At 71.7% G+C, this 56,640-nt stretch carries 52 protein-coding genes (2 of these 52 running past the window's edge); 16 read left to right on the top strand and 36 right to left on the bottom strand.

The features are described 5' to 3' along the window. The 12 genes from J4573_RS36925 to J4573_RS36870 form a co-directional block, all read right to left on the bottom strand. Positions 1-714, bottom strand: the 5' portion of a protein-coding gene (locus tag J4573_RS36925; protein WP_208260748.1) for a M1 family metallopeptidase. Its footprint begins 696 nt before the window's first position; 714 of the gene's 1,410 nt are visible here — the first part of the coding sequence; it begins with the start codon at positions 712-714; the stop codon falls past the left edge of the window. Between the two features lie 96 nt (positions 715-810). Then, a complete protein-coding gene (locus J4573_RS36920; protein ID WP_208260747.1) occupies positions 811-1,014 on the bottom strand; it encodes a cold-shock protein in 204 nt (67 codons plus the stop codon). Between the two features lie 188 nt (positions 1,015-1,202). Further along, positions 1,203-2,975: an LVIVD repeat-containing protein gene (locus J4573_RS36915; RefSeq protein ID WP_208260746.1), complete on the bottom strand. Its 1,773-nt coding sequence runs from the start codon at positions 2,973-2,975 to the stop codon at positions 1,203-1,205. 92 nt (positions 2,976-3,067) lie between these two features. Further along, positions 3,068-4,324, bottom strand: a complete 1,257-nt coding sequence (gene kynU, locus J4573_RS36910) for a kynureninase (protein WP_208260745.1) — start codon at positions 4,322-4,324, stop codon at positions 3,068-3,070. Next, complete coding sequence (dmpG, locus tag J4573_RS36905) at positions 4,321-5,334, bottom strand: 4-hydroxy-2-oxovalerate aldolase (protein ID WP_208260744.1); 1,014 nt, start codon at positions 5,332-5,334, stop codon at positions 4,321-4,323. The genes kynU and dmpG overlap by 4 nt, the downstream gene beginning before the upstream one ends. Then, complete coding sequence (locus J4573_RS36900) at positions 5,334-6,242, bottom strand: acetaldehyde dehydrogenase (acetylating) (RefSeq protein WP_208260743.1); 909 nt, start codon at positions 6,240-6,242, stop codon at positions 5,334-5,336. Before J4573_RS36900 ends, dmpG begins: the two co-directional genes overlap by 1 nt. Further along, complete coding sequence (locus J4573_RS36895) at positions 6,239-7,303, bottom strand: amidohydrolase family protein (RefSeq protein ID WP_208260742.1); 1,065 nt, start codon at positions 7,301-7,303, stop codon at positions 6,239-6,241. The genes J4573_RS36900 and J4573_RS36895 overlap by 4 nt, the downstream gene beginning before the upstream one ends. Further along, positions 7,300-7,878: a 3-hydroxyanthranilate 3,4-dioxygenase gene (locus J4573_RS36890; RefSeq protein ID WP_208260741.1), complete on the bottom strand. Its 579-nt coding sequence runs from the start codon at positions 7,876-7,878 to the stop codon at positions 7,300-7,302. Before J4573_RS36890 ends, J4573_RS36895 begins: the two co-directional genes overlap by 4 nt. After that, positions 7,875-8,303, bottom strand: coding sequence for a RidA family protein (locus J4573_RS36885; protein WP_208260740.1), 429 nt, complete (start codon positions 8,301-8,303; stop codon positions 7,875-7,877). Before J4573_RS36885 ends, J4573_RS36890 begins: the two co-directional genes overlap by 4 nt. After that, positions 8,300-9,016: a 2-keto-4-pentenoate hydratase gene (locus J4573_RS36880; RefSeq protein WP_208260739.1), complete on the bottom strand. Its 717-nt coding sequence runs from the start codon at positions 9,014-9,016 to the stop codon at positions 8,300-8,302. Before J4573_RS36880 ends, J4573_RS36885 begins: the two co-directional genes overlap by 4 nt. Before the next feature lie 5 nt (positions 9,017-9,021). Continuing rightward, complete coding sequence (locus J4573_RS36875; protein ID WP_208260738.1) at positions 9,022-9,816, bottom strand: 2-keto-4-pentenoate hydratase; 795 nt, start codon at positions 9,814-9,816, stop codon at positions 9,022-9,024. 11 nt (positions 9,817-9,827) lie between these two features. Next, positions 9,828-11,264 carry a 2-hydroxymuconic semialdehyde dehydrogenase gene (locus J4573_RS36870; RefSeq protein WP_208260737.1) on the bottom strand — a complete coding sequence of 479 codons (1,437 nt, stop codon included), beginning with the start codon at positions 11,262-11,264 and terminating at the stop codon, positions 9,828-9,830. Between the two features lie 111 nt (positions 11,265-11,375). Here J4573_RS36870 and J4573_RS36865 point away from each other — a divergent pair, with 111 nt between their 5' ends. Continuing rightward, positions 11,376-12,305 carry a LysR substrate-binding domain-containing protein gene (locus J4573_RS36865; protein ID WP_208260736.1) on the top strand — a complete coding sequence of 310 codons (930 nt, stop codon included), beginning with the start codon at positions 11,376-11,378 and terminating at the stop codon, positions 12,303-12,305. On the opposite strand, the gene J4573_RS36860 is transcribed toward J4573_RS36865, so the two are convergent. Next, on the bottom strand, positions 12,289-13,155 hold the full coding sequence (locus tag J4573_RS36860) for an alpha/beta hydrolase (RefSeq protein ID WP_208260735.1): 867 nt from the start codon (positions 13,153-13,155) through the stop codon (positions 12,289-12,291). The two genes, J4573_RS36865 and J4573_RS36860, sit on opposite strands and share 17 nt — an antisense overlap. Before the next feature lie 58 nt (positions 13,156-13,213). Continuing rightward, on the bottom strand, positions 13,214-13,816 hold the full coding sequence (locus J4573_RS36855; RefSeq protein WP_208260734.1) for a LysE family translocator: 603 nt from the start codon (positions 13,814-13,816) through the stop codon (positions 13,214-13,216). Between the two features lie 22 nt (positions 13,817-13,838). Between J4573_RS36855 and J4573_RS36850 the strand changes: the two genes are divergently transcribed. Further along, entirely contained in the window at positions 13,839-14,348 is a 510-nt protein-coding gene (locus J4573_RS36850) for a MarR family winged helix-turn-helix transcriptional regulator (RefSeq protein ID WP_208260733.1), read from the top strand. Between the two features lie 21 nt (positions 14,349-14,369). Here J4573_RS36850 and J4573_RS36845 read toward each other — a convergent pair whose 3' ends face one another. Together J4573_RS36845 and J4573_RS36840 are read right to left on the bottom strand one after the other, a co-directional pair. Then, on the bottom strand, positions 14,370-15,005 hold the full coding sequence (locus J4573_RS36845) for a response regulator (protein ID WP_208260732.1): 636 nt from the start codon (positions 15,003-15,005) through the stop codon (positions 14,370-14,372). Continuing rightward, positions 14,993-16,225 (bottom strand): sensor histidine kinase, encoded by a 1,233-nt coding sequence (locus J4573_RS36840; RefSeq protein ID WP_208260731.1) that lies wholly within the window; start codon positions 16,223-16,225, stop codon positions 14,993-14,995. Before J4573_RS36840 ends, J4573_RS36845 begins: the two co-directional genes overlap by 13 nt. Positions 16,226-16,397: 172 nt before the next feature. Between J4573_RS36840 and J4573_RS36835 the strand changes: the two genes are divergently transcribed. From J4573_RS36835 to J4573_RS36825, 3 genes are all read left to right on the top strand, one after another. Next, positions 16,398-17,129: an ABC transporter ATP-binding protein gene (locus J4573_RS36835; protein WP_243774165.1), complete on the top strand. Its 732-nt coding sequence runs from the start codon at positions 16,398-16,400 to the stop codon at positions 17,127-17,129. After that, complete coding sequence (locus tag J4573_RS36830) at positions 17,126-19,546, top strand: ABC transporter permease (RefSeq protein WP_208260729.1); 2,421 nt, start codon at positions 17,126-17,128, stop codon at positions 19,544-19,546. Before J4573_RS36835 ends, J4573_RS36830 begins: the two co-directional genes overlap by 4 nt. 81 nt (positions 19,547-19,627) lie before the next feature. Continuing rightward, on the top strand, positions 19,628-20,455 hold the full coding sequence (locus J4573_RS36825) for a DUF4253 domain-containing protein (RefSeq protein ID WP_208260728.1): 828 nt from the start codon (positions 19,628-19,630) through the stop codon (positions 20,453-20,455). Between the two features lie 22 nt (positions 20,456-20,477). Here the strand turns inward: J4573_RS36825 and J4573_RS36820 are convergent, their stop codons facing one another. Then, positions 20,478-21,089 (bottom strand): TetR/AcrR family transcriptional regulator, encoded by a 612-nt coding sequence (locus J4573_RS36820; RefSeq protein ID WP_307797192.1) that lies wholly within the window; start codon positions 21,087-21,089, stop codon positions 20,478-20,480. Positions 21,090-21,156: 67 nt separating this feature from the next. On the opposite strand from J4573_RS36820, the gene J4573_RS36815 reads away from it, so the two are divergent. Next, positions 21,157-22,302, top strand: coding sequence for an acyl-CoA dehydrogenase family protein (locus J4573_RS36815; RefSeq protein ID WP_208260727.1), 1,146 nt, complete (start codon positions 21,157-21,159; stop codon positions 22,300-22,302). 126 nt (positions 22,303-22,428) lie between these two features. Here the strand turns inward: J4573_RS36815 and J4573_RS36810 are convergent, their stop codons facing one another. From J4573_RS36810 to J4573_RS56360, 5 genes are all read right to left on the bottom strand, one after another. Continuing rightward, a complete protein-coding gene (locus J4573_RS36810; RefSeq protein ID WP_208260726.1) occupies positions 22,429-23,112 on the bottom strand; it encodes a universal stress protein in 684 nt (227 codons plus the stop codon). A gap of 328 nt (positions 23,113-23,440) precedes the next feature. Continuing rightward, positions 23,441-24,424 (bottom strand): ArsR/SmtB family transcription factor, encoded by a 984-nt coding sequence (locus tag J4573_RS36805; RefSeq protein ID WP_208260725.1) that lies wholly within the window; start codon positions 24,422-24,424, stop codon positions 23,441-23,443. 198 nt (positions 24,425-24,622) lie between these two features. Then, a complete protein-coding gene (locus tag J4573_RS36800; protein WP_208260724.1) occupies positions 24,623-25,663 on the bottom strand; it encodes a GlxA family transcriptional regulator in 1,041 nt (346 codons plus the stop codon). Between the two features lie 143 nt (positions 25,664-25,806). Beyond that, a complete protein-coding gene (locus J4573_RS36795) occupies positions 25,807-26,580 on the bottom strand; it encodes a sensor histidine kinase (RefSeq protein ID WP_443606312.1) in 774 nt (257 codons plus the stop codon). Between the two features lie 53 nt (positions 26,581-26,633). Next, positions 26,634-27,080: a hypothetical protein gene (locus J4573_RS56360; RefSeq protein WP_243774164.1), complete on the bottom strand. Its 447-nt coding sequence runs from the start codon at positions 27,078-27,080 to the stop codon at positions 26,634-26,636. A 105-nt stretch (positions 27,081-27,185) separates the two neighbouring features. Here J4573_RS56360 and J4573_RS56355 point away from each other — a divergent pair, with 105 nt between their 5' ends. After that, complete coding sequence (locus tag J4573_RS56355) at positions 27,186-27,746, top strand: PepSY domain-containing protein (protein WP_208260723.1); 561 nt, start codon at positions 27,186-27,188, stop codon at positions 27,744-27,746. An 8-nt stretch (positions 27,747-27,754) separates the two neighbouring features. Here the strand turns inward: J4573_RS56355 and J4573_RS36785 are convergent, their stop codons facing one another. Continuing rightward, positions 27,755-29,770: an ATP-binding protein gene (locus J4573_RS36785; RefSeq protein WP_208260722.1), complete on the bottom strand. Its 2,016-nt coding sequence runs from the start codon at positions 29,768-29,770 to the stop codon at positions 27,755-27,757. Positions 29,771-29,976: 206 nt separating this feature from the next. Between J4573_RS36785 and J4573_RS36780 the strand changes: the two genes are divergently transcribed. The 4 genes from J4573_RS36780 to J4573_RS36765 all read left to right on the top strand — a co-directional run bounded on the left by J4573_RS36780 (position 29,977) and on the right by J4573_RS36765 (position 33,807). Further along, positions 29,977-31,257 (top strand): HAMP domain-containing sensor histidine kinase, encoded by a 1,281-nt coding sequence (locus J4573_RS36780; protein ID WP_208260721.1) that lies wholly within the window; start codon positions 29,977-29,979, stop codon positions 31,255-31,257. A 72-nt stretch (positions 31,258-31,329) separates the two neighbouring features. Continuing rightward, the gene (locus tag J4573_RS36775) at positions 31,330-32,496 is read left to right on the top strand and encodes an AbrB family transcriptional regulator (RefSeq protein ID WP_208260720.1); all 1,167 of its coding nucleotides are present in this window, start codon (positions 31,330-31,332) and stop codon (positions 32,494-32,496) included. A 59-nt stretch (positions 32,497-32,555) separates the two neighbouring features. Then, positions 32,556-33,179: a DedA family protein gene (locus J4573_RS36770; RefSeq protein WP_208260719.1), complete on the top strand. Its 624-nt coding sequence runs from the start codon at positions 32,556-32,558 to the stop codon at positions 33,177-33,179. Further along, complete coding sequence (locus J4573_RS36765; RefSeq protein WP_208260718.1) at positions 33,163-33,807, top strand: phosphatase PAP2 family protein; 645 nt, start codon at positions 33,163-33,165, stop codon at positions 33,805-33,807. The genes J4573_RS36770 and J4573_RS36765 overlap by 17 nt, the downstream gene beginning before the upstream one ends. On the opposite strand, the gene J4573_RS36760 is transcribed toward J4573_RS36765, so the two are convergent. Continuing rightward, entirely contained in the window at positions 33,784-35,295 is a 1,512-nt protein-coding gene (locus tag J4573_RS36760) for a serine/threonine-protein kinase (protein WP_208260717.1), read from the bottom strand. The two genes, J4573_RS36765 and J4573_RS36760, sit on opposite strands and share 24 nt — an antisense overlap. Positions 35,296-35,475: 180 nt before the next feature. Here J4573_RS36760 and J4573_RS36755 point away from each other — a divergent pair, with 180 nt between their 5' ends. After that, positions 35,476-36,591, top strand: coding sequence for a serine hydrolase domain-containing protein (locus J4573_RS36755; protein WP_208260716.1), 1,116 nt, complete (start codon positions 35,476-35,478; stop codon positions 36,589-36,591). A gap of 7 nt (positions 36,592-36,598) precedes the next feature. Here J4573_RS36755 and J4573_RS36750 read toward each other — a convergent pair whose 3' ends face one another. The 3 genes from J4573_RS36750 to J4573_RS36740 are packed head-to-tail and all read right to left on the bottom strand — an operon-like array spanning position 36,599 to position 41,501. Continuing rightward, complete coding sequence (locus tag J4573_RS36750) at positions 36,599-38,296, bottom strand: ABC transporter ATP-binding protein (RefSeq protein WP_208260715.1); 1,698 nt, start codon at positions 38,294-38,296, stop codon at positions 36,599-36,601. Beyond that, entirely contained in the window at positions 38,293-40,053 is a 1,761-nt protein-coding gene (locus tag J4573_RS36745; protein WP_307797189.1) for an ABC transporter ATP-binding protein, read from the bottom strand. Before J4573_RS36745 ends, J4573_RS36750 begins: the two co-directional genes overlap by 4 nt. 5 nt (positions 40,054-40,058) lie before the next feature. Further along, positions 40,059-41,501, bottom strand: coding sequence for an MFS transporter (locus tag J4573_RS36740; RefSeq protein ID WP_208260714.1), 1,443 nt, complete (start codon positions 41,499-41,501; stop codon positions 40,059-40,061). Positions 41,502-41,631: 130 nt separating this feature from the next. On the opposite strand from J4573_RS36740, the gene J4573_RS36735 reads away from it, so the two are divergent. After that, a complete protein-coding gene (locus J4573_RS36735; protein WP_208260713.1) occupies positions 41,632-42,312 on the top strand; it encodes a TetR/AcrR family transcriptional regulator in 681 nt (226 codons plus the stop codon). Positions 42,313-42,315: 3 nt separating this feature from the next. On the opposite strand, the gene J4573_RS36730 is transcribed toward J4573_RS36735, so the two are convergent. Beyond that, entirely contained in the window at positions 42,316-43,569 is a 1,254-nt protein-coding gene (locus J4573_RS36730; protein ID WP_208260712.1) for a glucarate dehydratase family protein, read from the bottom strand. Between the two features lie 84 nt (positions 43,570-43,653). Between J4573_RS36730 and J4573_RS36725 the strand changes: the two genes are divergently transcribed. After that, entirely contained in the window at positions 43,654-44,307 is a 654-nt protein-coding gene (locus tag J4573_RS36725; RefSeq protein ID WP_208260711.1) for a hypothetical protein, read from the top strand. Here the strand turns inward: J4573_RS36725 and J4573_RS36720 are convergent. The 6 genes from J4573_RS36720 to J4573_RS36695 all read right to left on the bottom strand — a co-directional run bounded on the left by J4573_RS36720 (position 44,273) and on the right by J4573_RS36695 (position 51,265). Further along, a complete protein-coding gene (locus J4573_RS36720; protein WP_208260710.1) occupies positions 44,273-45,136 on the bottom strand; it encodes an amidohydrolase family protein in 864 nt (287 codons plus the stop codon). The genes J4573_RS36725 and J4573_RS36720 overlap by 35 nt on opposite strands. Continuing rightward, positions 45,133-46,017, bottom strand: a complete 885-nt coding sequence (locus J4573_RS36715) for a 3-hydroxyacyl-CoA dehydrogenase NAD-binding domain-containing protein (protein ID WP_208260709.1) — start codon at positions 46,015-46,017, stop codon at positions 45,133-45,135. Before J4573_RS36715 ends, J4573_RS36720 begins: the two co-directional genes overlap by 4 nt. After that, positions 46,014-47,972, bottom strand: coding sequence for an acetoacetate--CoA ligase (locus tag J4573_RS36710; RefSeq protein WP_208260708.1), 1,959 nt, complete (start codon positions 47,970-47,972; stop codon positions 46,014-46,016). Before J4573_RS36710 ends, J4573_RS36715 begins: the two co-directional genes overlap by 4 nt. After that, positions 47,969-48,733: a crotonase/enoyl-CoA hydratase family protein gene (locus J4573_RS36705; protein WP_208260707.1), complete on the bottom strand. Its 765-nt coding sequence runs from the start codon at positions 48,731-48,733 to the stop codon at positions 47,969-47,971. Before J4573_RS36705 ends, J4573_RS36710 begins: the two co-directional genes overlap by 4 nt. 43 nt (positions 48,734-48,776) lie before the next feature. Continuing rightward, entirely contained in the window at positions 48,777-50,348 is a 1,572-nt protein-coding gene (locus J4573_RS36700) for an MFS transporter (RefSeq protein ID WP_208260706.1), read from the bottom strand. A 95-nt stretch (positions 50,349-50,443) separates the two neighbouring features. Beyond that, positions 50,444-51,265 carry a PaaX family transcriptional regulator gene (locus J4573_RS36695; RefSeq protein WP_307797187.1) on the bottom strand — a complete coding sequence of 274 codons (822 nt, stop codon included), beginning with the start codon at positions 51,263-51,265 and terminating at the stop codon, positions 50,444-50,446. A gap of 128 nt (positions 51,266-51,393) precedes the next feature. Here J4573_RS36695 and J4573_RS36690 point away from each other — a divergent pair, with 128 nt between their 5' ends. Further along, positions 51,394-52,743, top strand: coding sequence for an alpha/beta fold hydrolase (locus J4573_RS36690; protein ID WP_208260705.1), 1,350 nt, complete (start codon positions 51,394-51,396; stop codon positions 52,741-52,743). A 17-nt stretch (positions 52,744-52,760) separates the two neighbouring features. Here J4573_RS36690 and J4573_RS36685 read toward each other — a convergent pair whose 3' ends face one another. Continuing rightward, complete coding sequence (locus J4573_RS36685; protein WP_307797186.1) at positions 52,761-54,017, bottom strand: RNA-guided endonuclease InsQ/TnpB family protein; 1,257 nt, start codon at positions 54,015-54,017, stop codon at positions 52,761-52,763. Positions 54,018-54,184: 167 nt separating this feature from the next. Between J4573_RS36685 and J4573_RS36680 the strand changes: the two genes are divergently transcribed. Next, positions 54,185-55,357 (top strand): VldE C-terminal domain-containing protein, encoded by a 1,173-nt coding sequence (locus J4573_RS36680; RefSeq protein WP_208260704.1) that lies wholly within the window; start codon positions 54,185-54,187, stop codon positions 55,355-55,357. Here J4573_RS36680 and J4573_RS36675 read toward each other — a convergent pair. Next, positions 55,354-56,640 carry the 3' portion of an ATP-binding SpoIIE family protein phosphatase gene (locus tag J4573_RS36675; protein WP_208260703.1) on the bottom strand. Its footprint extends 723 nt past the window's final position, so only the last 1,287 of its 2,010 coding nucleotides appear in the window; its start codon lies off the right edge, out of view — the gene reads right to left on this strand; it ends in the stop codon at positions 55,354-55,356. The two genes, J4573_RS36680 and J4573_RS36675, sit on opposite strands and share 4 nt — an antisense overlap.

Below are 56,640 nucleotides of genomic sequence, written 5' to 3'. Positions count from 1 at the left end.
CCGGAACTCGCCGATCACCACGCTGGCCAGGTAGGTCGCCATCGGCTCGGGGCTGTGCCAGGTGAAGGTGCCGCCGTGCTGAGCGGTCAGCGCGCCGTTGGCGACCGCGGTGAGACCCTTGGGAACGGTCACGGTGAAGTCGAAGGAGGCCTTGTCTGAGGGATGGTCGTTGCTCGGGAACCACGCCATCGCCCCGGTCGGCTCGCCGAGCGCGGCGGCGCCGTCGTCGGTCCGCAGCCAGCCCTCGGTGGACTCGTCCGGGTCGGTGATCTGCTTCGGCTTGCCGTCGTAGACGATCTCGGTGGTGAAGTCGCGGCCGCTGCGGAGAGCGTCGTGCGGCGTCAGCGTGAGCTCGGTGCCCTTGCGCCGTACCCCGGCCGACTTGCCGTTCACGGTCGCCGAACGCACCGTGAGGCCGTCGAGGTCGAGATTGAACGAGCTGAGCGCCTGGGTGGCGCGGGCCGTGATGTCGGCCTTGGCGTTCAGGTGGTCGCCGTCGGGCTGGTAGTTGAGCGTCAGCCCGTAGTGCTGGACGTCGTAGCCGCCGTTCCCGATCCCGGTGAACAGCGAGTCACCGGCGCCGGTGGCCCCCGGCTCGGCGGGCGCGTCGTTCTGCGGGCCGCAGGCGGTCACCGTGGCCGCCGTGGCGGCGGCGATGGCGGTGGTCGCGGCAAGGAGGGCGAATGCGCGGACGGAGCCTCTGCGTCGCCTCACGTTCCCCCTTCTGACCTGCCCGGGCACTGCGCGGACACGGGAAGGGCCCGCACCGCTGGAACATGGTACGGGCCCCGCCTGTGAAACGCCTGAACGTCAGAGGGAAGTGACGCCCTCGGCCTGCGGGCCCTTCTGGCCCTGCGTGATCTCGAACGCCACGCGCTGGTTCTCCTCAAGGCTGCGGTAGCCGGAGGTGGCGATCGCCGAGTAGTGAACGAAGACGTCGGGGCCGCCGTCGTCCGGCGCGATGAACCCGAAGCCCTTCTCGGCGTTGAACCACTTCACGGTGCCTTCGGCCATGATCTCTTTCTCTCCTTCGGTGAAGCTCACCGGTCGCCGGGTGGCGACCGGGGCTGCGTGCGGACCAGCCTTACATCCGCCGGTTCAACCGGAGAAGTAGAAACGCCCGCTGTCTTGAAACTTCCGCGTGCGCTTCATTAAGCAAACGTGCGTGGAAAGTACGACTGCAACGCTGACACCCTACCCGGTTACAGCCAGGAGTTGTGGAAAGGGGCCGAAGGCGCGTCGAACCGGGGCTTCCCGATCAGCTTGCGGGACGAGAGCGCGTAGATCCCGTCGTTGGTGAAGACCCAGATGATCTTGCGGTCCCACTCGACGTAGACCCCGTGGGTCTGGTTGCCCAGCGCCCAGTCCGGGACGCCCTTGCTGTAGCCCTGGGGCACGAACTGGGCCGCGATCTTGGGGTGGGCGCGGTCCTTGAGGTCGAACAGCTGTACGCCGGCGTTGTAGAAGGCGTACGGGATCAGGCCCGCGGGCGGGTTCCCGGGCGATGTGTAGTAGCCACTCCGCTTGGGCCCGAAGCTGCCGCCCCGCTGGCAGTAGTCGGTGAAGCCGGAGCCGCGGGGCGGGACCGGCCGGGGCAGGGTGCCCACGATGCGGGGCTTGGCCGGGTCGCGGGCGTCGACCTGGAAGATGTCCTTGTACGGCTCGTAGCAGTCCTCGCCGAGCGGGTAGCCGCTGACGTAGATCATGCCGGTCCTGGCGTACTGCGAGACGTCGACGTTGTCGGCCTCGGTGCCGCCCACCGACATCGGCAGGTCCAGGTGGGACACGGTCTTCATGTGCGCGGGGTCGGAGATGTCCAGGACCGACATCCCGAAGCCGCCCTGGGCGGCGAAGGCGTACTTGCCGCCCTGCTCGACCGGCTTGGGGATGAACAGCGACATCCGCGCGCCCATCCAGGAGGTCTGGTTGCCGCAGCGCGGGTTCTTCCGGTAGGCGGCCTCCTCGCCCTTGACCTGGCCCGGCAGGTGCCATTCGCCCAGCTTGCGTGGGTGGGCCGGGTCGGACATGTCGTACGACTGGTAGCCGGCGGAGTAGAGGTTGGTGGGCACCTCGCTGTTGCCCCAGCTGTCGCGGGGGGCGACCGCGATGAACATGTACTTGCCGCCGGTGTAGTACGGGATGTCCAGGGAGCCCGAGCCCTGCTGCGGCTTGTTCACGTCGGACTTGAGCGGGTCGGGCTGGGTGGCGTCGGTGCTGACCGTGGACAGCAGCTTCCAGTCCTTCTTGCGCGGGCCGTCCAGCCGGAAGACCTTGAAGCCCTTGAGCTGGGCGGTCTTGCGGACCTTCTCGACGCCCGCCGGGTTGCCGAACTTGCCGTGCTCGGGGTCGTCACCCAGCTCGTCGGGGATCTGCCGCTTGGCCTCGAAGCTCTGCACCATCACGTAGGCGCGAAGCTTGGCGTTCCACTGGATGGACGAGGCGCCCCAGAAGTCGTGCGGGGCCCAGGTGGCGTTGCCCTTGTTCTCGTCGCCGTCCACGTCGTCGCGGGTCATCGTCTCGACGACCTTGACCTTGCGGACGTCGGTGATGTCGTAGACGCGGCCCTCGCTGCGGTCGTACTGGAACAGATAACGCCGGCCCTTGAAGTCGACGATGTTCTGCCAGGAGTGGAAGTAGTCGGGCGTGAACGTCTTACCGCGGTAGGACGCCTCGACCTTCACCGGCCCTGAGATATGCGGCTTGGGGTCGTATCCCTCGGTCTTGGGGAACAGATCCTGAGCGCCGCCGGGAAAGGGGTGACGGTCCTCTCCGGGCGGGGTCAGCGAGGGGTGCCGGAACGTGCCGTCCAGCTGCATCCCATAGCTTCCGGGGTCGGCCTCCTGAGGCCGCCGATCCCCGCAGACCGTGGGGATATAGGGGTCGGCGGGCACGGCCTGAGCGGCGTGCGCGCCCGTCATGGCCAGCGGGGCGGCGACGGCCGCCGCCGCCCCTGCCGCGAGCAGGATTCTCCTCATACGGAACGCCTTTCGTCTGCCCCCGAAAAGTCAGGTGGACGAAATCATTCCGTGCAATTGGACGCTACCGCTAATACTTCTATTAATGCCCGCTATAGCGATCCCGTTATCCGAACCGAGAGCGCGTCTGCGAGCCGATGACAGTCGTGGAAAGTGTTATAGAGAGGAACGGGGGCCAGGCGGACGACATCGGGTTCGCGGGCGTCGGCGATGACGCCGGACCGGGCGAGCGCGTGGACGAGGCCGCCCGCGTCCCGTACCCGGATCGACAGCTGGCAGCCGCGCATGGCCGGGTCTGCGGGGGTGATCACGTCCGCCACCCATGTCAGGCGGCGGGCCAGGTAGGCGGTGAGCCGCTCGCTCTTGGCCCGCAGGGCGCCCATGCCCACCGAGTCGAAGATCTCCAGCGACACCAGCACCGGGGCCAGGGAGAAGATCGGCGGGTTGGACAGCTGCCAGGCGTCGGCCGAGGCGGGCGGGTCGATGACCGGGCCCATCCTGAACCTGGTGGCCGGGTCGGTGCCCCACCAGCCCGCCAGCTTGGGCACCGAGGCGTCGCGGACGTGGCGTTCGTGCACGAAGCAGCCCGCGACGGCGCCGGGCCCGGAGTTGAGGTACTTGTAGCTGCACCAGGCGGCGAAGTCGACGTCCCAGTCGTGCAGGCGCAGCGGCACGTTGCCCGCCGCGTGCGCCAGGTCCCAGCCGACCACGGCCCCGGCTGCGCGCCCGGCCTTGGTGATCGCCTGGATGTCCATCAGCTGGCCGGTGAGGTAGTTGACGCCGCCGAGCATGAGCAGCGCGACCCGGTCGCCCTCACGTTCGAGGTAGTCGGCGATGTCCTCGGTCCGCAGGGTGTCCTCGCCCTCGCGGGGACGCAGCCGCACGATCGCCTCGGCCGGGTCGAGGCCGTGGTGAACGGCCTGGCTGGCGACCGCGTAGGAGTCGGAGGGGAAGGCGGTGTCCTCGATGACGATCCGGGTCCGCTCCCCCGCCGGGCGGTAGAAGCTGGCCATCATCAGGTGCAGGTTGACCGTGAGGGTGTTCATCGCGACGACCTCGTGCGGGAGGGCCCCGACCAGGCGTGCCATCGGGTCGCGCAGCAGCTCGTGGTAGCCGACCCACGGGCGGCGGCCCTGCGTGTGCCCCTCCACGCCGAACCTCGCCCAGTCCTCCAGCTCCTCGGAGATCCGGGCCGCGACGCCGCGCGGCTGGAGGCCGAGTGAGTTGCCCGCGAAGTAGGCGGACTCGCCGTACGACCCGTCCGGCGCGGGCGGGATCAGGAACTCGGCCCGCCGCGTCGGCAGCGGGTCGGCCTCGTCCAGCGCCAGCGCCTCCTGCTCGTCAGTCACTTCTCCCCTTCAACCAGATCGAGCGCGATGTCCACGATCATGTCCTCCTGGCCACCGACCATGCCCCGGCGGCCCACCTCGACGAGGATGTCGCGGGTGTCCAGGCCGTAGCGGCGGGCGGCGTCCTCGGCGTGCCGCAGGAAGCTGGAGTAGACCCCGGCGTAGCCGAGTGTGAGGGTCTCCCGGTCCACCTGGACGGGCCGGTCCTGCAGCGGGCGGACGATGTCGTCGGCGGCGTCCATCAGCTTGAAGACGTCCGAGCCGTGCTTCCAGCCCATGAGGTCGGCGACCGCGACGAACGCCTCCAGCGGGCAGTTGCCGGCGCCCGCGCCCATCCCGGCGAGCGAGGCGTCCACGCGGCGGACGCCGTTCTCGACGGCGACGACCGAGTTGGCGACGCCGAGCCCGAGGTTGTGGTGGGCGTGGATGCCGATCTCGGTGTCCTCGCCCAGCAGGTCGCGGTAGGCGCGGACCCGGTCGCGGACGCCGTCCATGGTGAGGCGGCCGCCGGAGTCGGTGACGTAGACGCAGTGCGCCCCGTAGGACTCCATCAGCTTGGCCTGCTCGGCGAGCTTCTCCGGCGGCGCCATGTGGGACATCATCAGGAAGCCCGCGACGTCCATGCCGAGCTCGCGCGCGGTGGCGATGTGCTGGGCGGAGATGTCGGCCTCGGTGCAGTGCGTGGCGACCCGTACCGACCGTACGCCCAGCTCGTAGGCGCGCTTCAGCTCGGCGATCGTGCCGATGCCGGGCAGCAGGAGCGTGGTCAGCACGGCGCGTTCCATGACCTCGGCCGCGGCGGCGATCCACTCCTCGTCCAGGTGCGCGCCCGGGCCGTAGTTGACGCTGGAGCCTGCCAGGCCGTCGCCGTGCGCGACCTCGATGGCGTCCACCCCGGCGGCGTCGAGCGCGGCGGCGATCTCGCGGACCTGGTCGGTGGAGTACCGGTGCCGGATGGCGTGCATGCCGTCCCGCAGCGTCACGTCCTGCACGTAGAGCTCGTACGTCATCAGATCGCCAGCCTTTCCGCGACCCGCAGCGCGGCCGAGGTCATGATGTCCAGGTTCCCCGCGTAGGCGGGCAGGTAGTGCGCGGCGCCCTCGACCTCCAGGAAGACCGAGACGAGGTGGCCCTCGCCGCCCGCGAGGGCGGCCAGCGGGTCGCCGGCGCCGACCGGGCGGATCTGGACCTGCTGCTTGAGCCGGTAGCCGGGCACGTACGCGGCGACCTCGGCGACCATCTTCTCCACCGCGGTCACCACGGCCTGCTCGTCGCAGTCGCCGACCACGCAGTAGACGGTGTCGCGCATGATGAGCGGCGGGTCGGCCGGGTTCAGCACGATGATCGCCTTGCCGCGCGCGGCGCCGCCGACCACCTCCAGCGCGCGGGCGGTCGTCTCGGTGAACTCGTCGATGTTGGCGCGGGTGCCGGGCCCGGCCGAACGGGACGAGATCGAGGCGACGATCTCGGCGTACCGCACCGGGGTCGCGCTCGACACGGCGGCGACGATCGGCACGGTGGCCTGGCCGCCGCAGGTGACCATGTTGAGGTTCGGCGCGTCCAGGTGGTCGTCGAGGTTGACCGGCGGGACCACGTACGGGCCGAGCGCGGCGGGCGTGAGGTCGATCAGCCGCTTGCCGTGCGGGGCGAGCACCGCGGCGTTGTGCTCGTGGGCCTTGGCCGAGGTGGCGTCCAGGACGATCTCGATCGCGTCGAAGCCGTCCATCGCGACCAGTCCCTCGACGCCCTCGTGCGTCGTCGCGACGCCCATCCGGGCGGCGCGGGCGAGGCCGTCGGAGCCGGGGTCGATCCCGGCCATCGCGGCGACCTCCAGGCGCTCCGACAGCCGGATCACCTTGATCATCAGATCGGTGCCGATGTTGCCGGAGCCGATGATCGCGACCTTGGTCCTGGTCATCGGGCTGTCTCCAAGTCAAAGAAGCGGCGGGCGTTGCCGCCCAGCAGCGCGGCGCACTCGGCGTCGCTCAGCGCGTCGCACGCGCGGATCGTCGAGCCGGGCTCCAGCTCGCCGAGCGGGAAGGGGAAGTCGGTGCCGAGCATGACCCGTTCGGGGCCCATGACCTCGACCAGCAGCCGCAGCGCCCGCGGGTCGAACACGGCCGAGTCGACGTAGAAGCGGTCGGTGTAGGCCGACGGGGGCTTCGGGGAGTCGCGGCGGACGATGTCGCGGTTGCGCCAGGCGTTGTCGGCGCGGCCGAGCAGGTAGGCGAAGCTGCCGCCGCCGTGGCAGAAGCACAGCTTCAGCGAGCCCGGCAGGCGTTCGAACGCGCCGCCCAGCATCATCGACAGGATCGACAGCTGCGTCTCCGCGGCCATGCCGACCAGCCACGGCAGCATGTACCGGCCGCCCATGCGCTCCTCGCCGAACATGTCCCACGGGTGCACGAGCACCGGCATGCCCTCCTCGGCGCAGTGCGCGAGGAACTCCACGATCGCGTCGTCGTCGGGGTAGCGCGTGCCGACGTGGTTGCCGATGTGCACGCCGCGGTGCCCGGCCGCCTTGGCCTTGGTGACCGCGGCGGAGGCGAGCCCGGTGTCCTGCAGCGGGACCTGGCAGAGCGGCAGGAGCCGCTGCGGCGCGTGCGAGGCGTAGGCGAGGATCCGGTCGTTGACCAGCTCGCACCAGTCCGCCGCGCGCTCGGGCTCGGCCTCGTACCCGAACATCAGCGGGGTGGAGGAGACCGCCTGGACGTCCACGCCGGAACGATCCATCGCGGCCAGCCGTGCCGCCGGGTCCCACAGCTCCGCGGCGACGGGCCGGTACTCGGCGTCGCCGCTCATCATCATGCCGGTGCCGTCGCCGTTCTCGCGCAGCCACGGCTCGCCCTCGTCCGCCAGCACCCGGCCCTCGGCACGGGAGATCAGGGGGAAGACATGGGCATGGACGTCGATTACGTTGTTGCCCGAGGGGGGGCGACCCCCCGCACCCGCCGGGCCGATTTCGTCGGTGAGGGTCATTCCGTGCCGCGTGCCTTCGTCTGCGGGCGGAGATCCGCCGGCCAGTCCTTGCCGGGGTGGACCGCGCCGCAGTTCGGGCACGTGCGGTCGCCGTCGTAGAACTTCTGGAACGTGGGCGGCAGGTCGTCAACGATCGAGCGGACCTGCAGTTCGGCGCGGTGGACAAGGTGGTGGCAGTCCATGCAGTACCACTCGAACGCCTCCCGCAGCCCCTCGGGCCGGGACACCTCGACGACCAGGCCGACCGAGCCCTGCTCAGGGCGCTGCGGCGAGTGGCGCACGTGCGGCGGCAGCAGGAACACGTCGCCCTCGTTGATCTGCACGTCGCGGTGCGGCTTGCCCTCCTCCTCCATGACGCGCAGGACCATGTTGCCCTTCAGCTGGTAGAAGAACTCCTCGGTCGGGTCGTCGTGGAAGTCGGTGCGCTGGTTCGGGCCGCCGACGACCATCACGATGAGGCCGGCGTCCTCGAACACCTGCTTGTTGCCGACCGGCGGCTTCAGCAGGTCGCGGTGCTCGTCGATCCACTTCGAGAAGTTGAACGGCTGCCCGTGGATGAGCTGTGGCAGGGTCATGACTGCCTCTCCTTTATGGGGATGTAGGCCACGCACGAGATCTCGATGAGCAGGTGCGGGTGCGGCAGCTGGTGGACGGCGACGGTGGTGCGCGCCGGCCCGGTCTCGTCGAAGTACTCGGCGTAGACCTCGTTGTAGCCGCCGAAGTCGTTCATGTTCACCAGGTAGGTGGTGACGTTCACGAGGTCGGACAGGTCTCCCCCGGCGGCCTTGAGCAGGTCGCCGATGTTCTCGATGACGGCGCGGGTCTGCTCGCGGACGTCGAGGTCGGTGACGCCCATCGGGTCGGCGCTCGCCCCGGCGAACGTGCCGTCCGGGCGGCGCGAGCTGGTGCCCGACACGTAGACGAGGTCGCCCGCCCGCTTGACGTGCGGGAAGCGGCCGCGCGGCTTGGCCTTGCCGTCGACGGTTATGCCGTCGGTCATTTCGTGGTCACCTCCACGCTGCCCAGGCCCGCGCCGAGGACGCGGACGTGCGCGTTCGCGGGGAGCGGGACGGCGGCGGTCGCGGCGCCCGCGAGGACGATCGCGCCCGGCGTGAGCGGCATCCCGGCCTCGCGAGCGAGGCGTTCGGCGGCACGCAGGGAGCGGATCGGGTCGCCGAGGATCGCGGCGGACGAGCCGGTCTGCACGACCCGGCCGTCGATCTCCATGACCAGCCCGATGTTGGCGAGGTCGCGGGGGTCATGCCAGGTGCCGAAGCCGAACCCGGCCGCCGAGGCGTTGTCGGCGATCACGTCCGGCAGGGTGAACTTGAAGTCCTCGTAGCGCGAGTCGAGCACCTCGAAGCCGACCGCGACCTTGTAGGACTCCTCGCCGATCAGGAAGGCGATCTCGGGCTCGATCCGCGGGTGGATCAGGCCGGTGAGGTCGAGCGTCGACTCGATGTGCATCGCGTCGGTGAGCAGCCCCCAGATGACGTCGTCGACGCCCATCTGGATCATCTTGGCGCGGGAGGTGAAGCCCATCTTCACGCCGATGCGCTGCTCGCCGCGCGCCTCGCGCAGGGCGATCCCGGCGCGCTGGATCCGGTAGGCGGTGGCGACGTCGAACGGCTCCTTGTCGGTGAGCCTGCCGACGGCGCGGCCCTCGCGGGTGGCGGCGTCGAGCGCCTCGGCGAGTGCGGTGATGTCAGTCATCCCGTTCACCCCTCTTCCTTGCCGAACGCCACGCGGACGTCGCCGAGCCCCTCGATGCGCGCCTCCAGCACGTCGCCGGGGTCGGGTGTGAACATCGGGCCGAGCGCGCCGGTGAGGATGGTGTCGCCCGCGCGCAGGGGGCGTCCGAGCCGTACGGCGGTGTCGGCCAGCCAGAGCGCGGCGTTCAGCGGGTGGCCGAGGCAGGCGGCACCGGTACCCGTGGACACCTGCTCGCCGCGGCGTTCCATCACCATCCCGCACAGGCGAAGGTCGAGGTCGGTGAGCTTGGCGGGCCGGTTGCCCAGCACGTACATGCCCGAGGAGGCGTTGTCGGCGACGGTGTCGGCGAGCGTGATGTCCCAGTCGCGGATGCGGCTGCCGACGACCTCGATGGCGGGGAGGGCGAACGCGACGGCGCGGATCAGGTCGGCCGCGGTGTGCCGTTCGTGCGTCAGCTCGTCCTCCAGGACCAGCGCGACCTCGGCCTCGGCCCGCACCTGCATGACGGTCCCGGCGGGGATCTCGCCGCCGTCCGGCACGGCCATGTCAGCGAACAGCACGCCGAAGTCGGGGCTGTCGACGCCCAGCTGCGCCTGCACGGCGGCCGAGGTCAGGCCGACCTTGCGGCCGGTGATGCGGCGGCCGTCGGCGGTCCACCGCTTGGTGACGCGCTCCTGGACGGCGTATGCGGCGCCAGCGCCGTTGATCAGGTCGCGGACGGGCTCGCACGGCACGCCGGAGGCGTAGGCGCCGAGGATGCGTTCGGCGGCGGCGTCGAGAACGGATTGCGTGTGGGTCACGGAAGTCGCTTTCAGATCTGGATGCAGACGTTGACGGGCTCGGAGAAGAAGTCCAGGGAGTACTCTCCGCCCTCGCGGCCGATCCCGGAAGCCTTGACCCCGCCGAACGGAGTGCGCAGGTCGCGCAGGTTCCAGCAGTTCACCCACACGATCCCGGTCTCGATCCGCGGCGCCACCCGGTGCGCCCGGGACAGGTCGCGGGTCCACACCGTGGAGGCCAGGCCGTACGGGCTGTCGTTGGCCAGCCGGACCGCTTCCTCCTCGGTGTCGAACGGCGCGACGTGACAGACCGGCCCGAAGATCTCCTCGCGTACGGTCCGTGCGGTCTCGGGGAGCCCGGTGAGCACGGTCGGCTCGACGTAGAAGCCGGCGTCGCGTTCGTCGCCGAAGACCGGCACGCCGCCGCCGGTGACGACCGTCGCGCCCTCGTCGGCGGCGAGCCGGTAGTACGACAGGACCTTGTCGCGGTGCCCGGCGGAGATCATCGGCCCGTAGCCGGTCAGCGTCCGCGTCTTCTCGGCGAGGGCCGCGACGAACTCCTCGAAGACCGCGCGCTGCACATAGACGCGTTCGGTGCACAGGCAGATCTGGCCGGAGTGGGTGAACGAGGAGCGCACCGTGCCGTCGACGGCCGCCTCGAGGTCGGCGTCGGCGAAGACCAGGGCGGGGTTCTTGCCGCCGAGCTCGAAGGAGAGCGGCGTGACGTGGTCGGCGGCGTTGCGCATGATCGCGGCGCCGGTCGCCGACTCCCCGGTGAAGGCGATCGCGTCCACGCCCTCGTGCCCGGTGAGGAACTCCCCGGCCGCGCCCGCGCCGTGCCCGTGGACCAGGTTGAACGCCCCGGCGGGCAGCCCGGCCTCGTGCATCACCGAGGCCAGCAGGGTGGCGGTGGAGGGGGTCTCCTCGGACGGCTTGGCGATGACGGCGTTGCCCGCGGCCAGCGCCGGGGCCACCTTCCAGGTCAGCAGGAGGAGCGGGAGGTTCCACGGCGAGATGATCGCGACGACGCCGAGCGGGCGGCGGACGGTGTAGTTGAGTGCCTGGCCGGTGCCGCCGCTCCAGCCGGGGACGGCCGTGGTGTAGGCCCGTTCCGGCCGCCCGTAGAGCAGGTCGGCGTAGGCGCGGAAGTTGCCGATGGCGCGGGGGATGTCCACGGTCTCGGCCAGGGCGCGGGGCTTGCCGGTGTCGGCGACCTCGGCGTCCACGAACTCCTCGAACCGGGCCTGGATGCCGTCGGCGATCCGCCGCAGCGCCGCCGCGCGCTCCTCGGTGGTGGCCGCGCCCCACTCGCCGTCCAGGGCCGCGCGCCCGGCCCGCACGGCCTCGTCGACGATCTCGCGGGTCGCCTCGGGCACCGCGCCGGACTCGGTGCCGGTCACCGGATCGACCAGCGGAAAGGCCGAGCCGTCCGAACGGAACGCGCCGCCGACGTAGTGCTCCGCCTTCATGCCTGTGTCCTCCTCATTCGGTGGTCTATCTGCGATGATGCTCCATCTAGCTATGCCCGACCAATACCGATCGACCCGTCCGCTATGACTTTTTCGTGATAGGAAGACGGCATGCGCGCAATCGACCTGCTCAACGGGCGGCTGAAGCTCCGGCACCTGGTGCTGGTGGTCGCCATCGCCGACGAGGGCAGCGTGCTGAGGGCCGCCGAGCACCTGCACCTGGCCCAGCCCGCCGTGACCCGCAGCCTGCGCGAGGTCGAGCACGTCCTCGGCGTGGAGCTGTTCAGCCGGGGCCCGCGCGGCATGACGCCCACGCTGTTCGGCGAGGCGTTCATCGAGCACGCGCGCGCCGTGCTGGCCGAGCTGCGCCGAGCGGGCGAACGGATCTCCGGGCTCGCCGACGGCGAGGTCGGCACGGTCACCATCGGGACCCTGCTGGCGGGCTCGAACGTACTGCTCCCCCGCGCGATCGCCACCCTCAAGCGCGAGCGGCCCGGCATCACCGTGATCGTTCAGGAGGCCACGTTCGACGCCCAGGCGCCGCGCCTGCTGGACGGCGAGATCGACCTCATCCTCGGGCGCCTGAACCCGATCGAGGACCTGCACGGCCTGCGGCAGATCACCCTGTACGCCGAGCCGGTCCGCCTGGTCGCCCGCCGCGATCACCCCGCCCGGCGCCCGGGTCTCACGCTCGAAGACCTCATGGACTACCCGTGGGTGCTGCCCCTGGAGCAGACCGCGCTGCGCCAGGAGCTGGAGCAGATCTTCCGCCGGGACGGCCTGTCGCTGCCCGCCAACCTGGTCGAGTGCACCTCGATCCTGACCGTTCGTACCCTGGTCCGCGACGCCGACATGATCGCCGCGCTGCCCGAGCTGGTCGCGATGACCGACGAGGAACTGGAGCCGCTCCCCGTTCCGCTGGAACCGGTCCGCCGGCAGGTGGGGGTGACGCTCCCCGACCGCCGCCCGCTCACGCCCTCGGCCCGCCTGATGCTGGACCACCTGCGGGCGAGGGCGGCGGAGCTCAAACCGAGCGAATGAGCCCCAGCAGCTTGCGGCTCACGGCCGACTTCGGATCGGCCAGGTCGAGCACCACGTCGAAGTGGTTCCGCTCTGGAACGACCGCCAGCTCCCCGCCCCAGTGGGCCTGGAACCTGCGCGACTGCTCGACGAAACCGGCGCCGTCGCCCTCAGCCACCGCGATCACGGTCGGGAACCGGCGCTCGGCCTCCAGCAGCTCCGGGCTCAGCGTGGCCGCCCGCTTCACGTCAAGGCCCAGCCACTCGTTCACATAGACGCGCGTCAGCGGCCGGATGTCGAACAGCCCGCTGAACGGCATGGCCGCCTTGACCACGTCCTCGGGCAGGCCGAGCTCCTCCTGCCAGCCGCTCAGCATCGTCATCCCGGTCAGGTGCCCGCCGGCCGAGCTGCCGCCGATCACGATCCGTTCGGGATCGAGGCCGTGCTCGGCCCCGTTCGTGTAGACCCACGCCACCGCAGCGCGCACCTGCCGGACGATCTCCTCCAGGGTCGCGCCGGGCGCCAGCGTGTAGTCGGGCACCACGGTCGCGACGCCCTGGTCGTCCAGCATCCGGGCCATGAACCCCGAGTCCGCCCGCGACAGCGCCTTCCAGTAACCCCCGTGAACGAACATGAACACCGGCCGGGGCCGCTTGCCGGTCCCCCAGACGTCCAGCCGTTCGCCGCTGCGGTCGTAGACCACCCCCGCGGACCCGGCCAGCCCGTCCACGGCCTTGTCCGACTCGGCCCGGTAGCGGACCATCAGCTCGGCGAACAGTTCCTCCCCCGCCTTGCGGCGCACGTTGTAGGCGATGTCCAGTTCCTCATCAGAGAGCCCCCGACCTGGCCAGTCCTCAACCGAAGCGTCCATATGGCCCAGCCTTGCCGCCGCCATCGCCGCAGGCAAATACCGATGGTGATACCTGCTATCACCGACCCGGCATAACGATCAGCTCGACGCCCAGCCCCAGCAGCCCGACGCCGGTCACGCCCTCGATCCCGCGCCGTACGCGAGACCGTTCGAAGACACGCCGGAGCCGCCCCAGGACCAGCACGACCACCAGCAGCCACGCCAGCCCGATCAACGCGTGCGTGGCCGCCAGAAAAAGCACCTGCGGCAAGGAGTCGGCGAACTGCGGCAGCAACGAGAAGTAGAGCGCGAGGACCTTCGGGTTGGTGATGTTCGACAGGAATCCCTGCCGGAACCCACGCCCGCCCCGTGAAGGCCCCTGGACCCGTTCACCCTTCCGGGCGGCCCGCAGCGCCTGCACGCCCAGATACGCCAGATAGCAGGCGCCCACCACCTTCAGGGCGTTGAACGCGGGGGCGGACTTCACCACCAGGGCCGCGACCCCGAAGGCCGCCGCGAGCCCCTGCACCAGCAGGCTGGTCATCACTCCCAGGCTGGTGGCGAGCCCGGCCTTCCGTCCGTACATCAGGCAGTTCTTCATCACCACGGCGAAGTCCGGCCCGGGGGCGATCACGATCAACACGGCCAGCCCCACAAAGGCCAGGGAGTTGGAGGGAATCATAAAAGATGCATACCCTATGCATGTGTCTGAAACGCGGCTCACCAACCTTCTGGGCGCCCTAGGCCTCGCCACCGCCGACCTGCTCGCCTCCGAGGGCGAACGCACCGTGGGCCGCGCCGCCAGCGCCCCCGCATGCCTCCTGACGATCGCCACCAGACCCGGCATCAGCATCGAGGCGCTCCGGGCGATCCTCGGCCTCTCTCAGCCCGCCACCGTCCGCCTGGTGGACAACCTCGTCGCCGACGGCCTGGTCACCCGCAACCCGGGCCCCGACAACCGCACCCGCGCCCTGGCCCTCACCCCCGAGGGCACAAGCCGCGCCACCCAAGCCCTGACGGCCCGCCATACCGCCCTGGAGACACTCCTGGAAGACCTGGACGCCGCCGACCGGGAATCCCTCACCGATCTGCTGGAACGCGTCCTGGCCCGCCTCCCCCAAGGCCGCAGCCACGCCCGCCACCTCTGCCGCCTCTGCGACCACCAGTCCTGCGAAACGCCCTACTGCCCCATAGACCGAGCCGTCCCTGACTGAATCAGGCGTTGAGGTTAGGCGTCAGGCGTTGAGGTAGGCGAGGACGGCCAGGACCCGGCGGTGGCCGCTGTCGCTGGGCGGGAGGTCGAGCTTGAGGAAGATGCTGCCGATGTGCTTGCTGACCGAGCGTTCGGTGATGACCAGGGTGGTGGCGATGGTGGCGTTGTCGTGACCCTGGGCCATGAGGGCGAGGACCTCGCGTTCGCGGGGGGTGAGGGCCTGGAGGGGGGAACGGCGCGTCATGAGCTGGGAGACGACCTCGGGGTCCAGGGCGGTGCCTCCGGTGGCCACGCGCTGGAGGGCGTCCAGGAATTCCTCTACCCGGGAGACGCGGTCCTTGAGGAGGTAGCCGATGCCCTGGGCGCCCCCGGCCAGGAGCTCGGTGGCGTAGGTCTCCTCCACGTACTGGGAGAGGACCAGGACGGGGAGGTCGGGGAGGGCCTTACGGGCCTCGATGGCGGCGCGCAGGCCCTCGTCGCGAAAGCCAGGTGGGAGGCGGACGTCCAGGACGGCGACGTCGGGGCGGTGTTCGAGGAGGGCGGGGACCACGTCGGGGCCGCTCTCCACCACGGAGACCACCTCGTGGCCGTCGCTGGAGAGGAGGAGGACCAGGCCCTCGCGCAGCAGGGCGTTGTCCTCGGCGATCACGATCCGCACGGCAGCTCCACCTCGAGTGTCGTTCCCACGCCGAGCGGGCTTGCGACGTGGGTGGTTCCGTCCAGGGCGGCGACGCGACGGCGGATCCCGGCCAGGCCGCTGCCCTGGGACTCGTTCGCACCTCCGCCGCCATCGTCTCGCACGATGATGCGCAGGTGGTCCTCGTGGCGGCGGATGGACACCAGTGCCTCGGTCGCCCGGCTGTGCTTGGCGACGTTGGTGAGGGCCTCGGCGACGACGAAGTAGGCGGCAGCCTCGACGGCGGCGGGGACGCGCGACTCGGCGCTGGAGACGTCGACGGTGACGGGGATGTGCTGGCCCGCGGCCAGGGCGCGGATCGCGCCGGGCAGGCCGCGGTCCGACAGGATCGGCGGGTAGATGCCGCGGATGACCGTACGGAGCTGGGTGAGGGCTTCCTCGATGCCTTCGCGGGCCTCCAGGAAGAGCTTGCGGGCCTCGTCGGGGTCCTTGTCGAAGCGGCGGTCGGCCAGGCCCAGGCGCAGGGCGCTCGTGACGAGCTGGGCCTGGGTGCCGTCGTGCAGGTCGCGTTCGATGCGGCGAAGCTCGGCGCCGTGGGCTTCCAGGGCCTCGGCGCGGGTCTCGGTGAGCTGTTCGACGCGCTCGGCGAGGCTGACGTGGCTGGTCGGCTTGAGGAGCGCCTCGGCCATGCGGGCCTGCCAGCGGGCGAAGCGGGGCACCAGGAGCCAGAGGATGAGGATGTTCACCGCGGCCTGGACGAACGGCATCGTCAGGGCCTTGGGCCAGCTGTCCAGGGTGATGTAGGCCGACTGGGAGCCCTCGGGCGCCGCCCACCACCACAGCGGCAGGGTGAGCGAGAAGAGGGTGGAGGGCCACAGGCCGACCGACAGGACGGCCAGGAGCAGGCCGGGGAGCCCGTGCAGGACCATCCAGGTCAGGTCGCGCCAGGTCGAGGGCGTGCGCAGGACGAGCATGCCCTGGGGGAACGAGGTGCCCCCGGGCGGTGCGTACGGCTCGGCGATCTCGCGGCCGAGTGCGCGGGAGGCGCGGCGGCGTTCGGCGTTGGCCATGGCCCGTACGGGACGCATGAACTCCGGCAGCCACGGCACCCCGACCATCACGACGGTCAGGAACGCCACCAGGGGCAGCAGGCAGAGGCCCGCGATCGCCGGCAGCGCGGTACGAAGCCCGCCGACCAGGTAGATCGTGGCGTCCTTGGTTCGAATCAGTGCGTCTCTCATGGCTCTCGCAGATCACCGTACGGGACCCGGCGAGCCGCCGGAGTGACACGCGCCCCCGAGTCCGTGGTGTAGCGGGCTACACCACGGTTTCGGGGGTGGGAGCCCATGCGCCCGCGCACGTGCCGATCTTACGTTTGAGCAGGTGAGAGGCCGACCTGATCTAAGGATGAGCATGCCGACGCTGACAGCCGAACGGACCGCCCACGCGGTGCGCCTTGACTCGGTGACCAAGACCTACGGGAACGTGACGGCCCTGAGCGGGGTCAGCCACGACTTCCCGCGCGGTGGCTTCACGGCCATCATGGGCCCGTCAGGCTCGGGCAAGAGCACGTTCCTGCACTGCGCCTCCGGGCTCGACCAGCCCAGCAAGGGCAGCGTCCGGATCGGCGGCGTGGACCTCGGCGGGCTGAGCGAGGCCAAGCGGACGCGGTTGCGGCGCGAGCGGATCGGGTTCGTCTTCCAGTCGTTCAACCTGATCCCCTCGATGGACGTCGAGCAGAACATCGTCCTTCCGTTGCAGCTGGCCGGCACGGCGCCCGATCCGGGGTGGCTGGCCGAGGTCGTTCGCCGGGTGGGTCTTCAGGACAGGCTGGCGCACCGGCCGAGCGAGCTGTCGGGCGGGCAGCAGCAGCGCGCGGCGGTCGCGCGGGCGCTGATCACCCGCCCCGAGGTCGTGTTCGCCGACGAGCCGACGGGCGCGCTCGATCCCCGTACCGCACGCGACGTGCTGCGCCTGCTGCGCGAGGCGGTCGACCAGACCGGGCAGACGGTGGTGCTGGTGACCCACGACCCGATGGCCGCCGCCTGGGCCGACTCGGTCGTCTTCCTCAGCGGCGGCCGCATCGTCGACGAGCTCGTCGCCCCCTCCCCCACCACCGTCATGACCCGCTGGGAGACGCTGTGAAGACGCCTAAGGGAGCTTTGGCCGGGGTGTTCGTCGCGCTGCTGTTCGCGGCGGCGCTCGTGGGGTCGTGCGGGGTGCTGCTGGAGTCGGCGCTGCGGGCGCACGCGCCGGTGAGCCGGTACGACAAGGGCGACGCGGTCGTGACCGGGTCGCAGTCGGTGTCGGTGAACATGAAGCGGGCCGGGTCCGATCCCGAGACGCAGAGCCGGCCGCTGGTGGAGCGGGCGCGGGTGCCCGCCGCGGCGGCGGAACGGCTGCGGTCGGTGCCCGGGGTGAAGGCGGTCGTGGCCGATGTGTCCTTTCCCGTTCTGGCGGGGCAGGGCGTGACGGTCACCGGGCACGGATGGGACTCGGCCGCGCTCGGGTCGTCCCGGCTGACGGCGGGCCGGGCGCCGCAGGGGCCGAACGAGGTCGTGCTCGACGCGGCCACGGCTTCTCGTGCGAAGGCCGGACCGGGTGCGACGATCGCGCTGCAGACGGTCGGGACGCCGCAGCCGTTCAGGGTCGTCGGCGTCGCGTCGGCGGGCGGGGCGTTCTTCGCTCCGCAGGCGGCTGCCGTCTTGAGCGGGCACCCCGGACAGGCAGACGCGCTCGTCGTCGTCGGCAAGGCCGGTGCCGGGGCGTTGAAGAAGGCGGCGCCGGGGCTGAAGGTGCGGACGGGCGCCGCACGCGGGGACGCCGAGGACCTGAGCGTGGCCGCCGCACGGCCCGACATGATCGAGATCGGGGCCTCGCTCGGCGCGCTGTCCCTCATGACCGCGCTGGTGGTGGTCGGCGGGCTGATCGCGCTGTCGGTACGGGAGCGGGCGCGCGAGTTCGCGCTGCTGCGGGCCGTGGGCGCGACGCCGTGGCAGGTACGCGGGCGGATCATCCGCGAGACCCTGCGGATCGCGGTCCCGGCGGGCGTCCTCGGCGGCGTCGTGTCGCTCGGGCTCGGCGCGGCCATGCACGGGGCGATGAAGGCCAAGGACGTGCTGCCGGACGGCTTCGGGCTCTCGATCAGCCCGCTGCCCGCGCTCGCCGCGCTGCTCGTCACCGTGCTGGCGGCGACCCTGTCGGCGTTCTTCGCCTCGCTGCGCACGACGCGGATCAGGCCCGTGGAGGCGCTCGGCGAGGCCTCGATCGACCCGCCGTCGCTGCCGCTCTGGCGCCGGATCACCGGCGGTGTCTTCCTGGTGCTCGGCATCAGCGCGCTCGGCACGTCGGTGACGGCGACCGGGCCGACGGCCAGCAGCTCGCTGGGCGGCATGGTCATCGCGTTCATCGTGGCGACGGCGTTCCTCGGGCCGCTCCTCGCCGGGCGCGGCAGCCGGATCCTGGGCCGCGTGACCCGCACGCTGTCGCCGGTCTCAGGGAAACTGGCCGCCGAGAACAGCGGCGCCGCCGCGCTGCGGCTGGGTGCGGTCGTCACGCCGGTCGCGCTGGCGATCGCGTTCGCGGGCGTTCAGCTGTTCGTGCAGACCACAACCGTGGACGCGACCGAGGTGCAGGCCGCGAAGGGGACCCGCGCCGACCAGGTCGTCGTCTCGGCCGGTCCCGGCCTGCCGGAAGGCGTCCTGCAGAACCTGCGGAGCACGCCGGGGGTGACGGCGGCGACCGCGGCCAAGCCCACCACGGTCGTGATGACGGTCAAGGAGCTCGGCGAGCGCAACCTCAGGTCGCTGAACGGGCAGGGCGTCACGCCCGACGGCATCGACCAGACCCTCGACCCGGGCGTGTCCAAGGGACGGCTGGGCGACCTGCGCGGCACCACGGTCGCGCTCAGCCGGGACGTCGCGGGCGGGCTCAAGGTCGGCTCGCTCAAGACCCTGTGGCTCGGCGACGGGACGCAGATCAAGCCGCGCGTGGTGGCGATCTACGACCGCGGCCTGGGCTTCGGCGACGTGCTCCTCCCCCACGACCTGGTGGCCGCGCACGCCTCCTCGCCGCTGTCGGACCACGTGCTCGTACGCGGCGGCGCGAACCTTCGTCCGGCCGTCGCGCCGTACGCCGGGGCGACCGTGATCAGCACGTCGGCGTTCGGCGCGGAGCAGTCCCGGGACCTGCGGCTGCAGGGCTTCCTCAGCTACGTCGTCGTCCTGGCGATCTCGGGGTTCATCGTGATCGGGGTCGTGACCACGCTGTCGCTGGCGACCGTCTCGCGGCGCCGCGAGCTGACACTGTTGCGCCTGGTGGGCGCCACCCGCCGGCAGGTGCTGCGGATGCTCCGGCTGGAGGCGTTCATCGTGCTCGGCATCGGGGTGGCGGTCGGCGCGGTCATTTCGGGCGTCACGCTGATGGCGTACGCGATGGTCGTCACCGGACTGCCGCTGCCGTCGATCCCTCCGCTGACCTGCGCCGCCGTTCTGCTCCTGGTGACCGTTCCCGGCGCGGCCGCGATGCTGCTGCCCGCACGGACCATGATGCGGCGAATCTGACGGCACGCCGGTCAGAGGGACCGTTAACATCTGGGAGTGCCAAGATCCCAGTTGGCATGATCTGTACCGGAACGGCGTGAGATGGACGACCTCGAGGTTCGGCGGCTGCCGGGCCCCCTGCCGCAGTTGTTCGCCGACGACGATGTCGAGCGGACTCTGCCGGTGACGCTTCCCCCGGGCGACATCGTCTGGCCCGATCCGGGTTTCCCGCAGCGGCAGCTGCTGGAGCGCCCCGCGTTCTGGCTCAGCGACGACCCGGTGAACGGCGAGCTGTGGTCCGCCCTGCGCGCCGGGCACGCCGAGTCCGGGCTCTGGCCGGTCCTGCTGGACGAGACCGACCAGCCCTGGGCCGCCGGGCAGGTCGCCCCCGAGCCGATCGACGAGATCGGCAAGTACCACTCCGGCGCGTTCATGTCCGAGGTGTGGGCCGACTGGATCGAGCACGCGGACGAGGATGAGCACGACGATCTGGCCCCGTTCGGCCGCCACTGCCCCGGCCCCGCGCCCGCCGGGGTCCCGCTGGACGATCCCGGTGCGGTCGCCGACCGGTACGCCCGTACGCTCGCGCACCGCGGCCTGTCCCTCGGCCTGGCCGCCGTCGAACGCGGCGCGGACGCCATCGCGGTGATCGGCTGGCAGGGGGCGCTCAACCACAACGAGTGGACCGCGCCGATGTCGGCCGTCGTGCGCGGCTGGGAGGACAGGTTCGGCGCGCGGGTCGTCGCCATGGGCTTCAACACCCTGGAGCTCAGCGTCGCCGCGCCGCCCGTCACCGTCCGGCACGCGGTGCACGTCGCCGCCGAGCACTGGGCGTTCTGCCCGGACATCCTCTTCCAGGGCCCCGGCACCTTGGCCGGCTACGCCGAGGAGATCCGAGGCAAGACCCACTGGTCCTTCTGGTGGGACTGAGGGAACGGGCTGAGGGGCGGGCCTAAGGGGCCGCCGCGCCAAGGACGCGCATGGCCAGGTGGGCGTTGAGGGCACCGATCTCGTCGGGGGTGCGCGGGCCCTCGGGGCGGTACCAGCGGCACACGTCGATCGCCAGCGACGACAGGGCGCGGGCGGTGGCCGCCAGGTCGGCGACGTCGAAGTCGCCCGAGGCCGCCCCGGCCCGTACCTCCGACAGGACGAGCTCGCGCGTCTCGCGCCGGAAGACGGCGATCTCGGCGGCGTGCTCAGGGCCCAGGGCGGCCATCTCGTTCTGGATGACCCGCGCGGCCTTGTAGTGGGTGGCGTGCCAGGACGAGAAGGCGTACATCAGCGCCCGGACCCGGGCCGGCGGCGCCGAGCCGGTCGCCACCGCCTCCCGCAGCGTCGCCAGCACGGACCGGTGAACGGTCAGGGCGATCTGGAAGAGCAGGTCGGCCTTGGTCTTGTAGTGCACGTAGAGGGCCCCGGCGCTCATGCCCGCCCCGGCGGCGATGTGCCGGGTCGAGGTGCCGTGGTAGCCGAGCTCGGCGAACGAGTCGACGGCGGCCAGCAGCAGGCGGCGGGACGCCTCGGGCGCCACGCTCCCCCACATGTCCTCTCGCGCCGATCCCACGGCATGATCCTAAGCGATCGCTCAGTAGACTGTGCGGCGAACCGTCATGATCTGGGAGGAAGCCCCCATGCGCCGCACCGTCTACGAGGCCGACCACGAGCTGTTCCGTGAGTCGGTGAAGGAGTTCGTCGAGCGCACGCTGGTCCCCCTTGACGAGGACATCCGGAATGAGCGAATGCTCAGGCGCGAGGTGTGGCTGGAGGCGGGCCGCCAGGGCTTCCTCGGCATGCAGGTCGCCGAGGAGTACGGCGGCCAGGGCGCCGGCGACTTCCGCTTCAACGCCGTGATCGGCGAGGAGCTGGCCCGGGTCGCGGCGGCCTACAACTCGATCGTGGCGATCCACGTGGACATCTGCGCCCCCTACCTGCTCGAACTGGCCACCGAGGAGGCCAAGAAGAGCTGGCTGCCGCGCTTCTGCACCGGCGAGCTGATCACCGCGATCGGGATGACCGAGCCGAGCGGCGGCTCCGACCTCGCCGCGCTCAAGACCACCGCGGTCCGCGACGGCGACTCCTGGGTGATCAACGGGTCCAAGACGTTCATCACCAACGGCGGCCACGCCGACCTGATCATCGTCGCGGCCAAGACCGACCCGGCGAAGGGCGCCAAGGGCATCACCCTGTTCGGCGTCGAGGCGGACATGCCCGGCTTCCACCGCGGCACCAAGCTCGACAAGGTCGGCCAGCCCGAGGCCGACACCTCCGAGCTGTTCTTCGAGAACGTGCGCGTCCCGTCCTCCCACGTCATCGGCGAGGTGGACCGCGGCTTCATCCACATGATGGAGCGCCTCCCGCAGGAGCGGATCTCCTGCGCCGTCGCCAACGTGGCGCACGCCCGCGGCGTCCTCGAGGAGACGATCGCCTACGTCAAGGAGCGCAAGGCGTTCGGCCGGCCGATCGGCGCGTTCCAGCACAACAAGTTCCTGGTCGCCGAGCTGATCACCAAGCTCGACGTGGCGCAGGCCTTCGTCGACCAGTGCCTGGCCGCCCACGTGACCGGCGACCTCAGCACCGCCGACGCCTCCAAGGCCAAGTGGTGGAGCTCCGACGTGCAGAACCAGATCATCGACGGCTGCGTGCAGCTCTTCGGCGGCTACGGCTACATGCGCGAGTACCGCGTCGCGCGCGCCTGGATGGACGCCCGCGTCACCCGCATCTGGGCCGGCAGCAACGAGATCATGAAGGAGATCATCGGCCGCGACGCCGGCCTCTAACCCCGCCCCGCCTCGCGGTCGGGTGCGAGCTGCCGTTCCGCCGGCCGATCACCGACACCCGCGCGCTCCAGCAGGCGCAGGCCACGCCCGGCATCCCCGTTCGCCGGCGTGAGGTCGCGGGCGGCGTCACGGCGAGGGCTGGTGGCGCACGATGACCACCGGACAGCGCGCGTGCTGGAGCGCCCCGGTGCTGACGGCGCCCGAACGCAGCCCGGCGAACCCGCCGGCGCCCCGGCTGCCGAGCACCAACAGGTCCGCGAACGCCGACCCGTCGATGAGCACCGAGAGGGGATGGCCCTTGATCACCGCTTCGCTCACCGCGACCTCGGGGTACTTGTCCCGCCAAGGCGCGATCGATCCGCTGAGCGACACCGTCATGCGTCTCCGCTGCGCCCCCATCACGAAGGCCTGCGGCGTCTCGGGCGCCGCCGGAGCAAACGCCTGCAGGACACGGAGCCGGGCGCCCCGCGCCGCGGCCTCGGCGAAGCCGAACTCGACGGCGGCCTGCGCGCCGGACGATCCGTCGGTCCCGACCACGATCCGCTCGTGCCCGGCCGTCGTCCCGCGAACGACCGCCACCGGGCAGGCGGCGTGCGCGGCCAGCTTGGGACCGATGGGGCCGACCGTCAGCGCACGGAAGACCCCGGCGCCGCGCGCCCCCACGACCAGCAGGCGGGCGGCACGGCCGCGGTCCAGCAGCAGGGTCGCCGGGTCTCCATGGTCGAGTTCCGAGGTGACCAGTGCGTCCGGCACCTCCGCGCGCACCTGCCGGACGGCCTCGCGCAGCAGCCGCCGTCCGACGGTCCGCACCCACTGGCCGGACTCGTCATAGGACCTGGAGAACAGATCGCCCGCCCAGGCGGGAATGACACGTGCGAGATCGGCCCGCCTAGGGCCGAAGGTCCCTTGATCCCGTGGGGCGCGATCAAGGCTCGTCTCCAGTTCGCCGCGCCCGCCGCCGAGTCCGCACGGCCCCAGGCCGAACCGGCGTCTCCACGATCACGAGCGGGCCAGGACGAGACTGCTGAACGCCGTCCAGACCCGCTACCTCCTCGCCCCGGACGCAACCGGCCTGCCTGACCGTCTCGGCCGCGAGCCTTCGGACGGTCATGATTGAGAAGGTCCGGTTCTCCACGCGTTACGAGGCGGCTGAGCCTTCCAGAACTGCCTGGCCCGGGTGGCGGATGGTGTGGATCACGCTGCCGCCGTGGCGGACCGAGGTGATCAGGCCGGCCTCGCGGAGCACCGTGGCGTGCTGGCTGGCGGAGGCGATCGACACCCCGGCCTGGCGGGCGAGGCCGCTGGTGGAACAGCCTCCCTCGGCCGCGATGATCGATAGCACGGTCGCCCGCGTCCGGCCGAGCAATGCGGTGAGCGCCCGCTCGGAAGGGCGGCACCCGGCGTCGGCGAGCCAGTTCAGGTCCTGCTGGACCGGATAGGCCAGCGCCGGGATCGGGTCGACGTCGCACAGGGCGTACGGCGTTCCCCAGCAGAAGAAGGACGGGATGATCCGCAGGCCGCGGCCGTCGAGATGGACGTCGCGGCTCGTCGGGTACGGCAGCTCCAGCACGGGAGCCGACCATCGGGCCCGCGGGTGAAGGGTGGCGAGCATGCGCTCGATCCCGCCGCGCCGCTGGTCTTCGCGCCGCACGGTGAGGTCGGTCAGCACCCGGCTCCGGATGCGGTCCCAGAACGGGGCGAGCGCGACCCGGTGGTAGTCCCGCAGCGCCCGTTCCAGCCATCTCAGCCCGGTGCGCCCGCCGTCGGCGAGTTCGGCGGTCGGGCCGCTCGGACGGCGCTCCCGCGCGAGCCGGGCGATGTCCATGCGGATGCACCGGCGCGGAGTGGACAGCACGTGGTCGAGCCCGACCTCCAGGCTGCCCGCCTCGACCGCCGGGGTGAGGAAGTCGGGCGAGTATCCCGTGGGCGGCGCGATCAGCGGCAGCCAGCGCGCCCACGAGGCCCGCTTGGGGTGGACCTCGCGCCGCCAGCCGTCGAACACCATCCGCGCCTGCCCGTCGGTCAGCTTGTGCAGGCTGAGCAGGACCTCCCACATCGGCTCCGGCCCCTCGGCCAGCCTCGTCCGTTCGAGGTCCTCCCCCGTGAAGTGAATGCGCAACATGAATACCGATCCCCTGTCCGCGTCCCCCGTCGTGCGGCGCCGCTTCCCCGTGCACGCGCCTTCCCCGTTCACGCGACGCCGCTTTCCCCGTTGTGCGGCGCCGCGTCCCCCATGACGCGCCGCCGAACTCTGAGTTTCGGCGAACGAAAGGGTCAGGACGAGTGGCTATCTCGCCAACGAGGATCGGTTTTCAGACAATCACCGAGCGTCAGAACAGGGGGCGGCGCGCCGGCTGAAACTGTCGCGGTAGGCGTTCGGGGCGACTCCGACGACCCTGCGGAAATGAGGGCGCAGGGCCGCGGCGGAGGAGAACCCGCACTGCCGGGCGATCGCGTCCACCGAGAGCTCGTCGGCCTCCAGCAGTTGCTGGGCGCGGATGACGCGCTGGTGGGTCAGCCATGCGGCCGGGGTCGATCCGGTGATCTCCCGGAACCTGCGGTCGTAGTTGCGCCTGCTCATGTGCGCCCGTTCGGCCAGCACGTCCACGGGCAGGGCCGTGTCCAGCCGGGAGTACGCCCACTGGATCGTCTCGGCGACCGGGTCCCCGGCGTCCATCACCGGCATCGGCGACTCGACGAACTGCGCCTGGCCCCCGGGCCGATGCGGCGGGAGCACCATGGCCTTGGCCAGCCGGTTGGCGATCTCGGCGCCGACCGTCGCGCGGAGCACGTGCAGGCCCAGGTCCATGCCCGCGGCGGCGCCTCCGGCGGTCATCACGTCGCCGTCGTCGATGTACAGGATCGAGGCGTCGACGTTCACCTTGGGATGCCGCTCGCGCAGGCGATCGGCCACCGCCCAGTGCGTCGTCGCCGAACGGCCGTCCAGCAGACCGGCCGCCGCCAGCACGAACGTCCCGTTGCACAGGCCCGCCACGCGGGACCCGCGCGCGTGCGCCGTGCGCAGCGCCTCCAGCACCGGTTCCGGTGGCGCCTCGGCCGTCGGCTGGGGCAGCGTCGGCACGATGACCAGCTCGGCGGTGCGGATCGCCTCCAGGTCGTACGGCACCTCCACCGACAGCCCGCCGCCCTCGAGCGAGGTGCCCGGCTCGCCCGCGACGATCCGCGGGGCAAGCCCGGGCAGGCCGCCGTAGGACGCCGCGACGTCGAACACCCCGAGCGAGAACGACATGGAGCCGAGCGAGACGCCGTCGAAGACGACCACCACCACCCGCAGCGACACGTCAGGGGCGTCGTCGGAACCGTAGGCGGCGGCGAACACCTCGAAACCCGTGCTGGTCATGCCCCTCCGTCCCCGGGCGTCTCGCCCGTTCCCGGGCGTCTCACCCGTCAGTCGTCACTGGGACGTCGCCGCTGTCGGCCAAGCCTCCCGTACGGACATGTTCGACCAGATGTGGTCAGGAGACCAGCCGCACAAGGTCATCGTCACTCGGCGGGAAGCCGTACCTCGAACGACGCGCCGCCCCCGGCGGCCTCGCGGACCGTGAGCGTTCCGCCGTGGGCCTGGACGACGTCGCGTGCGATGGCCAGGCCGAGACCCGCGCCGCCCTCGTCGCGGTCGCGCGCCTGGTCGAGGCGGACGAACCGCTCGAAGATCCGTTCACGGTCGCCGGGCGGGACGCCGGAGCCGTCGTCGGCCACCGCCAGCACCACCCGGTCTCCGGCGGCGCGGAGCGTCACCGTGACCTCGCCGCTCGCGTGACGTTGCGCGTTGTCGAGCAGGTTGCCCAGGACCCGCCGCAGGTGGCTGCGGCCGCCACGGACCCGCACAGTCCCGGCGGACGCCTCGACGACGGAACGGGCGGGCACGCGGTCTGACTCTGCGCGGCTCTCCAGTTCCTCCTCGAGCAGCTCGGCGAGCACCACCGTCGTGTCCGCGGCGCGTTCGCCCGCGTCCAGACGGGCCAGGAGCAGGAGGTCGGTGGTCAGCTGCTGCAGCCGTACGGCGTCGTCGATCACCCCGGGCAGGTCCAGCAGCTCGGGGTGGGCCGCCGCGACCTCCAGCTGGGTGCGCAACGAGGCGAGCGGGCTGCGCAGCTCGTGCGAGGCGTCGGCGACGAAGCGGCGCTGGCGTTCCACCGACTCCTCCAGCGCCGCCAGCGTCTGGTTGGTGGTGCCGGCGAGATCGGCCACCTCGTCACGGGAGCGGGGCACCGGGACCCGGCGGCCCAGGTCACGGGAGGCGGTGATCTCCGCCATCTCGGCGCGGATCGCCTCGACCGGGCCGAGCGCGCGCCGGGTGACCATCCAGGTCACCACGGCCACGACGAGGAGCAGCACCGGAAGCCCCGCGAGCATGGCGCGGGCGGCGGTGGTGACGGCCTGGCCCGCCAGCGGCGCCCCCGCGTGGACGGTGACCGTACGCCCGGCGGGGGCGCCGAGGTGCTCACCGCCGGCGAACCGGTTCCGCTGATGGCGCGCAGGTCCTCGGTGACCGCCTCCACCCGACCGTCCTTGCCGATGACCTGCACCGGATGGTCCTCGCCGTCGGGCAGCTTCAGGCCGGTGAACGGGACCCCCACCGCCACCTGGGAGGCCACCTCGCGCGCGGCGACCTCGGCCTGCAGGTCGGCCTGCCGCGACAGGCTCGAACGCAGCGCGGCCAGCACCAGCAGGCCGGCGACGATCAGCGCGACGGCGACCACGGCGGTCGCGCCCAGCGCGGCGCGCGAGCGCACCGAGGCCAGTGGCCGGCGCACCTCAGCCGGCCCCCGCCGTACGCGCGGCCGCGTCGTCGACGAGCCTGTAGCCCGACCCGCGCACGCTTCCTGTCCGGCCGCCGCCTGCTGATCACCGGAGTGGCCGTGGCAGCGGTGGCCGCCGGAGGCGCCACGACGGCGCTCGCGACCACCCACGAGCATCATGACCGCGCCCCCACACCCGGCCCAGGCAACGCCCAGGCGCAGACGCCCGTCGGCGCCGACCAGGCGATGGCCGCCGCGCTCAAGGCCGTCCCCGGCACCGTCGGCGAGGCCGACCTGGACGGCGAGTACGGCCGGCCCGCCTGGGAGGTGGACGTCTTGGCCCGGAACGGCGGCTGGCACGAGGTGCTGATCGACGGCAGGACCGGTGCCACGCTCGGTCAGCGCCCCGACCGCGACCCGGACGGCGAGGCCGCCCTGGCCTCCGGCAAGGCCACGACCACCGCTCAGCAGGCCGTCGAGATCGCCCGGCGGGCGTCGCCCGGCACCGTCACCTCCGTGGAGATCGAAGGGGGCGGACGCACACCGGCGTGGGAGGTCGAGCTCACCGGGCACGACGGCACCCATCGGGAGCTGACGATCGACGCCGCCAGTGGCTCGGTGACCGCCAACACCGTCGAGGGCCGCACGGGCCACGACACGTCCGAGGACGGCGACGACTAGGAAGACGGCTAGGGCAGGGGCGCGTGGAGGCCGGAGAAGAAGTGCTGGTCCCATGCCTCCTGGCCCAGGGCCTTGGCGAGTTCGTCCTCGCAGGCCGCGCGGGCCGAGGCGAGTTCGGGTGTGGTGAAGCGGTCGCGGCCGCCGTTCGGGTGCCAGAGGCGGTGGCTGACGCCGAGAAGGTGGGCCGCCTGCTCGTGGTCGTTCTGCGCGGCCAAGGCGAGGGCCTGCGCTTCGACGGCGAGGGCCATGTTGGAGCTGTCGCCCAGTTCCCTGCTGCCTTCGAAGGCGATGGCCGCGTTCCGCTCCGCGGCGGCGTGGTCGGCGGAGGAGAAGTCGATGAGCGACTGGATGTAGTAGCCCCACGACTGGAACTTCAGCTCACCGCGGCGCTGCCCGTCGGCGCGCATGTCCTCGGCGATCCGTCCCGCCTCGGCGTAGTCGCCCATCGCCAGGCGGGCGAACGCCAGGGCGGCGCGGGCCAGCATCCAGACGGCCTCCTGGACGCCCGGCTCCCAGTCGCTGCCGGCGAGCGAGACCAGCCGTTCCAGCGCGAGGTCGGGGCGGCCGCTCATGGCCCAGTCGGTGCCCTCGATGTAGTCGGCCGCGCGCATCGCGTCGGTGTCGGGCGCGGCGGAACGGCACTCGCGGATGCAGCGTTCGATGCCGTCCATGTCGCCCTGCGCCGTCATCACGGTGCCGAGCGCCCAGGCGGCGCGGACGCGCATCGGGCCGGGCGAGGTGTCGTGGGCGAGCGCGCGCTCCAGGTAGGCGCGCCCCTCGCGTTCGTACTCGCAGGAGAACCAGAAGAACCACAGGGCGCCCGCGAACTCGACGGCGGCGGGCCCGGGCTCGGCGAGGCAGGTCTCCATCGCCAGCCGCACCTCGGCGTAGTCGGCGGCGAGGTTGCGGTACCAGCGGGCCTGCTCGGCGCCGGTCCACTGGGGGAACGCGGTCCGCGCCATCGCCAGGTAGCGGTCGCGGTGCCGTATGCGCGTCTGCCGTTGCTCGCCGAGCTCCCGCAGCCAGAACGCGCCGTACTCGCGCATCGGATCCAGCAGCCGGTAGCGGTCGCCGCTCCACACCAGGATCGACTTGTTGACCAGGGATGCGAGCGTCTCCCCCACGTCCGGGATCGGATCGCCGGAGCACACCTCGTGCGCCGCGCCGTGCGAGAACCCGCCCGCGAACACCGAAGCGCGCGCCCACAGCAGCCGTTCGGCGGGGGTGCACAGCTCGTGGCTCCAGCCGATCGCCGTCCACAGCCCGCCGTGCGGTGCGATGAACGTGTGGTCGCCCTTCGGCGGGAGGTCGGCCCGCACGTCGGGCCGCTCGGCCAGCTCCTCGATCGTCCGTTCGCGCAGCTGCGCAGCGACCAGCTCCAGTGCGAGGGGCAGCCCGTCCAGGCGCCGGCACAGCGCCGCCACCGCGTCGGCGTTCTCCCGGGTCAGCTCGAACCCGGCCGCCTCGCGCGCCCGCCGTACGAACAGCGCGATCGCGTCGCCGCCGGGGTCGTCGAGGTCGGGCGACACCGGCAGCGGCTCGATCTCGATCAGGGTCTGGCCCGGGCCCTCCAGCGGCTGGCGGCTCGTGGCGATGATCCGTACCGACGGGCACGCCTCCAGCAGCGCGGACGCCAGCGCGCCGCAGTCTGCGAGGAGGTGCTCGCAGGTGTCCAGGATCAGCAGGCACTCCTGGTTTGCGAGGTGCTCGATCAACAGCTCCAGGACCGGTCGCGCGGTCTGGTCGCGGGCGTGCGTCTCCAGCGCCACGGTGTGCGCCACCAGCGCGCCGTCGCGCACCTGGGACAGCGGGATCAGCCACACGCCGTCGGCGAAGCGCTCGCGCACCCGGTCGCCCGCCTCGACGGCGGTACGCGTCTTGCCCACCCCCGCGACGCCGACCAGGGTGACCAACCGCGAGGTCTGAAGCGCGGCGTCGATCCGGGCGAGGTCGTCGCCGTGTCCGACGAACGAGGGGAGCATGTCGGGCAGATTTCCGGACTGGGGCGCCGTACGGCCGTCCATGGCTCTCCTCGGGTCACCGTTCCTCACCGTGATCGGTCAGTTCCGAACAGTACGCGCCGCGCGCCCGTATTGCCCGCCGATGCCGAACATCGAGGCCGGGGCGGCGGCCGCCGGACCGCGTTCTGGCAGGTCCCCTGCCCCTACGATGGGCGCATGGCCGCGCTGCGCAGCCACCTGGCCGGGGACCAAGCGGAGGGACGGACGGTATGCGCACACGGATCACCGCTCTGTGCGTGCTGGCCGCCGCCGTGGCCATCGCGCTGTTCGGAGTCCCGCTGGCGGCCGGGGCCGCCCACTACTACTTCACCGATGAACGCGGCGAGCTGGAACGGGTCGCGGCGGAGACGACGATCGCGGTGTCGGCGGACCTGCTGCGCGGCCGGGGCTCCCTGCGCATTCCTTCGGCGGCGCCGGACATGACCGTGGGGATCTACAACCCGGCCGGGACGCTGATCTCGGGCGAGGGGCCCGAGACGGCCGACGGTCCCGTACGGGAGGCGATGCAGGCCCGCGACGTCAGCGCCGACTCCCACGGCGCCCTGGTCGCGGCCGTTCCGGTGACCGACGACGACCGGGTCACCGCCGTGGTCCGCGCCGCCACCCCGCGCAGCAGCGTCTACACCCAGATCGCCGGGACCTGGGGGATCATGCTGGCCATCGCGCTGGCGGCGCTCAGCCTCACCTGGGTCTTCGCCCGCCGGCTGGCCCGGCGCCTGGCCATGCCCGTCGAGGATCTCGCCACCGCCGCCCGCCGCCTTGGCGACGGCGACTTCGCGATCACCACCGCGACCACCGGCATCGGCGAGATCGACGCGGCGGGCGCGTCGCTGTCGGCCACCGCGCACCGGCTGGGCCAGGTGCTGGAACGCGAACGCGCCTTCTCCGCGAACGCCTCCCACCAGCTCCGCACCCCGCTCACCGGCCTCAAGCTCATCCTGGACGCGGCCCTGCAGGACCAGGCCACGCAACGTCCCGCGCTCAAGGCGGCCGCCGACGCCGCGGACCGCCTGGACAACACCATCACCGACCTGCTCGCCCTCGCCCGCGGTCTCCCCCGGTCCGGCGAACCGCTGGACGTCCCCGCCCTGCTCGACGAGCTCGAACGGCATTGGCGCGAGGCGCTCGCCGCCCGGTCGCGCCCGGTTCTGGTCACCGTTCACGGGCCGCTGCCCGAGACCGCCGCGTCGGCCGCCGCCGTACGGCAGACCCTCGCTGTCCTGATCGACAACGCGCTCCAGCACGGCACTGGAACCGTCACGCTGCGTGCGCGCGACGCCACCGGAGCCCTCGCCATCGATGTCGCCGACGAGGGCGATCTGACCGGCGAGGACACCGACCTGATGTTCCACCGGACGGGCGGTAGCGACGGTCACGGGCTCGGGCTGGCCATGGCCCGTGCGCTGGCCGAGGCCGAGGGCGGCAGGCTGACCCTCAGCCGACCGGCGCCCACGACCTTCACCCTGCTCCTCCCGCCGACCACCCTCTGATCCGGCCGCCCTCCGGGGTACGTAAACGGCTTCTAACCTGGCCCTTAACTCGCATGACTACTCTCAGTAATCATGCGAACTCTCAAGGTCGCGACCCCGGGTTCCACCGCTCTGTGGGTGGTGGTGCTCCTGCTGGCGGGGGTGTTCGGCGAGGCGATCGAGAACCTGGTCCCGGCCGCCCACCTGCTCGGACCGCTGCTGGCGGGGCTGGTGTGCGCGGTGACCGGGGCGATGGTGCGTCCCGCGCCCGCGGCGGCCAACCGGATCAGCCAGGCGCTGCTGGGCGTGCTCATGGGCAGCTACCTGCAGCCGCAGGCCCTGGTTCACATCTCGGGCAAGATCGTTCCGCTGACCCTGGTCACCGCCGCGACCGTGGTCCTCGGGCTGCTGGCCGCGTTGCTGCTGGTACGGCTGGGCGGCATGGACCGCGCCAGCGCGACCCTGGGCATGATGGCGGGTGGCTCGGCCGCGGTGGTCGCCTGCGCGGACGAGCTGCGCGCCGACTCCCGCCTGGTGACGTTCATGCAGTACCTGCGGGTCGCCCTCGTCGCGGCCTCCGCCCCGTTCCTCGTCGGGTGGATCGACCCCGCCGCCCACCACCACGCGCCCGTTGCGGAGAACGGAGTCGCGGCGGCGGGACACCAGGTGGTCAGCGGCACGCACCAGCTCGCCGGTCTCGCGGCACTCGCCGCCATCGCCGTGCTCGGCGCCCAGGCCGGAACGCGGCTGCGGCTGCCCTGCCCGGCGCTGCTCGGCCCGATGCTGCTGGCCGCGTTCGCCACCGCCATCGGAGCCGCGCACGGTTTCGCGCCGACGGGCCCGCTGCGGGCGCTGCTGTTCACGATCATCGGGCTGGACGTCGGGCTGCGCTTCAGCCGCCGCGACCTGGCCCACGTACGCCGCCTGCTGCCGCTGGTGCTGGCCGCCACCACCTTGATCACCCTGGCCTGCGCCGCGCTGGCCTGGGTGCTGGCCGCCGCCACCGGGATCCCGCGCGCCGACGCCTACCTGGCGACCACCCCCGGTGGCATCAACGCGGTGCTGGCCACGGCCGCCTCCACCGGCGGCGACCTCCCGCTGATCTCCGGCGTGCAGAGCCTCCGGCTGTTCCTGATGGTGCTGCTGGCCCCGCTGCTGATCCGCCTGCTCGCCCGCTTCCAGAGTTCCGGCGAACGCGGAGAACGCACCAGCTGCGGCGCACGCGGCGACTGCGGCACGGACTCCGGCGGGCCGCGTTAGCCCGGCGCTTACCTGGCGCTGTCTACGGTGGGCACGGTCATCGTTGAACGGACGGATGCATGACCGTGCTCACGCTCAACCCGCTCGATGCCCACTCGCTGCTGGCGACGTTCGGGACGGCCGGGATCGCCGCGATTCTCTTCGCCGAAACGGGCCTGCTCATCGGGTTCTTTCTGCCCGGCGACTCCCTGCTGTTCACCGCCGGGCTGCTGTGCACCACGGGCACCGGCAACTCGGTGCACCTGTCCCTCCCTTGGGTGTTGGTGGCCGCCGTCGCGGGGGCGCTGCTGGGCGCGCAGGTCGGCTACATCATCGGCCGGCGTGGCGGGCGCGCGATCCTGCGGCGTTCGCAGAACGAGCATCTGGCACGGGGCGCGGCGCGTGCCGAGGAACTGCTCGCCCGCTACGGCCACGGCAAGGCCATCGTCCTGGCCCGGTTCATCCCGATCGTGCGCACGGTCCTCAACCCGATGGCCGGGGCGCTGGACGTCCCGGCGCGATCGTTCACGTTCTGGCAGGTCGTCGGCGGCATCGCGTGGACCGTCGGCATCGTCGTCGCGGGCTACCTGCTCGGCAGCTCGATCCCCGGCATCGACCGATACCTACTGCCGATCGTCGTGGTCATCGCCGTCGTGTCGCTGGTGCCGATCGTTCTGGAGCTGCGGCGTGCCAGGCGAGCCTGACCGGTCCACGAACCCGCTCATCGTCGCCCTCGGCGCCGCCGGGCTGTTCGTGCTGGTCGCCTGCCTGGTCATCGGAACGCACGGACGCCCGCTCCTGGTCGACGACTCGTTCCACCACTGGATGGTCGACCACCGCGCGTCGCCGCTGACGCTGGCCGCGCGCTGGTTCACCGCGACCGGAACGGGTGTCATCGCCTACCTGCTGGCGGCCGCGGCCGGTGCCTACCTCGGCCGCTCCCGTTCCAGAACGGTGGTGGGCGCCTTGGCCGGTGTGCTCATCCTCCTCACCGGGCAGATCGTGCGTGGGCTGATCTGCGCGGGCATCGGCCGCGCCCGGCCACCGGCCGGTGACTGGGCCGGGGGCGCGGCCGGATGGGCGTTCCCCTCCGGCCACACCGCGAGCGCCACGATCGTCGCGGTCCTGCTGGCGACGGCGTTCACCCGCCTGCCCGTACGGGTGCTGATCGTCTCGTGGGCCGCGGTCGTCGGCCTCACCCGCGTCTACCTCGGCATGCACTGGCCGACCGACGTTCTCGGCGGCTGGCTGTTCGGGTTCGTCTGGGCGTCCCTGGCCATCGCCGTGGCCAGGAGACTCACCGGATCGTCAGCTCTTCTCGGGTGCCATTGACCGGTGCGCCTGCATGATCGCGTACATCGCGACGGCGGTGGCCGCCCAGAGCAGGTAGAGGCCCGGCTGCGGGACGGAACGGATGAAGTAGGCCTTGTTGTCGTCGCCGATCCCGTGGTCTCTGAGGGAGCTGACGATGGGAATCAAGCCGAGGAACCCGACGCCCACCGCCCACACCCAGCTCACACCGTGAAGGGCGTCCCTGGTGCCGCCCGCCTCGGCGCCGGAGAACAACGGCATGACGAGCGCGACGACGATCAGCACGGCCGCCCCGACCCCGACGATCGCGGGGTACCACCAGTCGGTCGCGATCCCGGAGACTCCTGCCGAGGCTCCCTTCGCGAACGGGTGCAGCGGATCGAAAGAGAAGTGAACCCTGGACACGCGCGCTCCGGTCGACTTGTTCGTCCAGGACTCCGTCAGGGTCGGCCTGTGCGAGGCCGCGACGAACAGCAGCGCCGCCACACCGACCGCGGCCCAGTGACTCTCCGAAACCCGCTTCCGCCCACCGCTCGCCACGGCCTCCTTCGTCGCGGGCGCTGGAGGCGTAGCGGTCTCTCGCGGCTCGGTGTCGCCGGTGGCAGGCCTCGTCGAGCCGCCACCTGGGCCTGAGCCGGGAGCGACCTGGGTGGCGTCGCGGAGCCGGCTGATGGTCGTCATGATGTCCGGCGGAAGCCACGGCCCGGTGGACTCGCCCGTACGGGCGAAGTGGTCGAGCACCTCGCTCAGACCGGGTCGATCGGAAGGCTCCTTGGCCAGGCACCCGATGACGAGGTCGGCGAACGGCGCGGGCAGCCCTGCCAGGTTGGGCGGGTCGTGCCGGATCCGGAAGATCAGCGGCTCGAACGGCCCCTCACCGAAGGGCCCGTGGCCGGTGGCGGCGTAGACCAGCACCGAGCCGAACGAGAAGACGTCGCTGGCCGGGCCGATCTCGGTGCCGTACGTCTGCTCCGGGGACATGAACGGCGGGGTCCCGATGACCGACCTGGTGTGGTGCGAGGCGTCCAGCGCCCGGGCGATGCCGAAGTCGATGACCCGTGGCCCGTCCTCGGCCAGGATGACGTTCCCCGGCTTGAGGTCGCGGTGCACCAGGCCGCAGTCGTGGATGGCGGCCAGGCCCTCGGCGAGCCCGGCTCCGAGCACGCCGATCGTGGCCTCGGGCAGCGGTCCGTTCGACCGCATCGCCTGCTCCAGCGACGGCCCGGGCACGTACGCGGTGACCAGCCACGGCGGGTCGGCCTCGGGGCCGGCGTCCACGACCTGCGCGGTGTAGAAGCCGCCGACGCGCCGCGCCGCCGCCACCTCTGACGCGAACCGTTCGCGGAACCGCTCGTCGTCGGCCAGCTCCGGGCGCACCAGCTTCACCGCGACCGGCCGCCTGCCCGGCGACTGCCCCAGGAAGACCTGCCCCATGCCGCCGGCGCCCAGCCTGCCGAGCAACCGGTACGGGCCCACCCGCTCGGGATCGCCCACCCGCAACGGATCCATCGGCAGCCCACCCCAGCTCAGAAGAACACCAATGTCTGTCCGTTGGATCCTTCCACGATCAGGACCGTTCGTGAAGGTGATGACGGCGAGGTGCCCGTAGCACCACAGGACCATCACCCTGAGAGATCTCCGGTGCGTCCCCGATGGCGCCGACGGCCCCCGGCTTGATCGACTCGACGCATGATGAATCTCCAGTTCGGCGCGGTCGTGATGACCGCGAGCGCGATGACGGGCACGTGTCACGGCGGAACACAGGCCGCGCTCGACGCGATCGTTGGCGAGGGGACGCCGGGCGTGATCGCCCAGGTCCGGGACTCGCACGGGACGTGGAACGGGCGGGCCGGGGTCCGCGAGCCGGGCGGCGCTCGACGGACGGTCGACGAGAGGTTCCGCGTCGCCAGCGTCACCAAGCCGTTCACCGCGACGGTGCTGCTCAAGCTCGAGGCGGAGGGACGGCTGTCTCTGAACGACAGCGTCGAGAAATGGCTGCCCGGCGTCGTGCGCGGCGAAGGTTATGAGCCGCGCGACATCACCGTGCGGCACCTGCTCAATCACACGAGCGGGATCTTCGACTACAACATGGACGACGGGTTCCGCGCCAAGTACGCGGGCGACGAGTTCGACAAGAATCGCTACACCCGGTGGAGGCCCGGCGATCTGGTGAGGATCGCGCTCCGGCATCCCGCGAACTTCAAGCCCGGCGCGCCGGGCAAGTGGGATTACTCCGACACCAACTACGTGCTCGCCGGGATGATCATCGAGAAGGCGAGCGGCGAGAGCTACCGGCAGGCCGTCGAGCGGCGCATCGTCAAGCCGCTCAACCTCACGGGGACGAGCGTGCCAGAGGCGTCACCCGAGCTTCCCTGGCCGCACGCCACGCACTACTCCACGCTGTTCGAGCCCGGCGGGAAGGTGCGTGACGTCACCGAGTTCAGCCCGACGGTCGCCTTCTCCGCCGGGCAGATCATCTCGACCGTGGGCGACGTCAACACGTTCATGTACAGGCTGGTCGGCGGGACACTCCTTCCGCACAGGCAGCAAGCCGAACTGAAGGACACCGTCCCGGTCGCCGGGGACAAAGGCCACGGCGGACCGGACGACCTCTACGGGCTGGGGCTCCGCCTCTTCAAGCTCGGAAAGAACTGTGAGGTGTGGGGCCACGGCGGCATGATCCCCGGGTCGGCGACACGGACGGTGGCCTCCAAGAACGCCGGCCACGTGCTGACCATGAACCGCAGCGGCGACTGGGGCGATCAAGAGCTGGAGGACGCCGTCGTGAAGACCGAGTTCTGCTGATCGCGGGTCATTCGCTGGCCGCCAGGGACATGTTCCACAAGGCGGCGTAGCGGCCGTCGCGGCGGAGCATCTCGTCGTGGGTTCCCTCTTCGACGATGCGGCCGTTGTCGAGAAAGGCGATGTGGTCGGCGTGCTGAACGGTTCGCATGCGGTGCGCGACCATGACCACGGTCCGGCCGACCATCAGGCGTTCGATGCCCTCGTGCACGGCGGCCTCGTTGACGGGGTCGAGCGCGGAGGTCACCTCGTCGAGCAGCACGATGGGCGCGTCCTTCAGCAGGGCCCGGGCGATGGAGACGCGCTGGCGTTCGCCGCCCGACAGGAGCGCGCCGCCCTCGCCGACGTTGGTCGCCCAGCCGGACGGCAGGCGTTCGATCACCTCGTCCAGCCGGGCCGCGGTCGCCGCCGCGCGCACCGCGGCCTCGGTGGCGTCGGGCCGCCCGAGCCGCACGTTGTCCTCGATCGAGCCTTCGAAGAGGTAGACGTCCTGGAAGACGATCGCGATCTGGGACATGAGCTCCCGGGTGCTGACGTCGCGGACGTCGGCGCCGCCGACACGCACCGCGCCGGAGTCCACATCGTGGAAGCGGGCGAGAAGCTGCAGCAGGGTGCTCTTGCCCGCGCCCGACGGGCCGACGATGGCGAGCCGTCCCCCCTGCGGAACGGTCAACGACACGTCGCCGATCACCGAACGGAAGCCGACCGAGTCGAGCTCCAGCGCGTGGCCGGACGGGTGCACCGGTTCGGCGGGCTCGGGCAGCGGCTCGGTGTTGAGAACGGATTCCAGGCGGGTCAGCTCGTTCCGGGCGGCGCGCATCCGGCCGCCGATCTCGGCCAGCGACAGCAGCGGGTCGGCGCAGCGGGCGGCCAGCACCAGGATCGCCAGGACCTCGGCCGTGCCGATGTGCCCGCCGAGCGCGAGGTAGGCGGCCAGGGCGAGGATCCCGGTGAACGCCGCCTGGACGGTGAGGGTCAGGCCCACGATGCCGGGCAGCGCCGACAGGGCGTAGCGGCGGGACGCGCGCTGGAGTCCGTGCAGCGAGTCGTCGAGCAGGCCGAAGCGTTCGGTGGTCCGGCCTCCGGCGCGCAGCACGGGCTGGGCCTGGAGGTACTCGACGACCCGGTCGGTCGCCTCGCGCTCGCGTTCGGCCCGCGCGGTGTCTGCCGCGGCGGTGGAACGGGCCGTCCACGCCTGCACGGCGATCACGACGGGCACGGCGGCGAGCGCTGCCAGGCCTAGCTGCCAGTTGTAGGCGAGCATCACCGCGACGATCGTCAGCGGCGTCACGCAGGCGGAGATGAACGGCGCCAGCATGTGGGCGATCACGCTCATCGCCTGCAGCACACCACGGCTGGCCAGCACGGACACCTCCCCCACCCGGCCCGTGTCGTACCAGCCGATGGGCAGCCGGGCCAGGTGGTCGCCCAGCCGGTGGTACATGCCGCGCAGCAGCGTGGTCCCGACCCGGAAGCCGGACAGGTCGCTGATGTAGCGCAGCACCGCGTAGGCCGCGACCGCCGCGCCGAACGCGATCAGCCAGGGCCAGCCGTCCGAGGGCGTGTCGCCGAACAGCGCGCGCAGCACGGGCACCAGCAGCGCGTACGACAGGCCTTCGACGACGGCGGTCGTCGTCATCAGGGCCACCGTGCGGCGCACCGGCCCGGCGTACTGATGTCCCAGCACGCGCAGCAGCATCGCGATCATCGCGTCTCCTCCTCCAGCGTCGGAACCTGCTGGGTCCGCCAGAACGAGGCGAACCTTCCGTTCTGTGCGAGCAGCTCGCCGGGCTTTCCGGACTCGACGATCACGCCGTCCTCCAGCATCACGACGGTGTCGGCGTCCGCGCCGGTCTCCAGGCGGTGAGCGATCACCAGGATCGTCCGGTCCCCCGGCAGCCCGGTCAGTGCTTGGCGCACGGCCTGCTCGGTCTGCGGGTCGGCGAACGCGGTCGCCTCGTCCAGCACCACGACGGGCGTGGCGGCCAGCAGCGCGCGGGCGATCGCGATCCGCTGCGCCTCGCCGCCCGACAGCCCGGTCTCCTCGCCGAGGACGGTGTCGTAGCCGCGCGGCAGCTCCAGGATCCGCTCGTGAACGTTCGCCTGCCGGGCGGCGCGGATCACCTCGCCGAGCCCGGCGTCGGGCACCGCGAGGGCGATGTTGTCGGCGACCGAGGCCCGCAGCAGCCGTACGTCCTGGAAGACGAACGAGACCATCCGGTAGAGGCGTTCGCTGCCCAGCTCGCGCAGATCGACGCCGCCGAGCGAGACCGAGCCGTGCGCGGGGTCGAAGAAGCGCGGCAGCAGCTGGACCAGCGTGGACTTCCCGCTCCCGGACGGTCCGACGATCGCGGTGACCGTTCCCGGTTCCAGGACGAGGTCGATCCCGCGCAGCACCTCGCGTTCGGCCTCGTAACCGAAGCGGACGCCGCGCAGCTCGACCCGATGCCCCTGGGGCGCGACCGGGCGTTCGGGCTCGGGCAGGGACGGCACCGCCAGGACGTCGCGGATCCGGCCGACCGCGCGCCGCGCCGCCTGCAGGTCGTCGAAGCCGTGGCCGAGGGCCGCCACCGGGGCGGTCAGCCCCAGGCCGAGCAGCAGGAACGGCAGCAGGTCGGCCGGGGCCATGCCGCCGCCGGTGATCAGGGCCGTTCCGCCGCTCAGCACGACCAGCAGCACGAACGGCGGCGACAGCGCCAGCTGCATCCCGGCGGCGGTCGCGGACACGCCGCGCACCCACCGGTAGAACGTGGCGACGAACTCGTCCACCGACCGCCGGAACGTGTGGTGGGCGCGCTCGCCGCCGCCGAACGCCTTGACCACCGCGATGCCCTGGACGAACTCGACGGCCGAGCTCGCGATCTGCCCCATGGCCCGGTCGAAGTCCGCCTGCTCGCGGGTCCGGGCCGGGATCATCATCAGCGGGACGAGCGCCACCGCCAGCGCCACCGGGATCAGGGTGATCAGCGTCAGCCGCCAGTCGACGGTGAAGAGGCAGGCCAGCGACACCAGCGGCACGACGAACGCGGTGACCATCTCGCCGGGGGCGTGCGCGATGAACGGGTGCACGGCGCTGACGTCCTCGCCGACGACCTTCGCCAGCTCACCCGACTGGCGGCGCGCGAACCAGCCGATCGGCACCCGCCCGAGCCGCGCCGCGAGCAGCCGCCGGAACGACAGCTGCACCCGGCCGTCGACCAGATGGCCGACGCCCGACGACGCGGCCGTGAACGCCAGCCTGACCAGCAACCCCACCGCGCCCGCGACGACGACGTTCCGGACGTGGTCGTGGTCGAGCGGGCCGGGTGCCAGCATCGTGCGGCCCAGTTCGACGACCGCCAGCAGCGGCGCCAGGCCCGCGACGGCGCCGATCACCTGCAGCACGACGACGGCGGCGAAGCTCCAGCGGTAGGGGCGCAGCAGTCCGGCGACGCCCTGACCGGGGAGAGGCTCGGTGGTGGTCACTGTGCTCAGCTCCGGGCGGGGGTCAGGTCGGGGACCTCGACCGGCGCGGGCTGCGGCGGCGGGCTGGTCCGGCGCAGGACGGCGAAGCCGATGAGGACGGCGGCGACCAGGAGCCCGGCGCCGATGGTCATGCCGAGCGCGTACCCGTCGTTCAGCGCCTGCGGGATGACCGCGTGGCCGGTGCGGTGCTGGGCGGCGGTGCCGAGGGCGGCGAGACCGAGTGAGGCGCCGATCTGGCGCGAGCTGTTCAGCAGGCCGGACGCCGTGCCCGCCTCGTGCGGGGCGACGCCGGTGGTGGCGACGGAGACGATCGGCGCGAGGCACAGCCCGAAGCCGACGCTGGCGACGATGGACGGGCCGAGGACGTCGGTGAGGAACGCGCCGTCCGCGCTGATCAGGCCGAACCAGCCGAACCCGGCCGCGGTCAGCAGCCCGCCGGCCATCAGCAGGACGCGGGGCGGGAACCGGTAGCCGAGCTTGACGGCGAGCACGGACCCGGCGACGACTCCGAGGGCGAACGGCAGGAACATGACGCCGCTCATCGCCGGGCCGTGCCCGAGGACCCGCTGCAGGTAGAGGGACACGAAGTAGAACGCCGACGACATCGCGGCGCCGACGAGCAGGTTGAAGGCGTTCGCGCCGGTGACCGAGCGGTTGGTGAACAGGCCGAGCCGGACCAGCGGCTCGCGTGAGGTGGTCTTCTCGACGAAGACGAACGCGGCGAGCAGCACGGCGGCGGCCGCCAGGGTCGTCAGGGTGACCGGCGAGGTCCAGGAGTACTGGTCGGTGCGGACGACGCCGAACACCAGCAGGGTCATCCCGGCCGTGGCCAGCACGCCGCCGATCACGTCCGGTCGTCCGCCCCTGGTCGAGGGCGCGGTGGCGCCGACGCCGCGCCAGGCCATGGCCAGCGCGATCGCGGCCATCGGAACGTTCACGAACATCACCCAGCGCCAGCTCGCGTACTGGGTCAGCAGGCCGCCGATCAGGACGCCGAGCGCGCCACCGGCGGCGTTCATCGCGCTCCAGATCCCGAACGCCCGCACGCGCGCCTTGCCATCGGGGAACGTGGTGGCCAGCAGCGCCAGCGCCGCCGGGGCGAGCGCCGCGGCGCCGACTCCCTGCGCGGCCCGGGCGGCGACGAGGTGGCCGGGCTCCTGGGCGAATCCGCCGACCAGGGAGGCGAGGCCGAACAGTCCGAGCCCGAAGAGCAGGACGCGCTTGCGGCCGTAGCGGTCGGCGGCCTTGCCGCCGAGCAGGAGCAGCCCGCCGAACGTGAGGGCGTAGGCGTGGATCACCCAGGTCAGGCCGACCGCGCCGAACCCGAGGCCCGCGGCGATCTGCGGCAGTCCGACGTTCACGACCGACAGGTCCAGCGACACCATGAACTGCACGACGGCGACCGTGGCCAGTACGAGCCCTGGCCTGGCATTCGACTTTTCGAACATGTTCCGAAAGTAGCACCGGCGACGTAGGCTGTCGACAGACGAGAGCGACGTCACACCGGCGGCACGGCGATGGCACGGCCGTGGCACACCGGTGGCACGGCGGCGCGCGGCGGAACGGCATGATGGGGCAATGGCCACGACTCCCACGACGAAGAGCCGCTCAGGACGGACCGGCAGACCGCCGGTGACCTCGCGCGCGCAGATCCTGGCGGCGGCCCGGCGGCTGATCGACCGGGACGGCTGGGAGAAGCTGACCATCCGCCGTCTGGCCGCCGAGCTCGGCATCGGGCCGACGACGCTCTACCACCACATCCGCGACAAGGAGGATCTGCTGATCCTCCTGCTCAGCCACTACATCGAGCAGATCGACAAGCCCGAGTTGCCGAGCGACCCGAGGGACCGCATCGTCGAGGTCGGCGTCTCGTTCCATGACGCCTTCCGGGCCTGGCCCTGGGCCGCCGAGGTCCTCACGACCGACGGCTTCATCGCGCGCCTGGACGAGCCCGCGCTGTGGAGCGTCGAGGTCATCCTGGCCGGGGCCAGGGAGTGTGGATGCACGCAGGAGCAGAGCATCCTGGTCTTCCGCAACATCTGGTACTACACCGTCGGCGAGATCCTCGTCCGCGCGCGCACCGACCGCGAGTGGGCCGGCAAGGAGAAGCCGCCCCTGACCCGCAGCCTGGACCCGAACGAGATGCCGCACCTGACGGCCGTCGCCCCGCAGTGGGCCGAGGTGGCCCAGCGTGACACCTTCCGCGAGGGGCTCAGCGCGCTCGTCGACGGCCTGCTCGCGCAGGCCACCCGCCGCTGACCGTCACCACCGTCCGAGGTCGGGCTCGAAACCCGGCTCGATGGAACGCATGTAGGCGGTGTCGTCACGGTGCCGGAGCCCGCAGCTCAGATACTGCTCGTGCAGCCGCGCGAGAGCGTCCCGGTCCAGTTCCACGCCCAGCCCAGGTCCGCCGGGCACGGCCACCGCACCATCGACGAACGTCATCGGACCCGCCTCGATGACGTCGTCACTCCCCTGCCACGGCCGATGCGTGTCGCACGCGTACGACAGATGCCTGGTCGCCGCCGCGACGTGGACCATCGCGGCCAGGCTGATGCCCAGGTGGCTGTTGGAGTGCATCGACAGCCCGATCCCGAACGTCTCGCACAGCGTCGACACGTCCTGGGTCAGCGACAGCCCGCCCCAGTAGTGGTGGTCCGACAGCAGCACCCCGATGGCGCCGAGCCGCACGGCCTCGGGGATGTGCTCGAACGCCACGACGCACATGTTGGTGGCCAGCGGCGCGTTCACCCGCCGCGCGACCTCGGCCATCCGCGGGATGCCGGGCGTCGGGTCCTCCAGGTACTCCAGCACCCCGTCGAGGTCGGCCGCCACCTTCACCGACGTCTCGACGCCCCACTTGGCGTTCGGGTCGATGCGCAGCGGCGCCTCGGGGAACGCCCGCCGCAGCGCCCGGACGGCCTCGATCTCCTCTTCGACGGGCATCACCCCGCCCTTGAGCTTGATCGACCCGAATCCGTGCAGGTCGATCAGCCTCCGGGCCTGCGCCACGATCCCGTCCGGGTCGAGCGCCTCGCCCCATCCGTCCGGCTCCGCGCCCGGATGCCCGGCCCACTTGTAGAACAGGTAGGCGCTGAACGGAACGGTGTCGCGCACCTTCCCGCCCAGCAGATCCACCACGGGCCGCCCGATCGCCTTCCCCTGCGCGTCCAGGCAGGCCACCTCGAACGCCGAGAAGATCGACAGCAGCGTCTTGGAGGGCGTGGAGCCGCCGGTCAGGCCGTGGCTGTCGGCGAAGGCCCCGCGGCTCTCCTCGACGGCACCGCGCACCCCGTTCAGATCGAACACGTCCAGGCCGGGCAGCCGTTCCGCCGCCTCGCGCAGCAGCCCGAGGAACCGCTCGTCGCCATAGGACTCCCCCAGGCCGATCACGCCGTCGTCGCAGACCAGCTCGATGATCGACCGCAGCGCCCAGGGCTCGTGCACCCCGACCGCGTTCAGCAGCGGCGGATCGGCGAACGCGATCGGCGTGACGATGACCTCGCGAATCCGCATGCGGCCTCCTCGGAGCGCACCTTGCCGATCTTGACACGATACCGAGCGGTCCCGTTCACCTTCCAAAGATACGATCACGTCTATTTGGTCCTGGGGGTGCGGGTGGAGTCGATCGTGCGGGTGGGGGCCGGGCTGACGGCGGTGCTGATCGCGGTCGGCGGTTATGCGATGCAAGGCCGGCTGGACTTCTACCGGCCGGGGACGCCGTCCTGGACGGGATTGGTGGTCGCTCTGGTCGCGACGGCGGTCGGCGTCGGGGGCGCGCTGGCGGTCGCCCGTCATCTCGCGACACCGGTCCTGCTCCTGGTCGCCCTCCCGATCTGCGGCCTGCTGATCCACAACGCGGCCGAGTCGCGGGTGCTGGCCATACGGGGAGTCACGGCGGACTGCCGGATCGCTGACGTTCGGTCGACGAGCCGGAACGTCGCGAACGGCGCGCCCGAGAACGGGTCGTCGAAGGTCACGACGAGCACCCATCGCCTGACCTGCCCGCCCGGCGGCCCCTCGGTGTTGAAGACCAAGAAGGCGGCGGGGCGGGCGGGCAGCAGCGTCGCCGTCTCGTGGGATCCGCGCGGCCGGGTGGATCCACGGCCGGCCGCGGACGTCCCGCACGGCTCGGAACTGATCCTCCCGTCGCTCGCCGTTCTCGCCGTGCTGCTGCTGGCCGCCACGGCCGACCCCGCGGCCTTCCGCCGCGACCGACCTACAAGCCCAGAACGCGGCGCGCGTTGTCCTTGAGGATCAGGTCGCGGGCCTCAGGCTTGATGGTGTCGAGGCGTTCGAAGTCCGACAGCCAGCGGTCCGGGGTCAGCACGGGGAAGTCCGAGCCGAACAGGACCTTGTGCTTGAGGAAGCTGCCCGCCGCGCGGACGAGCTGGGGCGGGAAGTACTTCGGCGACCAGCCCGACAGGTCGATGTGGACATTGCCCTTGTGGGTCGCCATGGAGATCGCCTCGTCCTGCCAGGGCACGGACGGGTGGGCCAGAACGATCGTGAGGTCCGGGAAGTCCGCCGCGACATCGTCCAGGAGGATGGGGTTGGAGTAGCGCAGCTTGATGCCGCGCCCGCCCGGCAGGCCCGCGCCGATGCCGGTCTGCCCGGTGTGGAAGAGGGCCGGGACGCCGAGCTCCTGGATCGTCTCGTAGAGCGGGTAGAAGCGCTGGTCGTCGGGCTCGAACGCCTGCAGGCTCGGGTGGAACTTGAAGCCGCGCGCCCCGTGCTCGGTGACCAGCCTGCGAGCGCGGCCCGCCGCCTCGGGGTCGTGCGGGTCCACCGAGCCGAACGGGATCAGGACGTCGGCGTGCTCGCGGGCGGCGTCGGCGATGTCCTCGCTGGACAGCGCCGGGTGGCCGAGGCCGTGGGTGGCGTCGACGGTGAAGACCACGGCGCCGATCGAACGCTCGCGGTAGTAGGCGGCGAGGTCCTCGACCGTGGGCATGCGGTTCGCGTTGGCCTTGAAGTACGCGGCCGAGGCGTCCATCAGCTCGCCGTCCAGGGCGAGGTGGCCGTGCGCGTCCTGTTCGACGTGGACGTGGAAGTCGATCGCGGTCAGGGCGTCGAGGTTCATGTCAGTCCTTGGGTGCGGGCCTTGGCAGCCAAAAGGCCGGTGAGCAGTTCGTCGCGGGCGGCGGTGAGGGCGGCCTCGTCGGCGCCGGCCAGCTCGTCGGCGACACCGGCGACGATCTTCCGGGTGAGCTCGGGCGTGAGGCGGGGGTCGCCGAGGTCGGCCCACCAGTCCTCCATCGGCGGGCCGAGGTGCTCCAGAACGTGGGCGATGCCGCCGGGGCCGCCGGACAGGTGCTGGTTGAGGAACGGGCCGAGCAGCGCCCAGCGCAGGCCGGGTCCGTTCGCGATGGCGGTGTCGATGTCGGCGACGGTGGCCGCGCCCTGATCGACGAGGGAGTACGCCTCCCTCCAGAGCGCCGCCTGGAGTCGGTTGGCGACATGGCCGGGGAGCTCACGGCGCAGCCGGATCGGCCGCTTGCCGAGCGTGGTGTAGAAGTCCATCGCCGAACCGACCGTCTCTTCGGAGGTCAGGGCTCCAGGGACCACCTCGACGAGCGGCAGGAGGTGGGGTGGGTTGAACGGGTGACCGACGAGGACCCGGTCGGGGTGACGCGTGCAGGCCTGTTGGATGCGGGATGGGAGCAGACCGGAGGAGCTGCTGGCCAGCACCACGCCGGGCCTCGCGTGCTCGTCCAGGACGGCGAAGATCGCGTCCTTGGCCTCCGGCCGCTCGGGCCCGTTCTCCTGAGCGAAGTCGGCGCGGCGGGCGGCCTCGGCGAGGTCGGCGGTAAAGGTGAGGCGATCAGATTCGGGGAGCGCCGCGCGGAGGCGTTCCTCGGCGTCCGGGGCGGGATCGGTGGCGACGACCTCGTGCCCGTGCGCGAGGAACAGGGCCGTCCAGCTCGCGCCGATCACGCCGGTGCCGACGACGGCGATCCTCATCGAGCCTCCCCGCGCTCGTCCCCGCGCGCGTACGCGACGAAGGCGTGCAGCGCGTCCGGGTCGGCGAGCGCGTCGGCGCTGGCGACCTCCTCGGGACGGGCGCCGAGCAGGATCCGCTTGACCGGCACCTCCAGCTTCTTGCCGGTCTTGGTACGCGGGATGGCGGGCACCGCGCCGATCACGTCGGGCACGTGCCGGGGCGACAGCGCGCCGCGCAGGCTCCGGGCGAGCTTGCTCCGCAACGCGTCGTCGAGTTCGGTGCGGGCGACGACGAAGAGCAGCAGCTCACCGTTGCCGCCTTCCGCGTCCTCCAGATGCACGACCAGGCTGTCGTCGATCTCGGGCAGGTCCTCGACGACGCCGTAGAACTCGGCGGTTCCCAGCCGTACGCCGCCCCTGTTGAGGGTCGCGTCCGAGCGGCCCGCGACGACGCAGTGCCCCTCGGGCGCGAAGCGCACCCAGTCGCCGTGCCGCCAGACGCCGGGATAGTCGGTGAAGTAGGCGGCCCGGTAGCGCGAGCCGTCGTCGTCGCCCCAGAAGCCGACCGGCATGGACGGCATGGGCTCGGTGATGACCAGCTCGCCCAGTTCGCCGACGATCTCCTTGCCGTCCGCGTCGTACGCGCGGGCCGCGACACCCAGGCACGCGCCGGAGATCTCCCCCGCCCAGACCGGCTGGAGCGGACCGCCCTGAAGGATGCCGCTGCAGACGTCGGTGCCGCCGCTCCCCACGTTCAGCAGCACGCGGTCGCCGAACTGCTCGACGACCCAGCGAAAGCCCTCGGCCGGAAGCGGACTGCCTGCGGCGCCCAGCTGACGCAGCCGTGAGAGGTCGAATTCCTCTGCCGGGCGAACGCCCTCCTTGCGGCAGGTCATGAGGAAGCCGGGACTGACGCCCATCAGGGTCGCGCCGGTCTGCTCGGCCAGCCGCCACTGCTGCCTGAGGTCGGGGTGGACGGGGTCGCCGTCGATCATCACGACGGAGGCGCCGACCAGCAGCGCCGACACCAGGGCGTTCCAGAGCATCCAGGCCGTCGTGCTGAACCACAGCATCCGGTCGCCCGGCCCGAGGTCCCAGCTCAGCGCGCTGTTCTTCATGTGTTCCAGCAGGATGCCGCCGTGCCGGTGAACGATCGCCTTGGGCTTGCCCGTGGTCCCGGACGAGAACAGCACGAACAGCGGGTGGTCGAACGGGACGGGGTCGAACTCCAGCTCACCCGGCTCGGCCAGCAGCTCCGTCCACGACACCGCGGCGGCGACGGTCTGCTCGCCGTATGGAACGTGGACGACGTGCTCCAGGCTCGGCAGCTCCGCCCTGATCTGCTGCACCTCATCGCGCCGGTCGATGTCGCGGTCGCCGTAGCGGTATCCGGCGACGGTCAGCAGGATCTTGGGCTCCAGCTGGGCGAACCGGTCGACGACACTGCGCGGCCCGAACTCGGGGGCGCAGCTCGCCCAGATCGCGCCCAGGCTCGCGGTGGCCAGGAACGCGACGAGCGTCTCGGGGATGTTGGGCAGGTAGGCGACCACGCGGTCGCCCCGTTCCACGCCGAGCCGCACCAGCCCGGCGCGCGCCCGCGCGACCCGGTCGCGCAGGTCGCCGAAGGTCAGCTCGATCGGCGGGCGGGTCTGCGAGTGCGCGATCACCGCCGTGTGGTCGCTGTCGCCGGGGAGCCCGAACGCGTGCTCGGCGTAGTTGAGCGTCGCCCCGGGGAACCACCGCGCGCCCGGCATCGAACGGTCGGCCAGCACGGCGGTGGGCGGCGTGTGCGCGCGGACGCCGAAGTACTCCCAGAGCGAGGACCAGAAGCCGTCCAGGTCGGTCACCGACCAGCGCCACAGGTCGCCGTAGGCCTCGAAGGTCAGGCCCCGTTCCTCCTGGAGCCAGTGCAGGTAACGCCCGATCTCGGAGCGTTCGCGCGCGTCCGCCGCCGGGACGCTGAGGATCTCGGTCATCGCGCCACCTTCGCCGCCCGGTGTTCCAGGAACTCTCGCATGCGTCCCTTGGCCTCGTCACTGCCCGCGGCGACCGCCGCCATGAGCGACTCCATCAGCAGGCCGCCGGCGGGCGCGGCCTCGGCGATCCTCGGCAGCGCCTGCAGCACCGCGAAGTTGGTGAGCGGCGCGTTGGCGGCGATGCGTTCGGCCAGCTCCAGCGCCCGCGTGAGCCCGTCGCCCTCGTCCACGAGGTAGTTCGACAGGCCGATCGCCTGCCCCTCCTCGGCGTCGTAGACCCGGCCGGTCAGCATCATGTCCGCCATGCGATGCGCGCCGATCAGCCGCGGGATGCGCACCGAGCCGCCGCCGCCCACGAACAGGCCGCGCTGGCCTTCGGGGAGGGCGTAGAACGCGGTCGGTTCGGCGACGCGGATGTGCGCGGTCGCCGCCAGCTCAAGCCCGCCGCCGATGACCGCGCCCTTGAGCGCGGCCACCACGGGGACGTTCCCGGCGTCGATGATCTGGAAGACGCGATGCCACATGAGGGAGTGCTCGAGTGCCTCCTCGGTCCGGCGCCCGGTGAGCTCCGACAGGTCGAGCCCGGCCGAGAAGTGGTCGCCCTCCGCCGCGAGAACGACGGCCTTGACCCAGGCGGGCGGCGCGGCGAAGAACTCCCCGATCCGCAGGATCGTCGCGTCGTCGATCGCGTTGCGCTTGGCCTCCCGGCAGAGCCACAGGACCGCGACATCGCCGTGCCGCCGCACCGAAGTCGTACTCAAAACACTTCCTCTCAATTCATTCGCCATTTAGGTAGAACTGCGGTTACAAGGCCTCGTCATCGGTGGCGCCGTGCCCGCGAAGCGCGGCCAAAGCGAGCAGCGCACTGACAAGAGCGGCGCATCCGCAAACGACGAAGCCGATCGAATAGCCGTGGCCGAGCGCCGACATCGCCATGTCGTGAACGGGGTGGAGCTTCGGAGACTCCTCAGAGGCCGCGTTCACGGCGAGCGGTCCGCCCTCGGAGAGGATTCCCGAGGCCGCGCCCTGCAGCCCGCCGGGCAGGCCCGAGTCGTGCAGCGAGGCGCCGAACGCGGTGCTCGCCCTGCTCAACGCGACCGCCCCGATGATCGCGGGGCCGAGCGTGAACCCGAAGTCGCGCAGCAGGTTGGTGGTGGCGCTCGCCATGCCCGCCAGCGGCACCGGCACGGTGTTGACCGCGCTGGCGGTGATCGAGGAGACCGTGACGGCGAAGCCGACGCCGACCAGGCCGAGCGGCAGGATCAGCGGCGGGAACGCCATCGTGTGGATCGGCAGCGTGGCGGCCCAGAAGTCCCCCGCCGCCATGAGCATCAGCCCGGCGGTCAGCAGCTTCCACGGCGCGACCGAACGCAGCAGCCGTTCGGTCACCGGCAGCAGGAGCAGGGCCAGGCCGTTCAGCAGCAGGAACGCCAGCGCGGTGCGCATCGGCGGCTGATCCTGAACGGCGCCCAGCCGGATGCTCACCGAGTAGGCCGTGCCGAGGAAGGAGAACATGCCGACCACGGCGACGAACGAGGCCACCGCGAAGGCCCGGTTGCGGAACAGGTCCAGGCGCAGCAGCGGCGACCGGGCGCGCAGCTCGGCGACGACGAACAGGACGAGGAACACCGCCGCCGCGACGAACGCCGCCACGATCTGTACCGAGCCCCAGCCGTCCGTCGGCCCCTGGATGATCGCGTAGAGGAGGGCGAACAGGCCGAGGCCGACCGTGATCTGCCCGGCCAGGTCCAGCCCGCGCCCCTCCGGCGACCGGGAGTCGCGGGCGAGGAACGCGCTGACCAGCGCGCTCGCCCCGGCGATGACCGCGACGCCGACGAACGCCCACCGCCACGAGCCGTAGGTGGCGGTGACGCCGCCGAGCAGCGGTGCGAGGAAGCCGCCGGTCGACAGCAACGCCGCCCACAGCGCGATGACCCGGGCGCGTTCTGCATGGGTGGTCGTGCCCGCGGCGATGACGGCGAGCGAGGTCGGGAAGAGCGCGGCGGCGCCGAGACCGGCGATCGCCTGGCCGGCCCACAGCAGGTGGATGCCGTCGGCGGCGGTGCTGAGCAGCTCGCCCGCCGCGATCAGCGCGGCGCCCGCGACCAGCAGCCGCTTGCGGCCGAACAGGTCGCCGAGCAGGCCGAACGTCAGCTCCAGGACGGCGACGGGCAGCAGGAACGCGTCCGAGACCCAGGTCAGCTGGGCGCCCACGGGATGCAGGTCGCTCTGGAAGAGCCCGTTCAGCGTGGCGGGGATCGCCAGGCCGATCTGCGCGAGGCAGACGGCCAGGAGACCGGCGATCAGGGTGCCCTTGGTGAGCCGTGACGCGTCGGTGGAGGAGGTCAGTGGCGGGGCCGTGGACGAGTGGGACACGGGTGCTCCTGGACGAGGCAGGGGTGGGAGGCTGCGCAGCCCGGAGCGTTGAATGTAAGTCGAAAATATGATGACCGTCAACAGACTGACGAACGTCAATCCTCGGGAGCGACCATGTCCAGCTTGGCCGCGGACAGGTCGGCCGAACGCTGCCAGCGCCCGGACAGCCCGCGGAACACCGACTCCGCGCGGGCCGCGGGCCAGTCCGCCGGAAGGTATTCGGCGGGCAGGTGCGGATCCCTGCGAACGAGTTCCAGCCATTCGGTGTGCAACAGCAACTGCTGGGCCAAGGCATCCCCGTCGGGGCCGGGCGGATCCGTACGGTCCCAGCGCTCAAGGAAGCCCCGATAACGACCACCGATCGCGGGCACGTCGAATGCCTGCTCCAGCACCTCGCGCACCTGCGTCGGAGGCAGCACGCTCGCCCGGAACACCCGCAGATGGGACTCCAGCCCGAGGCCCTCCACGGCCTGCGCGACGTCGACCGGCCCGGGCGCCGCCCACAGGCCGTTCTGCAGCGGCCCGAACCCGGCCCAGATCAGCCGCGAGCGCAGGTCATGACGTTCGCTGCGCCAGGAGTCGGGCAGCGAGAATCCGACGAGGGTCCACTGGCCGTCCCAGTCGGCGTTGACCACCCCGGTGCTCCAGATCCGGTCGCGCCCGTCCGCCAGCACGCCCTCAGCGTGCCCGGTCAGGCCGAAGTAGGTCTTCCGTCCCCGCTGGTGCCGCTCAAGCAGGCCACGCCGCACCATCCGGTTGAGCGTGGAACGCGTCGCGCCCTCGCCGACGCCCAGCCGCCCGAGCACCTCGATCACGCTGCCCGAGGAGACCGCGCGGCCCCGCCCGAGCAGGTGGATGCCGCAGAACGACAGCAGCAGGGACTGCGTGCGCGGCTCGGGCTCTTCGGCGCTGGTCACCCCCACAGCGTAGAGCCCACAGCCCCACCGAACGGCACCCGAGACACCTAATTGTGCATTCTCTTGACCGTAGTCAGAATTTCGACGTACATTCGCCGAACTTCATTCCCCGCCCCTGGGAGACGACCGTGACGCGCCGACGCACGCTCACCGCCCTGATCGCCAGTTCAGCCACCCTCGCCGCCGCAGCGCCGAACGGCCTGGCCTCCGCCTCTTCGCCCGTCACCCACCACACCGGAACGCTGGCCGACGGCGCCACCTGGGTCGCCGACGTCCCGGCCCGCTGGAACGGCACACTCGTCCTGTTCAGCCACGGCTACGGCCCGCTCGTGGCTCAGGACGCCCCGAGCAAGGGCAGCGCCACCGCCCTTCTCGACCAGGGATACGCGCTCGCCGGGTCCTCCTACGACCCGCACGGCTCGATGTGGGCACTGAACTCCGCCGTCGCCGACCAGTTCGGCACGCTCAAGGCGTTCGGCGAGCAGGCCGGGAGGCCGCGCCGCACGATCGCCACCGGCCAGTCGATGGGAGGCCTGGTCAACAGCCTCATCGCCCAGCAGGGCAAAGGCAGGATCGCCGGTGCCGCCACGTTCTGCGGCATCGTGGCCGGTGGCGTCGACCTGAACAACTACCAGCTCAACGCCGAGTACGCCCTCACCACCCTGCTGCCACAGGCCGCACAGGTGAAAATCCGCGATTTCGCCTCAGAGGCCGAGGGCGCGGCGTCCGGTCTGGCGCTCACCAAGGCCGTCTCCGACGCGCAGTCCACCTCTGCGGGCCGTGCCCGGATCGCGCTCGCCGGCGCCCTGCTCAACCAGACCGACTGGGCCACCGGCACCGCCCCGCCCGCCCCACGCGACTACGCCGGCCAGGAGGAACAACAAGCCCGCATCCTCACCTCAGGACAGCTGGTCTTCATCGAGTCCGGGCGCGCCTCCATCGCCAAGGCCGCCGGTGGCGACAGCGGCGCCAACATCGGCGTCGACTACGGCCGCCTGATCCGCAGCTCTCCCCGCCGCAAGCAGATCGCGTTTCTCTACCGCCAGGCCGGACTCGACCTCCGCACCGACCTCTCGGCCCTGAACCTCGGCCGCCGCTACGCCTCCGAGGGCGACTCCCTGAGCGCCATGCGCCGCACCTCCACCAACACCGGCCGCCTGCCCGTCCCAGAGCTCACCGTTCACACGATCTCCGACCAGCTGGTGCCGGTCGAGCAGGAGAACGCCTACGCCGCCCGGGTCAAGGCCGCGGGCGACTCCGCCATGCTCCGCCAGGCCTACGTCGCGGCCATCGGCCACTGCGCCTTCACCGACGCCGAGTACGTCGCGGCCATCAACACCGTCGGCAAGCGCGTCTCCACCGGACGCTGGAGCGACACGGCCTCCCCCCACAGCCTCAACGCCGCCGCAAACGCCCTCAACCTCGGCGGCGGCCGCTTCGTCGCCCACCACCCGTCCGCCCTGGTAGTGCAACGATGATTCGTTCAACTCCTGTGTCAGCTTCTCGGGATCGAAGCCCCAAGCTTGCGGCTACGTCTCTCACTGGCTGTGAGGTTTCGTGCCGCGTCTTGGCCCCCATCCGATAGGACAGGGGCCGGGACGGATGACTGCCGCCCCGCGTCCCACGCAACAGTGCCTTTGGCTGCGATGTTGCGGGAAGCATTCCGGTCTGCGTGCGCAACGACGCCGCAGCCCCGGCAGATGAACAGGCCCTGGTCGACACGGTTCCGCTTGTCGGTGTGGCCGCAGTCAGCGCACATCTGCGAGGTGTAGGCCGGGTTTACGTACACGACCGGCACTCCGGCAAGGCGTGCCTTGTAGACGATGAACTCCCCGAGCTGGTGGAAGGACCAGGAATGGAGGGTGACCCGTTGGGGCTTGCGGAGCCGTACCCGTCCGAGAATCCCCGTGAGGTCTTCCAGGGAGATCCCTTGGCCGGTGCGTTCAGCCTCGGTCACGATCGTCTTGGATATGCAGTGGTTCAGGTCTTTGGCGCGGCGGGCCTCCTGGCGACGCCGCTTCTTCAGCAGCCGCTTGGCCGCCTTGGTTCCCTTCTTCTGGAGCTTGGTGCGCAGGTACTGCTGGCGGCGGCGGTGACGATTGAGGTGCCGACCGGCCGCCCGATAGCCGGTGGAGGTGGTGGCGACGTTCTCGACTCCCAGGTCGACCCCGATGAAGCCAAGTGGAACGTCGTTCAGCGTCCCCTCGGGAACCTCACAAGTCGCGTGCAGGTACCAGGCTCCGTCACGAAATAGCAGGTCGGCCTCTCCCTTGCGGCAACTGGAAAGGGTCCTGGCCTGCTCGGGCGAGCACACGAACGGAACGCCCTTCAGCCGACCCTGCCGGGTCGTGATCGCGACCGAGCGGCCGTCAATGTCCCACCCCATGTTGCGGCAGTCATAGGGCTGTGCCGCGTCCGGCCTGAAGACGATCGGCTTGGAGGCGGCCTTGCGCCGCCGCTTGGACTGGTCCCCGCCCAGATTCCCGGCCCGGATATTGCCCCGCAGCGCGGTGTAGGCGTCCACGACCTTCTTGATCAGCTGCTGGGCCGCCGCAGACTTGATCCTTCGCTCCTCTCTAAGGCGGGCGTACACGAGCTTGCGAAGCGCTCCCTCGCGGACCTTAAGCCCGAAATGCTCGAACGCGACCGCCGACACCCAGGTCGCTGCGTCGTTGCACCCGCGCAGCTCATCACGCAGGGCCTCGCTCACCTTGGGCGAGGTCACCAGTTTCACGGCCACCACCAGTTTCACACCCGCTACCCTATGCAACCCGCCGAGCCGCGAACGATTGACGGTTCTCGGAGGAGGCCTGTCTCTGGAGGGGTGCGGTTCCCACACGAACGCTAATATTTCGCGGCGGGAGAGATCTCCCATCGGGGACGTGAGGGGTCGGCGGAGTGCGGGAGCGCGGAGCGACGGTGCGGCGGAGGCCGCGTGGCGGCCGAGTCCTGCCCATCGCCGTCGGGAGCGCCGTGCTGGCCACGCTGCTCGGCGACGGTGCCCTCCTGGTCGTACGGCACACCAAGGAGGACGGGCCGGCCAAGGCCGATCCCCGCAACCTCGTCTCGGTCAGCAAGCCGGGCGATCAGCCCGCGCCCGCCGCCCCGGCCGTGGCGCCGCTCACCCGGACGCTCACCCCGCACCTGCTCATCGCGGGCCGGGGCCCGCTCCCGCCCGCGACGGTCGAACGGGCCCGGCGGCTGAAGAGCGTGGCCGGGCTGGCGGTCGTGGACGCGGCGCAGGCGCAGGTCGGCGGGCGGCGCGTGGGGCTCCTCGGGGTCGATCCCTCGACGTTCCGCACGTTCGCGCCCAAGCAGTCGGCCGAGTCGGATCCGCTGTGGCAGATCGTGGCCACCGGCGGCATGGCCGTCTCCTACAGCCTGATCCAGGACGGCTCGCTCCCCCTCGGCGGCGTCGTGCCAGCAGGGCGCAGCGACCGGCCCGGGCAGATGCGCGTCTCCGCGTACGCCTCGCTGGGCATCAAGGACGTCGACGCCGTCGTCTCGCGCGCGCAGGCCAGGTCGCTCGGCATGCCCGACGGTAACGCCCTGGTCATCAGCGCCCGCAAGACCGACGCCAAGAAGCTGTCCAAGCAACTGAAGAAGATCCTGCCGCGCGGCACCAGGATCGCCCTGCTCGGCCAGACCAACCCCGTCACGCCGGCGGGCACCCGCCAGCAGCCGCAGGTCAGTGGACGTCCTGACGGCGTGCACGGCAACCGCACCCCGCTCACCGGCAACCTGATGACGCCGACGATGCGCGCCGTGGTGATGGAGATCGACGGCGCGTTCGGCCCGTTCCCCACCATCGGCTGCTACCGCAGCGGCGGCGACGCGCAGGACCACGGCGACGGCCGCGCCTGCGACTTCATGGAGAGCGTCGGCGGCCGGATGCCGAGCGCGGGCGCGCAGCGGCACGGCGACCAGGTGGCGCAGTACGCCATCAGCAACGCCAAGCGGCTGGGGATCTCCTACGTGATCTGGAAGCAGCACATCTGGAACATCAGGTTCCCCGGGTGGCGGCCGATGGAGGACCGGGGCAGCATCACCCAGAACCACTACGACCACGTGCACATCTCAGTGCTGCGTTAGGGCCGGGCGAGCTCGCACCAGACCGCCTTGCCCGTCGGGGTACGGCGCACGCCCCAGCGGCGCGACAGCCGTCCCACCACGTGCAGGCCGCGGCCCGCCTCGGCGAAGTCGTCCACGCCGCCCTCCGCGCGCCGGATGCGCGGGCGCCCGTCGGACCCGTCGAAGACCTCGCAGACCAGATGGTCGTCGCGGATGAGCCGCAGCGTGACCCGGCCGCCCGCGTGCTGGATAGCGTTGGTGACCAGCTCGGACACCAGCAGCTCAGCCGAGTCCGACAGCTCCTCGAGCTTCCACTCCTGCAGCCGGTGGCGTACCAGCCCGCGCGCCCTGCGCACGGCCGCGTGCGAGTGCGGCAGCTCCCAGGTGACGTGGTCGTCGGCCGGGATGCGCCGCAGCCGCGCGACGAGCATGGCGATGTCGTCGCGGTGCTGGTCGTCGAAGACGCCGTCGAGCGCCTCCTGGCAGAGCTCCTCCAGCTGCCGTTCGGGCGCGTCGTGCCCGAAGGTGTCCCGCAGCCGCGTCAGGCCGTCGTCGATGTGCCGCGTACGGTTCTCCACCAGCCCGTCGGTGTAGAGGAACAGCAGGGTGCCGTCCTCGATCGTGATCTCGCGGCTGACGATCGGGCCCTGCCCCACGCCGAGCGGCGGGGCTGGCGGCACGTCCAGGAACGAGGCCTCGGCGCCCGGCGGCGCGATCAGCGGCGGCAGATGCCCGGCGCTGGCGGCCTCGCAGCGGCCGCTCACCGCGTCGTAGACCACGTACGCGCACGTCGCGAAGTGCGGCTCGCGCTCGCCCAGGCTGCCCATCAGCAGGTCGAGCCGTTCCAGCGCCTCCGCCGGCGGCAGGTCCAGCCCCGCCAGCGTGTGGATCGCGGTGCGCAGCCGCCCCATCGTGACCGCCGCCCGGACGCCGTGTCCCGCGACGTCGCCCACGACCAGCGCGACCCGGGCCCCGGGCAGCGCGATCGCCTCGTACCAGTCGCCCCCGACCTCGATCAGCCGGCTGCCCGGCAGATACCGGTGATGCACCTCGACCGTCGGCGGCGCCGACAGCCCGGTCGGCAGCAGGCTCCGCTGCAGCGTCAGCGCGGTCGCCCGCTCCCGCCCGTACCGCCGCGCGCTGTCGATGAAGATCGCGGCACGCGAGGCGAACTCCATGCCGATCTCGATGTCGTACCGGTCGAACGGCCGGTGCCCGACGTTCCGTGTGCAGATGAAGAACCCGACCGGCACCCCGTCCACCACGATCGGCAGCAGCAGCATCGACGCGCCCGTGAGCATCTC

This window comes from Actinomadura barringtoniae (assembly GCF_017573505.1).
GTDB classification, from domain to species: Bacteria; Actinomycetota; Actinomycetes; order Streptosporangiales; family Streptosporangiaceae; genus Spirillospora; species Spirillospora barringtoniae.
Note: the sequence above shows the minus strand (reverse complement) of the source record. Positions and strands in the feature narration are given on the sequence as shown.

Excerpts from the sequence above, each read along its gene's own strand:
- J4573_RS36920 (WP_208260747.1), bottom strand. The coding sequence starts at position 1,014 with ATGGCCGAAGGCACCGTGAAGTGGTTCAACGCCGAGAAGGGCTTCGGG.
- J4573_RS36915 (WP_208260746.1), bottom strand. The coding sequence starts at position 2,975 with ATGAGGAGAATCCTGCTCGCGGCAGGGGCGGCGGCGGCCGTCGCCGCC.
- dmpG (WP_208260744.1), bottom strand. The coding sequence starts at position 5,334 with ATGACGTACGAGCTCTACGTGCAGGACGTGACGCTGCGGGACGGCATG.
- J4573_RS36900 (WP_208260743.1), bottom strand. The coding sequence starts at position 6,242 with ATGACCAGGACCAAGGTCGCGATCATCGGCTCCGGCAACATCGGCACC.
- J4573_RS36895 (WP_208260742.1), bottom strand. The coding sequence starts at position 7,303 with ATGACCCTCACCGACGAAATCGGCCCGGCGGGTGCGGGGGGTCGCCCC.
- J4573_RS36890 (WP_208260741.1), bottom strand. The coding sequence starts at position 7,878 with ATGACCCTGCCACAGCTCATCCACGGGCAGCCGTTCAACTTCTCGAAG.
- J4573_RS36885 (WP_208260740.1), bottom strand. The coding sequence starts at position 8,303 with ATGACCGACGGCATAACCGTCGACGGCAAGGCCAAGCCGCGCGGCCGC.
- J4573_RS36880 (WP_208260739.1), bottom strand. The coding sequence starts at position 9,016 with ATGACTGACATCACCGCACTCGCCGAGGCGCTCGACGCCGCCACCCGC.
- J4573_RS36870 (WP_208260737.1), bottom strand. The coding sequence starts at position 11,264 with ATGAAGGCGGAGCACTACGTCGGCGGCGCGTTCCGTTCGGACGGCTCG.
- J4573_RS36865 (WP_208260736.1), top strand. The coding sequence starts at position 11,376 with ATGCGCGCAATCGACCTGCTCAACGGGCGGCTGAAGCTCCGGCACCTG.
- J4573_RS36860 (WP_208260735.1), bottom strand. The coding sequence starts at position 13,155 with ATGGACGCTTCGGTTGAGGACTGGCCAGGTCGGGGGCTCTCTGATGAG.
- J4573_RS36855 (WP_208260734.1), bottom strand. The coding sequence starts at position 13,816 with ATGATTCCCTCCAACTCCCTGGCCTTTGTGGGGCTGGCCGTGTTGATC.
- J4573_RS36840 (WP_208260731.1), bottom strand. The coding sequence starts at position 16,225 with ATGAGAGACGCACTGATTCGAACCAAGGACGCCACGATCTACCTGGTC.
- J4573_RS36835 (WP_243774165.1), top strand. The coding sequence starts at position 16,398 with ATGCCGACGCTGACAGCCGAACGGACCGCCCACGCGGTGCGCCTTGAC.
- J4573_RS36825 (WP_208260728.1), top strand. The coding sequence starts at position 19,628 with ATGGACGACCTCGAGGTTCGGCGGCTGCCGGGCCCCCTGCCGCAGTTG.
- J4573_RS36815 (WP_208260727.1), top strand. The coding sequence starts at position 21,157 with ATGCGCCGCACCGTCTACGAGGCCGACCACGAGCTGTTCCGTGAGTCG.
- J4573_RS36805 (WP_208260725.1), bottom strand. The coding sequence starts at position 24,424 with ATGTTGCGCATTCACTTCACGGGGGAGGACCTCGAACGGACGAGGCTG.
- J4573_RS36800 (WP_208260724.1), bottom strand. The coding sequence starts at position 25,663 with ATGACCAGCACGGGTTTCGAGGTGTTCGCCGCCGCCTACGGTTCCGAC.
- J4573_RS36795 (WP_443606312.1), bottom strand. The coding sequence starts at position 26,580 with ATGGCGGAGATCACCGCCTCCCGTGACCTGGGCCGCCGGGTCCCGGTG.
- J4573_RS36785 (WP_208260722.1), bottom strand. The coding sequence starts at position 29,770 with ATGGACGGCCGTACGGCGCCCCAGTCCGGAAATCTGCCCGACATGCTC.
- J4573_RS36780 (WP_208260721.1), top strand. The coding sequence starts at position 29,977 with ATGCGCACACGGATCACCGCTCTGTGCGTGCTGGCCGCCGCCGTGGCC.
- J4573_RS36775 (WP_208260720.1), top strand. The coding sequence starts at position 31,330 with ATGCGAACTCTCAAGGTCGCGACCCCGGGTTCCACCGCTCTGTGGGTG.
- J4573_RS36770 (WP_208260719.1), top strand. The coding sequence starts at position 32,556 with ATGACCGTGCTCACGCTCAACCCGCTCGATGCCCACTCGCTGCTGGCG.
- J4573_RS36760 (WP_208260717.1), bottom strand. The coding sequence starts at position 35,295 with ATGGATCCGTTGCGGGTGGGCGATCCCGAGCGGGTGGGCCCGTACCGG.
- J4573_RS36755 (WP_208260716.1), top strand. The coding sequence starts at position 35,476 with ATGATGAATCTCCAGTTCGGCGCGGTCGTGATGACCGCGAGCGCGATG.
- J4573_RS36750 (WP_208260715.1), bottom strand. The coding sequence starts at position 38,296 with ATGATCGCGATGCTGCTGCGCGTGCTGGGACATCAGTACGCCGGGCCG.
- J4573_RS36740 (WP_208260714.1), bottom strand. The coding sequence starts at position 41,501 with ATGTTCGAAAAGTCGAATGCCAGGCCAGGGCTCGTACTGGCCACGGTC.
- J4573_RS36735 (WP_208260713.1), top strand. The coding sequence starts at position 41,632 with ATGGCCACGACTCCCACGACGAAGAGCCGCTCAGGACGGACCGGCAGA.
- J4573_RS36730 (WP_208260712.1), bottom strand. The coding sequence starts at position 43,569 with ATGCGGATTCGCGAGGTCATCGTCACGCCGATCGCGTTCGCCGATCCG.
- J4573_RS36720 (WP_208260710.1), bottom strand. The coding sequence starts at position 45,136 with ATGAACCTCGACGCCCTGACCGCGATCGACTTCCACGTCCACGTCGAA.
- J4573_RS36715 (WP_208260709.1), bottom strand. The coding sequence starts at position 46,017 with ATGAGGATCGCCGTCGTCGGCACCGGCGTGATCGGCGCGAGCTGGACG.
- J4573_RS36710 (WP_208260708.1), bottom strand. The coding sequence starts at position 47,972 with ATGACCGAGATCCTCAGCGTCCCGGCGGCGGACGCGCGCGAACGCTCC.